Source organism: Rhodovulum strictum (assembly GCF_009649175.1).
Lineage (GTDB): Bacteria > Pseudomonadota > Alphaproteobacteria > Rhodobacterales > Rhodobacteraceae > Rhodovulum > Rhodovulum strictum.
Genome location: NZ_WJPO01000007.1, coordinates 55519 through 113189 on the forward strand (window position 1 = coordinate 55519; position 57671 = coordinate 113189).

A 57671-nucleotide genomic window follows, 5' to 3' on the forward strand; every position below is an offset into this window, starting at 1 on the left:
GCGCCAGCAGCCCCATCAGCGTCACCACCGCGCCGACGATGCCGGTTGCCGTGGCGAACAGCGCGCAGGTGATCAGCGCCGCCACCCCCATCGAGCCGGGCACGTTGCGCGCGGCGATGTTCAGCGTGCCGAACAGCCGGTCCACGATATTCGCGCGCTCGACGATATAGCCCATGAACAGGAACAGCGGGATCGCGGTCAGCACCTCGTTCGACATGACCGTATAGGTCTGGTTCACGAACAGGTCGAAGATGCGGTTGTTGAACAGCCCCTGTATCCAGGCGGTCCAGCGGTCCCACATGTCGGCATCCTCGCCGAGCCGGTTGAAGGTCCGCCACATCCGGCCCGCGTCGAAATAGGCGTAGTAGCCAAAGCCGATGCCCATGGCCATCAGCGTGAAGGCGATCGGGAAACCCAGGAAAACGAAGACGATGAACAGCCCCAGCATCATCAGGGCGATTTGCGGGTCCGTCATATGTGGTGATCCCTTTCGGCCTTGTCGACTTCGCGCATCAGCACGTCCTCGGTCTCGAACACGTCCTCGTCGGCGGCCAGCCATTCATTGGTGCGGATCGCCAGGATGCAGCGGCAGACCTGCGCGATGCCCTGCACGAACAGCAACAGCCCGGCCGCGACGATCACCGACTTGAACTGATAGATCGGGATGCCTGCGGGGCTGTTGATCGAAACCTCGGTATAGCTCCAGGATCGCGCGGCGTATTTCCAGCCCGCGAAGATCAGCGCCAGCACGCCGGGAAAGAAGAACAGGATGTAAAGCGCCAGATCGACCCTGGCCTGCGTCTTCGGTTGCCAGAGCCGGTACAGGAAATCGCCCCGCACATGCCCGCCCCGCGACAGCGTATAGGCGCCCCCCATCATGAACAGCGTGCCATACATCATGAAGGACACGTCCAGCGCCCAGGGCGTCGGCTTGTTCATGATGTAGCGCACGAAGACTTCGTAGCCGGTTCCCACGGCCATCAGGATGATCAGCCAGGCGAATGCCTTGCCGAACCAGGCCGACAGGCTGTCGGCGAAACGGATGAATCCGACCACGACCTTACCCCCTTGTCGCGCGACGAACCCCGGCGGCCGCGGCCGCCGGGGTCATTCGGCAAGTGTCGATGGGTCAGAGCTTGAGCCGGCCCGGGAAGAAATGCTCGTAGGCGAGCGCCAGGTCGGGCGAGGCCATCAGCTCGAAATAGGCGACCTTTTCGACCCATGCGCGCTGGCTGTCCATGATGCGCTTGTTCAGCTCGTCCTTTTCCAGATCGGCGATGATCTGGTCCCAGGCCGTGAGCTGGGCCGCCAGGATGTCCTTGGAGGTGCGGTGCACCGCCACGCCGAACTCGTCGCGGATACGCTCCAGGTCGTTCGAGTATTCGCGCAGCGACAGCGCGGTGTTCGAGGTCGATGCCGCCTCGACCCCGTATTTCAGGATCGCCTGAAGGTCGTCGTCCAGATCGTCGAAGAAGTCCTTGTTGAACAGGAATTCAAAGGATTCCGACGCCTGGTGATAGGAGGACAGGTAGTAGTTCTTGGCCACGTCCGGCGCACCGAAGCGCAAATCCGACGAGGGGTTGTTGAACTCGAAGGCGTCGATCACGCCGCGTTCCATCGCCGGGACGATCTCGCCGCCGGGAAGCTGCGCAACGCTCATGCCCATCGCCTGCAACAGGTCGGCGGCAAGGCCCACGGTGCGGTACTTGAAGCCCTGGACATCGGCGGCGGTGTTCACCTCGCCCTTGAACCAGCCGAAGGGCTGGGCGGGCATCGGGAAGCCCATGAAGCCGTAGACGTTCAGCCGCAGCACATCCTGCGTCAGTTCCCGGTAAAGCTCGGCGCCGCCGCCCTGGTAGAACCAGCCCAGCATGGTGTTGGCATTGCCGCCAAAGACCGGGCCGGTGCCGAAGAAGGACGCGGCCTTGTGCTTGCCGTACCAGTAGACCGGCACGGTATGGGCGGCGTCGATCACGCCGTCATGCACCGCGTCCATCACCTGGAACGCGCCGACGACCGCCCCGGCGGGCAGCAGGTCGACCCGGATGCGGCCGGCCGACATTTCCTCGACCCGGGTGACGTATTCGCGCGCGAAATCCATCCAGATGTCCGAGGCGGGCCAGGAGGTCTGCATCTTGACCACCAGCGGCGCCTGGGCCAGCACGGCGGGCGCGGCCAGCGCGGTTCCGGCGGCGGCCCCGCCCATCAGGGCCGACGTCTTCAGGAACGAGCGGCGGTCGAGTGATTTCCGGTCTGTCATGTCTTTCCTCCCATGCCCCGTTCGGGCGTTTGTTGTTCCCGCGGATGCGGAAAAATCGGCAAGTGGCCCAGATCTATAGCAGCCGAGGGGCAGAGGGCAAGCTGTCCAGGTCGACAGGGTGGCGGGCGCGGGAACGGCAGGGGGGAACGCGGCGCCCGGCGGGACGCGCGGCAGGCGGCGCCGGGGCACGGCGCCACGCAAATCCCGCAGGATCTGTCAGGGACTGATTCGTGACCGGCAGCGCGCCGGTGCCCCCGCCCGGGTCAGGCGGCGATCACGCGTTCCAGCACCGGGCGCAGGCGGGCCAGCGTCGCCTCGACATCGCGCAGCTTGTCGAGGCCGAACAGGCCCAGCCGGAAGGTGCGGAAATCGGCGCCCTCGCCCACCTGAAGCGGCACGCCCGCGGCGATCTGCATGCCCTCGGCGACGAATTTGCGGCCGTTCTGGATGTCGGGATCGTCGGTATAGGACACCACGACGCCGGGCGCGCCGAAGCCCTGCGCCGCGACCGAGGCAATGCCCATCCCGGCCAGCATCTCGCGCACGGCCTGGCCCAGCTGCCATTGCGCCGCGCAGGCGGCGGCGAAGCCGAAGGCCCGTGTCTCGGCCATCGCGTCGCGCAGGCCGACCAGCGCATCGGTCGGCATGGTGGCGTGATAGGCGTGGCCGCCATCCTCGTAGGCCTTCATGATCGCGCGCCATTTCTTGAGGTCCATCGCGAAGGAGGTCGAGGCGGTTTCGTCCAGCCGGGCGGCGGCGCGGGCCGACAGCATGACCATTCCCGCCGAGGGCGAGGCCGACCAGCCCTTTTGCGGGGCCGAGATCAGCACATCGACGCCGGATTGCGCCATGTCCACCCAGACGCAGCCCGAGGCGATGCAGTCCAGCACCATCAGCGCGCCGACCTCATGCGCGGCGGCGGCCATCTGGCGGATGTAGTCGTCGGGCAGGATGATGCCGGACGAGGTTTCGACATGCGGGGCAAAGACGATTTCGGGCCGTTTCTCGCGGATTGCGGCGGTCACCTCGTCGATCGGGGCCGGGGCAAAGGGCGCGCGCGGCGCGTTGCCCGAGGGGCGGGCCATGACGACGGTGGTTTCCGCCGCGAAGCCGCCCGCCTCGAAGATCTGGGTCCAGCGATAGGAAAACCAGCCATTGCGCAGGATCAGCGCGTGGCGTCCGGTTGCGAACTGGCGGGCCACCGCCTCCATCGCGAAGGTGCCGCCGCCGGGGACAAGCGCCACCGCCTCGGCGGCATAGACCTCGCGCAGCATCGCCGAGATGTCGCGCATCGCGTGCTGGAATTTCGCGGACATGTGGTTCAGCGACCGGTCGGTGAACACCACCGAAAACTCGCTCAGGCCATCGGGATCGACATCGGGACGCAAGCCGGGCAAGGCGCAACCTCCTGTTTGCTGTTGCCCCATGGTCTATGACCGCAAACGCCCCTGCGCCAGCGAAAAAGCCCCCTCCGGGCCGCGGCGCTATCCGTCGGCGCAATAGGCCCGCCAGCCGCCGAAGGCGGTGATCTCGGTCGCGCCGTCAAGCGCGTGGGATTCGCACAGGAAGCCGCTGGCCGCGCTGCCGTCGCACAGCGCGACCCTGCCGATGCCCAGCGGCGCGGGGATGCGGGCGACGAAGGCGCCGAAGGCGGCCAGCGGCAGCGCCCAAAGCTCGACCTCGATCCCCGGCCCGGCAAAGCCCGGCGCGCGGATCAGGCCGGGTTTGGGCGGGGCCGTGCCGGGCAGCGCGTAAAGCCGGTAGTCGGGCGCGGTGCGGGTGGCGCGCAGGCAGACCCCGCCCGCGGCGACAAGTTCATGGTTCAGGGGCATCCCGCTCAGATGCGCGCCGACCACGACAAGGCCCGCCCAGCCCTCCGGGACCGGGCCGGGGTCGGGGGGCGGGGGCAGCGGCGCGGTGCGGTCGGCGCCGATCCCCGACCCCGCGGCGGCGTGCAGCGCGGCGGCAAAGGGCACCAGCGCCTCGTCGCTGAAACCCGGGCCGATCAGGGTGACGCCCGCGGGCCGGCCCGAGGGGGCAAAGCCCGCGGGCAGCGCGATGGCGGCCAGCCCCATCAGGTTGACGAAATTGGTATAGCGCCCGAGATGGCTGTTCAGCCGCACCGGGTCGGCCAGCATCTCGGCCACGCGATAGCTGCGGGGCGCGGTGGGCAGCAGCAGCAGATCGACCGCCTCCCAGACCGGGGCGACGGCGCGGCGCAATTCCTCCAGCCGGTAAAGGCCGCGGAAGGCCTCGACCGCCGTCCGGCCGCGCGCGCCCGCGATGATCGCGCGCACGGTGGGGTCGAAGGCGTCGGGATGGGCGTCGAGAAAACCCTCGACCGCGGCCAGACGCTCGGCCACCCAGGGGCCATCGTAAAGCAGCGCCGCCGCCTCGCGGAAGGGGGCGTAGTCGAAGGGCACCAGCGTTGCGCCCAAGGCAGCGGCCCGGGCCAGGGCGGCGTCGTAGAGCGCCTCGGTGCCGGGATCGCCGAAGAACTCGCGTTCCGGCCCGTCGAGCACCCCGATCCGCGGCGCGCGGGGCAGCGGCACCGGGCGGGCCGGGCGCGAGAACGGATCGCCGGGGTCCACGCCTTCGAGGATGCGGCGGATCTCGGCGCCCTCGGCGACGGTTCCGGCAAAGACCGTGACCACATCCAGACTGCGGCAGGCGGGCACGACGCCGGTATTGGGCACCAGCCCCGGCGTGGGCTTGATGCCGACAAGGTTGTTGAACATCGCGGGCACCCGCCCCGACCCGGCGGTGTCGGTCCCCAGCGCAAAGGCGCAAAGCCCCGCCGCCACCGCCACCGCCGAGCCCGAGGACGACCCGCCCGAGATGTCGGCCGGATCGAAGACCGAGCGCGGCGCGCCATGCGGCGAGCGGGTGCCGTTCAGCCCGGTGGCGAACTGGTCGAGATTGGTCTTGCCGATCACCAGCGCGCCGGCCGCGCGCAGCCGCGCCACCACCGCCGCATCGGCGGCGGGGTGATAGGCGAAATCCGGGCAGGCGGCGGTGGTGGGCAGGCCCGCGACGTCGATATTGTCCTTGACCGCAAAGGGGATGCCGTAAAGCGGGCGGCCAAGGGGGCCCTCGTCCATCAGCTGCCGGGCGGCGTCGCGCAGGGCCGCGTCGGGGGTGGGGGTGATGAACACCGCCGGATCGGCCAGCGCGGCGCGGCGCACGATCACCTGCTCGACCACGTCAAGCGGGGTTGCGCCCGCGCCATAGGCGTCGCGCAGCGCGGCAAGGGTCAGCATTCGGGGCAGCATCAGTCGGCCTCCATCACGGCAAGGATGTCCCCGGCGCGCACGGTGCGCCCCGGTGCGGTGCGATAGCCCTGAAGCCGCCCGGCGACGGGGCTTTGCACGCCGATTTCCATCTTCATCGACTCGACGATGGCCACGGGCTGGCCCGCGGCGACCCGTGCGCCCGGCTCGACAAGGAATTTCCAGACATTTCCGGGCACCGGGCTTTCGATGCCGATGGCGCCCTCGGGCAGCGCGGCTTCGGGTTCGGCGGGGGCGTCGGCGGCGATGAAACTGTCCAGCCCCTCGGCCTTCCAGCGCTCGCGTTCCGCGTCGAAGGCGGCGCGCTGGCGGGCGCGGAAGGCGGCGATGTCATCGGCCGCGGCGGCGAGGTGCCGTTTCTCGGCGGCCCAGTCGAAGCGGCCCTCCTCGATCCGGATCGGATAGCCGCCATGGGGGAACGCCTCGCGCGCCTCGGCCAGTTCGGCGGCGCTGACGGGGAAGAACCGGATCACGTCGAAGAAATCCAGAAGCCAGGGCGTGTCGCGGAACGCGCCCGCGCGCCGCCAGGTGTTCCACATCTGGATCGTGCGCCCGAAAAGCTGGTAGCCGCCCGGCCCCTCCATGCCGTAGATGCACATGTAGGCGCCGCCGATGCCGACCGCGTTTTCCGGGGTCCATGTGCGGGCGGGGTTGTATTTCGTGGTCACCAGCCGGTGCCGCGGATCGACCGGCGTGGCGACCGGCGCGCCGAGATAGACATCGCCCAGCCCCATCACCAGATAGCGCGCGTCAAGGATCGTGCGCTGAACCGCCGCCTCGTCGTCAAGGCCGTTGATCGAGCGGATGAACTCGATATTGCAGGGGCACCAGGGCGCGTTCGGGCGGACCAGTTCCTGGTATTTGCGCATCGCGCGCGCGGCCTCGGGGTCGTTCCACGACAGCGGCAGGTAGAGCGTGCGGCTGGGCAGGCTGACCGTTTCGGCGGGGGCAAGGCGGGTCTCGATCGCGCGCAGTTCGGCCAGCAGGTCGGCGCGGCTGATCCGGGCGGGGTCGTAATGCAGTTGCAGGGACCGGATGCCGGGGGTCAGGTCGATCACCGGCAGGCCCGCCTCGGCCACGGCCTGCTGCAACAGATGCACGCGCAGCCGCGTTTCGATGTCCAGAACCATCGGGCCGTATTCCACCAGCAGGTTCTCGTCGCCCTGCCGCCGATAGGTCACGTCGGGCCCCGCGCCGCTGTCCCGGGCCAGAACCGCCGCCCCGGCGCGCAGATGGGCCGGGCCTGCCAGCGGGTCGGCGGGCCGCGGCGCGGGGGCAAAGCGCACGCGGTCGCCGGGGCGCAACTGGCCGATCTTCCACAACTCGTCCGCGGCGACCACGGCGGGGCAGACGAAGCCGCCCAGGCTGGGGCCGTCGGGGCCAAGGATGATCGGCATGTCGCCGGTGAAGTCGATCGCGCCCACCGCATAGGCGTTGTCATGCAGGTTCGAGGGGTGAAGCCCCGCCTCGCCGCCATCGGCGCGCGCCCATTTCGGCGCGGGGCCGATCAGGCGGACGCCGGTGCGGGCCGAGTTGAAATGCACCTCGTAGGGGGTTGCGAACAGCGTCTCGATATCCTCGTCCAGAAAGAAATCGGGGGCGCCATGGGGGCCGTAGACCACCGCGATGTCCCAGTCATGGGTCAGCGGTGCGGGTTCGGGCGGGGCCGGGTCGGCGGTTGCGGCGCGGGCAAGATGCAGCACGTCGCCGGTCTTCAGCACGCCGGTCGCATGGCCGCCGAACTGGCCAAGCGCAAAGGTCGCGCGCGAGCCCAGGATCACCGGCGCATCGACCCCGCCCGCGACCGCCAGATAGGCGCGCTGCCCCGGCCCCGCGATGGCGCCAAGCGCCAGAACGCCGCCCGCGGGCACGTCGATCACGGGGCCGGCCTGTGGCGCGCCGTCCAGCGTGACCGGCAGCGCCGCCCCCGCCAGCGCGACGCGCGCGGGCGCCAGAAAGCGCAGGGTCGGCCCGCTGGCGGTGATTTCCAGCGCGGCGGTATCGGGCGGGTTGCCGAGCAGGCGGTTGGCGTTGCGGTGGCTGCGCGCGTCCATCGGCCCCGAGGGCGGCACCCCCACATGCCAGAGCCCCAGCCGCCCCGGCAGTTCCTGAAGGCTGGTCTGGGCGCCGGGGCTGAGTACCTCGACCGCGTCGGGGGCATAGGGGAAATCGGCCAGCGCCGTGGTCGAGACCTGCCCCGAGGCCAGCAGATCGGACCCCGCAATGGCGCGCAGGTAGCCCAGGTTGGTTTCCACCCCGGCCACGCGCGTTTCGGCCAGCGCGGCGCGCAGCGCGGCGATGGCGGCCGGGCGGTCGGCGCCCGAGACGATGATCTTGGCCAGCATCGGGTCGTAATGGGGGGTGATCTCGGTTCCGGTGGCAACCCAGCCGTCGATGCGGGCGGTGGCGGGGAAATGCACCTGGGTCAGCCGCCCCGCAGCGGGGCGGAAATCGGCATGGGGCATCTCGGCGTAAAGCCGCGCCTCGATGGCGGCGCCCCGGGGTTCGGGCAGGGGGGCGTCGGTCGGATCCTCGCCCGCGGCCTGGCGGATCATCCATTCGACAAGGTCGATGCCCAGAACCGCCTCGGTCACCGGATGTTCGACCTGAAGCCTTGTGTTGACCTCCAGGAAATAGAAGGCGCCACGCGCGGCGTCATAGATGAACTCGACCGTACCGGCCGAGGCATAATCGACCGAGGCGCACAGATCGGCCGCGGCGCGGTGCAGCGCGGCGCGGATGTCGTCGGGCAGGCCCGGCGCCGGGGTTTCCTCGATCACCTTCTGGTTGCGCCGTTGCAGGGAACAGTCCCGCTCGCCAAGCGCCAGCACGCGGCCCTTGCCATTGCCGAAGACCTGAACCTCGACATGGCGGGCGGGCGAGACGAAGCGTTCCAGATAGACCCGCGCATCGCCGAAACTGGCCCCCGCCGTCCGCGCGACCGAGGCAAAGGCCGCGCGCAGCGCCGCCTCGTCCGGGCAAAGCCGCATGCCGATGCCGCCCCCGCCCGCGGTGCTTTTCAGCATCACCGGAAAGCCGATGCGGGCGGCCTCGGCGGCGGCGGCGTCGGCATCGGCCAGCAGCCCCGATCCGGGCAGAAGCGGCACGCCCGCCGCCTGTGCCAGCGCGCGCGCGGTGTGTTTCAGCCCGAAGGCGCGGATATGGTCGGGCCGGGGGCCGATGAAGGCGATCCCGGCCTCGGCCAGACGGTCGGCAAAGGCGATGCTTTCAGACAGGAAGCCATAGCCCGGATGCACCGCCTGGGCGCCGGTGGCGCGGCAGGCGGCGATCACCGCGTCGATGTCCAGATAGCTTTGCGCCGCGGGCGCGGGGCCCAGCCGCACCGCCTGATCGGCATCGCGCACATGCGGCGCGAAGCGGTCGGCATCGGAATGGACCGCGACCGAGGCAATGCCCATCCGGCGCAGCGTCGCGAGGATGCGAACCGCGATCTCGCCGCGGTTGGCCACGAGAACCTTGCTGAACATGCGCCCTACCCCCGGATGATGACGCGGACCGGCGACGGGTCGAAGCCGTTGCAGGGGTTGTTGATCTGCGGGCAGTTCGAGATCACGCACAGCACGTCCATCTCGGCCAGCAGATCGACGTGATCGCCGGGGCGGGAAATGCCGTCGTCGATGGTCATGGCGCCGTTCGGGCTGATCGGGACATTCATGAAGAAGTTGATGTTCGGAACGATGTCGCGCCGCGACAGGCCGTGCCGCGCCAGTTCGAGGATGAAATTCTCGCGGCAGGCATGCAGATAGCGCGTGTCATGGCCGAAGCGCACGGTGTTCGACTCGCAGGAACAGCACCCGGCCGAGGTGTCGTGCCGCCCCGCGCTGTCGGCGGTCACGCGCAGCATCACCCGCCCCTCGGACGAGATCAGCCGCGTGCCCGTGGTGATATAGGCCGCGCCCTGCGCGCGCATCGTGTCCTGCGCCGAATAGCGTTCGGAAAAGTCGTGGGCGTTGTAGAACAGCGTGTCGATGGCCTGCTGGCCATGGCTGTCGATGATGCGGATGGTCTGGCCCGCGCGGACCACGCCCGACCAGGGCTTTTCGGCGGGGATGTCGAAGATCTGTTCCATGATGTCCCCCGATCAGGCGCGGATGGTGTTCTGAAAGGCGCGGATCGCCTCGGCGCTGGCGGTGCGGCAGGGGTCGTCCGCGGCCACCGGCACGGCGGCCAGATGCAGCGCGCGGATCGCGGGCACCGGCCCCCCGGCGGGGTCGAGCGGGTGGCGGTTGTTCGACAGCGCCAGCATCAGATCCTGTTCGGCGCGCAGCTCTGCCCAGTCGTCGCCCGACAGAAGCGCGCCGTTCCAGAAGAACCGCCCGCCCTCATCGACGCGCACCGGCGCGAACAGGGTCAGAAGCGCATGCAGGTCGCGCTTGTCGAGGCCCAGCTTGGCGGCGGCCAGCACCATGTTGTCGCGCGTGTTGCGCGCGCGCGGTGTGCCGGGCTCGGTGGCGGGCGCGCCGCCGGTCAGCGCGTCATGGGCGCCGGAACTGTCCTCGGTGATCGAGAGCAGCACCCGGCCCATGTCGGACAGGATCACCCGGCCCTTGCGCAACTCGGTCGTCCACTGGACCTTGACGGTGTCGGGCAGGTTCATCCGCTCGGCCGGGTCGGCGGCGGACCAGGCGGCCAGCGAGACGCTGCCGCCAAGCCCGCCGGAGAGGATACGCAGCGTCTCGCCCGCGGCTAGGCGCGTGGTCCAGTACCAGCCGCCGGGGATCGTTTCCTCGGCCAGCAGCCGGCCGGGGTCCGGGTCGGGTGCGGGGCGCGGGCTGGGCGCGGGCAGCGCCCTGGGGGCGAAGTCCAGCCCCTTTCTCTGGTGATCCTCGTAGCGGGCGCGGTCGGCGGCGATGGCCTCAGGCGAGCGGGGAATGTGCTGCATGGTCGGCGGCTCCGGTGTGCCGGGTCGTCCCGGGGACTTGCCCGAAAGCGGTCAGGTCGTCCTGACCGGGCGGGATATCGGCATCGTAAAGCGTGGTGCGCCCGGCGATCCGGGGCGGCCACACGTCGATGTCGCGGCTGAGCGTCGCGCCGTAGCGCAGACGTTCCTCGGGGCGGTCGCGCAGGCGTTCGAAGGCCAGGATGCGGGTGGCGAGCGTGAACGCCTCGCGCAGGTCATGGGTGACCATGACCACGGTCATCGGCACCTCGTTCCAGAGCCGTTTCATCAGCTTGTGGATGTCGGCCCGGATGCCGGGGTCCAGCGCGCCAAAGGGTTCGTCGAGCAGCAGCACGCGTGGTTTCATCATCAGCGCCTGTGCCAGCGCCAGCCGCTGCTGCATGCCGCCCGAAAGCTGGGCGGGATACTTGTCCTCGGAGCCCGCAAGCCCGACCTCGGCCAGCATCGCGCGGGAGTCGTCAGCCAGCGCCCGGCGGGCGGCGCCGAAGCGGCGGCCCAGAAGCCGGGCGCCGCGCAGTTCGGTGCCGATCATCACGTTGCCCAGAACCGTCAGGTGCGGAAAGACCGAGTACCGCTGATAGACCACGCCGCGATCGGGGCCGGGTTCGGGCGGCAGGGGCGCGCCATCGAGCAGGATGCGCCCGCGGGTCGGCCGCTCCTGCCCCAGCAGCATGCGCAGGAAGGTGGTCTTGCCGCAGCCCGAGGGGCCGACCAGCGCGACGAAGGCACGGGGCGCGATGGACAGGTTCAGGTTTTCCAGAACGATCTGGTCGCCATATTCCTTCCAGACATTCTCGACGGTGATCGCGTTCATCGCCGTCCCTCCAGCCCCCACCAGGGGAACATCAGCCGCCGCAGCCCGCCAAGCCCCAGATCCATCGCCACGGCCAGCAGCGTGATCCAGGCGACATAGGGAAAGATGATGTCCATCGACAGGTAGCGGCGCACCAGGAAGATGCGGTAGCCCAGACCGGAATCGGCCGAGATCGCCTCGGCCGCGATCAGGAACAGGAAGGCCGGGCCGAGTTGCAGCCGCAGGCTGTCCAGCAGCCGGGGCATCACCTGCGGCAGCACCACCCGCAGCGCGATCAGCCAGGTCGAGGCCGAGAGCGTTTCGGCCTTGACGATCATCTCGCGCGGCAGCGCCGCGGCGGCCAGCGACAGGTCGCGGATCAGGAAGGGCGTGACGCCGATCACGATCAGCGCGATCTTGGACGTTTCACCCAGACCCAGCGCGATGAACAGGATCGGCAACAGCGCCAGCGGCGGCACCATCGAGGCAAAGGCGACGACCGGGGCCAGCAGCGCGCGCATGACCGGCAGCACCCCGATGGCCAGCCCCATAACCAGCGTGATCGCCGTCGCGATGCCCAGCCCGGCCCACAGCCGGGTCAGGCTGGCCCATGTGTCGGACCACAACAGATAGGCCCCGGTGCGCCGGTCGGGGGTCAGCGCCATCGTCTCGATCGCCTGCGCGAATGACGACAGCGCGGGCAGCAGCTTGTCGCCGGGATTGTCGGCCAGCCGCGCCGCCGAGGCGACCAGATAGGCCACCACGAGGATCAGGAACGGCAGGCTGCCCAGAAACAGCCGCGCCGCACGCCCCGGATGGCGGTTGATGAGCCGCATGCCGCCGCGCCCCTCAGAGCGCGCCGTCGGCGGCAAGCTGCATGTAGGTCGCGTCGAAGCGGAATTTCACATTCGCCGGATCGCCCATCACCGCGCCGCCGGGCAGTTCGATCCCGATCACGTCGGCCGAAGGCGCCCCCGCCCCCAGCAGGCCCTTGTCGAACAGGAAGGTGCGGATGTGGTCCATCGTGGTGCCCAGATCGGGCGAGAGGGTAAAGGCCACCGCCTCGGCCGGATCGGCAAAGAGCCGGGTCGCGGCAAGCTGCGCCTCGTATCCCGCCTGATCGGTGCCCGAGGCCGCGCCCATCGCCGCGCGCGCCGCCGCGCCCTCGGGCGTGTCGGCCACCATCAGCGCGGCGGTTTCGTACCAGATGCCCGCCAGCGCCTTGCCGAAATCGGGATTGTCGGCCAGCACCGCGGTATTGGCCACCATCAGGTCGATGATCTCGCCGGGAATGTCGCTGCTGTCGAAGACCAGGTTCGCGCCCGGCATCGCCGCGATTTCCGAGACGATGGGGTTCCATGTCACCATCGCGGTCACGTCGCGGGTCTGAAAGGCGGCGGCCATGTCGGGATCGGCGGTGTTGATCACCCTGACGTCGCGTTCGCTGAGCCCTACGCTGTCGAGCGCGCGGGCCAGCAGGTAATGCGAGACCGAGAATTCCACCAGATTGACATTGCGCCCGGCGATCTCGGCCAGGCTGGTGCTGTCCTTCAGGATCACCGCGTCGTTTCCGGCCGAGAAATCGCCGACGATGACCGCGGTGGTATCCACGCCGCCCGCCGCCGGGATCGACAGCCCGTCCATGTTGGTCAGCGTGACCGCGTCATAGGCCCCGGCGGTGTACTGGTTGATCGATTCGATATAGTCGTTGAACTGCGTCACCTCGATGGCGATGCCGTATTTCTCGGCCCATCTGTCGACGATGCCGGTATCGGCGGCATAGCCCCAGGGCATCCAGCCGACATAGATCGACCAGCCGACCTTGAACCGGCTCTTGGGTTCGGCGGCGAGCGGCGTTGCCGCCAGTGCGCCAAGTGCGACGAGAGAGACAAGAACCGACGGGATGCGCAGCGACATGGGCTTTCCTTTCCTGACGAATGGGGGAAAGACGACCATCGCGCCGCCAATCCCTTGGCTCTACGAGGTCTCCCGGGCTTTTGTCCCGCCGTGCTCCGGCGGGGATGTCTCTCCCGCCGGCGGCAGCTCTCGGACCAGTCACCCCTGGAAAGGCCGGAACCCTAGCCGCCATACTCACCCCCATTGGTCCCCAAGGGCGCGGCGGGCGGGAAGCCCTGGCGGCGGGTATTTCGGGCGGGGCTGGCGGATATGCCCGGAATTTGGGCGATCTTTTTGCCCTATGGCGCGGGTGCGGGCGGTTTATTGACCGTCCCGCCGACTCGCGGGCAGGGTTTGTCGCGTGCGGCGGGGGTCCATCGCCAGCACGCGCATGAGGATCACGGGGCAGGGCCCGCCGCCCCGGCCTGAGCGGTGGCGCGCCGTCAGGCGGCGCGCACCTTGCCGATGAAGCCCTCGACCTCGTGGCGCAGGGACTCGGCCAGACGCGACAGCCCGTCGGCGGCGCGCTGCAATTCGGTGGCCGACGAGCCGGTGCCATCGGCCGCGACCGAGACGGCCTCGATATTGGCGGTCACTTCAGAGGTGCCGCGGGCAGCCTCCTGGACGTTGCGGGCGATGTCCTGGGTGGCGGCACCCTGCTGTTCGACCGCGGCGGCGATGGATGCGGCGATCCGGTCGAGTTCGTGGATCGTGGCACCGATCTCGCCGATGGCCGTGACGGTGTCGCCGGTGACCGCCTGCATCGCGGCAACCTGCCGGCCGATGTCCTGGGTGGCCTTGGCGGTCTGGCTGGCAAGGTTCTTGACCTCGGCGGCGACGACGGCAAAGCCCTTGCCGGCCTCGCCCGCGCGGGCGGCCTCGACGCTGGCATTGATGGCCAGAAGGTTGGTCTGGCTGGCGATCTCGCTGATCAGCTCGACGACCTCGCCGATATGGTGGCTGGCCTCGGAAAGTTCGGCGACCTTCTGGCTGGTCTGGCTGGCCTTGGCGACGGCGCCCTGCGCGGTCTGTGCCGAGGTCTGGACCTGCTGCGCGATCTCGCGGATCGAGGCGGTCAGCCCCTCGGTCGCCCGGGCCACGGTCTGCACGTTGCCCGAGGCCTCGGTGGCGGCGGTGGCGACGGCGGCGGCGCGCAGCGAGGTATCGGACGCGGTCTGGTCGAGCGTGTCGGAGGAAAACTTCATCTCGGCGGCGGAACCGGCAACGGTTGTCACCACGCCCTGGACGCTGGCCTCGAACTCATCGGCAAGCCGTTGCATCGCCAGCCGTTTTTCCTGTTCGGCGCGCAGGCGTGCCTGTTCGGCCTCGCCTTCCAGGTGCTGGGCGCGCAGGGCGTTGTTCTTGAAGACCTGAACGGTCCGGGTGATGTCGCCAACCTCGTCCCTCGTGGCGTTCTCGGGCACCTCGGTCTGCAACTGCCCGTCCGCCAGCCGCAGCATGACGCCGGTCAGGGCGCGCAGGCGGCTGACCGAGGCGACGCACCACAGCGCGATGGCGATGCCGATCACGAAGGACACGGCACAGGCCGCCAGCATAAGCATCTGGAAACCGCTGGTGATGGTGGTGGCCGTTTCGGTCGCCACGCGGTTCTTGTCCTCCTGGATGTCGATGAAGCGGTTGATCGCCGCCAGCCAGTCGATGAACAGCGGCCGGGCGGTCTGCATCAGCAGGTCATGGGCGCGGTCCTCGTCGCTGCGGCGCAGGGCGATGATCTCGGCGACGACGGGCAGGGTCCGGGCCTCGATCGCGTTGATTTCGGACAGGATTTCACGCTCGCGGGGCAAGGTTTGCGCGTCCTCGCGCATCAGCGCGTCCAGCGGCCCGGCCGAATCGGCATAGTCGCGGGCCAGCCGGTCGATGGTCTCGACCGCCTGCGCCACGCGCGCGGGATCGTCGAACAGCACCACGTCGCGCAACTCGATGGCGCGGTCATGCACGCTGCCGCGGAAATTGATCGCATGGCGCTGCTTGACGCTGTTGACCTGATTGATCTCGACCAGCGCGGCATCGACCTGATTCACCTGCCGGATACCGACGGCGGTCACCACGGCGAACAACATAAGAACAAGGCCGAAGCCCCCGACAATGCGCGTCCTGAGCGACGTGTTCCGAATGGCTTTCAACATCTTTCACCCTCAAAAACCTGTCTGTGCGGTTGGGGCCGCGTATGTGACAAGTATGTAACAAGGGTGGTGATAGGATGAAAATCTTGCGACAGGATTAAGCACGGCCCCGCAGGACCGCGCAAAATCCGCGCGTTTCCGACTCAGTCGTCAGACAGGTCTTCGTGGCCCGGCGGTTTCGGGCGGCGGATCGGCGGGTCGGTCTGGGGCTTGCCGGACCACGGGACGGGGTATTCCAGCCAGCGCTGGATGAAGTTCCAGGACTGGTGATAGCCGTCATGGGGCAGCGTGCAGGCCGAGCAATCCTTGCGCGTCAGCCCGTTGCGGTCGGTATAGACCTCGTAGGGGCCGGGGCATTCATAGGCGATCAGCGGGCAGTAGCAGAACAGGCAGTTGAATTCGCGCTGCACGCCCTTGTGACAGGGCAGGAAGGGGCAACCGGCATTGGTGAAGCCCTTGTAGCCTTCGTTGGTGGTCGTGTCCTTGGGTTGCATGCGCATCCCCTCCTTGCGGGTCGGCCCTGGTCCGCCGCGCATCCCCCGCGCGTCCGGCCCCGGCATGGGCGCCCGCCGTCCCGGCCCGAGGGGCGGTCGCGGCTGGCCTGTGAGCCCGGGACGCGATGGGCGGAGGGGGTGCCGGTGCCGCTGGCCCGCACGCGCCTGCCGCCGGGCCCGCCGCCCGGGTTCGGTTCCGCTGTCCGGCAGGTCTCCTGGCTTGCGGGTCAGGGCCTTGGCGCCCGCCTTCCCGGCTGGCTGCCGGTGGCATTCGGGCGCGGGCTCGCCGCTTACAGTTGCGGGGGCAGCGCCGGGTTCGCACCGGCTTCCCTTTTCACTTCCTTGCGGAAGCACCGGACCGCCCCCGAGAGGTGCAGCCTGCCGGGCCGTCTGTCAAGCGCCCGCGCCTATTTCAGCCGCAGCGGCAGGCCCGCGACGACGAATTCGACCTCGTTGGCCATGGCGGCGACGCGCTGGTTCAGCCAGCCCTGCGCATCGCGGAACGCGCGCGCCAGCGCGTTTTCGGGCACGATCCCCATGCCGACCTCGTTCGAGACCAGCACCACGGGGCTGTTCTGGCGGGCCAGGGCGGCGATCAGCAGATCGGCCTCGGGCGACCAGTCGCGATCGGCAAACATCAGGTTCGCCAGCCACAGCGTCAGGCAATCGACCAGCCGCGGGCCGCGCCCGTCCGTGCGATCGAGCGCACCGGCCAGATCGAACGGTTCCTCCAGCGTCAGCCAGCCCGGGCCGCGGCGGGCGATGTGATGGGCGATGCGGGCGCGCATCTCGTCATCCTCGGGGCGGGCGGTGGCGATATAGACCCGTTCGCCGGGCAGCGCGGCCACGCGCGCCTCTGCATGGCTGCTCTTGCCCGAGCGGGCACCGCCGGTCACAAGGATCACATGGCCCATCGCGTTTCTCCCTGCCGGTCCCGAGGGCCGTTGCATAGCCCGGGCCGGAATGCCATTCAATGCCCCGTCCCGCCGCCCGGAGCACCGATGCCCCCCTGCCCTGCCCCCGCCCCCCAGACCCCGCAAGGCGCCTGTGTCGCGGGCCATTTCGGCGAGCTGTTGCAGGGTCGGCTGGGGCCGGGCGGGCCGCTGGCGCTGATCACCCTGCCCTGCCCGGTGCTGGGCGTGCGCGCATCATGGCGGCCGGGCGGCGGTTTCGGGCTGTGGCAGGGCGCGCGGCCGGTGCTGTCGCGCGGACAGGTGGCGCGGCTGTGGCAGGCGGTGCGCGGCGAGGCTCCGCGCGGGCGGCTGCGGCTTGTGGCGGGGATGCCGCCCGGCGGGGGCGCGGGCGCTTCGACCGCGGCGCTGCTGGCCGTGCTGCGCTGCGCGGCCGGGGGGGCGATGGCGCCGGGCGACGAGGCGGCGCTGTGCCTTGCGCTGGAGGGGGCGAGCGATCCGCTGATGGCACCCCGGCCCGAGCGGGTGCTCTGGGCGCCGCGTGCCGGGCAGGTGCTGGCCGCGCTGCCGCCCCTGCCCGCGCTGGAGGTGGTGGGCGGGTTCGCCGGGCCGGGGCGGCGCACCGATCCGGCCGATCTGGGCTTTGCCGACATTTCCGATCTGCTGGCGGACTGGGTCCGGGCGCCGGGCCGCGGCAGGCTGGCCGCGCTGGCCAGCGAAAGCGCGCGGCGCAACCACGCGCTGCGCGGCGGGCCGGATCCGGCGCCGGTGCTGGCGCTGGGGCGCGATCTGGGGGCGATGGGCGTGGTGGCGGCGCATACCGGCACGGCGCTGGGGCTGATCTTTGCGCCGGGGCAGGTGCCCGCGGGTGCGGCGGCGGCGCTGCGCGGTCTGGGACTGGCGCAGGTGGTCCGGTTCCGCGCGGGGGGCCGGGCATGAGCGGGGCGCGCGATCACGGCGGCAATCTGGCCGAGGCCATGGCCCGGTTCGGCGGCCCGCCCGAGCGCTGGATCGACCTGTCGACCGGGATCAACCGCGTGCCCTATCCCTTTGCCCCGCCCTCGGACGCGGCATGGCGCGCGCTGCCCGGCAGCGGGCCGGGGGCGCGGCTGATCGCGGCGGCGCAGGCGGGTTTCGCCACAGGCTGGCCGGTTCTGCCGCTGGCCGGGGCGCAGGCGGCGATCCAGCTTCTGCCCGCGCTGGCGCCTGCGGGGCCGGTGCGGATCGTGACGCCCACCTATAACGAATATGCCGGGGTGCTGGCCGCGGCCGGGCGCGCGGTCGAGCCGGTGGCCGAACCGGCGGCGCTGGCCGGGGCGGGGCTGGGGATCGTGGTCAACCCCAACAATCCCGACGGGCGGCGCGTGACGCCGGCGGCGCTGCGCGCGCTGGCCGGGCAGGTGGGGCTTCTGGTGGTGGACGAAAGTTTTGCCGACCCCCATGCCCACCTGTCGCTGCTGCCCGGCCCCTGCCCCGGCAACGTGATCGTGCTGCGCTCGTTCGGCAAGTTCTATGGGCTGGCCGGGCTGCGGCTGGGCTTTGCCCTGGGCGCCGAACCGCATCTGGCGCGGCTGGCGGCGCTGGCCGGGCCCTGGGCGGTGTCGGGCCCCGCGCTGGAGATCGGCGCGGCGGCGCTGGCCGATGCGGACTGGCGCGCGGCCAGCATCGCCCGGCTGGAGGCCGAGACCCGGCAGGCCGACGCGCTGGCCGCGCAGGCGGGCTGGGGCCGTGCGGGCGGCACGGCGCTGTTCAGGCTTTACGACACGCCCGATGCGGGGGCGGCGCAGGCAAGGCTGGCGCGCGCGCATATCTGGTCGCGCATCTTTCCATGGTCGGGGCGCTGGCTGCGGCTGGGCCTGCCGGGCAGCCCGGCTGAATGGGACAGGCTGGCGGCGGCGTTGCGCTGAGGGCCCCCGGGCGAGTGCCTAAAAAGCCGCAGGCTTGGCGCTTGATGCCGGGGCGCGGAATGGGATTTCCTCGGGTCAGACATGGCAGGCCCCTGCCGGAGAGAGCGATGGGCAGAACCGGCGCGATCCAGTTGCTTCGGCGCGGCCTTGCCGCTGGTCTGGTCATTGCGGGCGCCTGCGCGCTTGGGGCGGTGCCCCTGGTGCTGGCGCTGGCGGGGCTGCTGGGCGGGCTGTGCGTCTATCTGTTCTGGCCCTGGCAACCGCCGCGGGGCGATATTCACCGCATGGCACGGGGCGCGGCGGTTGCCGGTCCCGACCTGCTGGGGCTGGCGCTGGCGGCGTTCTTCGTGGCGCTGCCGGTCTGGCTGGGCCGGGCCGAGGACGGCGGGCTGCATGTCTCGGCCTGGCTGGTGTGGCCGATGGCGGCGGGGGGGGCGGCGCTGATGGCGATCGGCTGGCGCAATGGCTGTTACGGCCTGCGCATCCTGCCCGACGGGTTCGAGTTTCACGGCCCCCGCGGCATCCGCATCGTGCCGCGCGCCGCCGTGCTGGCGCAGCGGCCATGGCGGCGCGGGCTGCCGGGCTGGATGCGCGCGCTGGCCCCGATCCTGCCGCCCACCGCCGCCGGGGCGATCCTGCTGGCGCGTGACAGCACGGGCCTTACGCTGGAGCTTGACGGCGGCGCGCGGCTGAACGTGCCCGCCGAGGGGTTCGAACCGGGGCTCAGGGCGCTGCAACGGGCGCTGCGGCAGGGCGTGGTGCTGCTGGCGCTGTGCGGCGTGCTGGCGGGGCCGGGCATCGCGCAGGCCGAGGGGTGGCAGCCGCATCCGCTGGGCGAGGCGGCGCTGGCGCTGCCGGGCGGCTGGCAGGTGACGGGCGGGACGCGCGATCACGGGGTGGACCTTGCCGGGCAGGGGGGCGAGGTGCTGATGGCCTTCTGGTGGTTCCCGGACGAGCCGCTGGCGCCCGGGGATGACACGCTTCTGTTCGAGATGCGCAGCTTTCCCGCCGGGCCTGCGCTGGTGCAGATGCACCGGATCGGGCCGCTGGCCAGCGCCAGCGTCGTCTTTGAACATGCCAATGCCGAGGGCGAGCGGCTGATCCTGCTGATGGAGGGCGAGGGGCACGACCCCGCCGCGCTGCTGGCCCGCCTGACCGAGGTGGCCGAGAGGGTGCGCTTTGCCGGTCAGGTGCCCGCGGCCGGATCGGCGCCGGGGCTGGTTGCGAACCATGCCGACCCCGCCAGCGGGCTTGCGCTGCATCAGCCCGAGGGCTGGTCGCGCTATGCCGCCGATCTGCCGGGGCTGCGGCTGATCGCGCTGATGCCGCAGGGCGCGGATGCGCTGGTGCAGGTGGCGCTGGCCAGTCCGCAGGGCGGGCGCGATGCCGCGCAGGTGCTGGCCGAGTACGAGACGGTGCTGCTGCGCGAGGCGGTGATCCCCCGCCAGATCGAGGCCGAGCGCGACGAACCCCTTGCCGGGCTGCCCGGCCGCAGCACGGTGATCGCCGCGCGGCTTTACGCCATCGGCGGGCTGAGCCTGCCCTATGACCGGGGGCTGGCCACGCTGTCGCGGGCGGGCGATGCGGATCGCGCGGTGCTGGTGCTTGCGGTCCACCATCCCGAGGCCGGGGCGCATCTGCTGGCGCTGCTCGACGCGATCCGGCGCAGCGTGACGCTGGACCCGGCCGCTGCCCCGCCGCTGCCGGACCCCGCCGCCATCGCCACCGCGCCCGCCAGCCCGGCCGCGGCCCTGGACTGGGCGGCGGCGCTGGCACTGGCCGAGGGGGCGATCGGCGCGGGCGCCTGTGGCGGGGTTGCGCCGGGCGATCTGCCCGCGACGGCCGCGCTTGGCGCGCTTGGGCTGGCGGTCGCGGAGGCGGCGCGCTGCGGGCCGGTTGCGGTGCTGGGGGTCGGCCTGCCGGTCGATCCGCGCGGCGGCACCGGCGGGCTTCTGGGCCTTGCCGCGCAGCGCGCGATGGCGGCGACGGGCGGGCGGCTTGCGCTGCTCGATCCGGCGCGCCGGGCGGTGGTGATGATCGAGCCGGGCGGCGGCGCGGTGTCGGTGCGGGTGCTGGATCTGGGGGCGGCGCAACCGGCTGTGCCGCAACCCGCCCCCGAATCCGCCCCGGACCCCGCCCCCCCCGCCACGCACGATTTCAGGGGCCTGCCCTCGGAGGACTGGCTGCCCTTGCAGCAGCGCGGCGGCAGGTTCGACGACTGGGCCCGCCACGAGGGCGGCGCGCTGGTGGTGGATCTGCCCGCGGGGTCGAACCTGCGAACGACGGGCCTGCGCTCGGCCGGGCCGGTGCTGAGCCTGCCGCGCCCCGGCGACCCGGAGGCGGTGCGCATCGCGCTGGGGCTTGATCCGGCCACCAGCCATTTCGTCCTGACCCTCGTGCCCCCCGACAAGCCCGAGGGCGACACATGGTCCGATCACCTGATCTGGCTGGCCTTGCAGGAAACCGATGCCGGGGCAACGGAACTGGCGCTGGCCGTGGAAAAGAATGTGCAGGCCCGCATCCCCCGCCCCGACGACGCCGATCTTGCCGCGCTGGCGCTGCTGGTCCGGCCCGACCGTGTGGTGCAGGTCACCGGCGCGGAGGGGCGCATCCTGATGGAGGGGCGCCGCCCGGTCGAAAGCCTGCCCGGCCCCGCGCATGTGCAGATCGCCGCCCAGACCCGGCTGGGCGGTGCCGGGAACCTGACGCTGCGCCATCTGCGGCTGGAAAATGCCGCGCATGTGCCGATGGGCATGCCCTGGCTGCCGCTGGGCGATGCGCCCGACCGGGTGGTGCTGTTCGACGCCGCGCGCGGGATCGGGCCGCATCTGGAACCCTCGGACAGCGCGCGGCTGCCGCTTGCGGCCAACATGACGCGCCAGCCCGACAGCCTGGAAATCGCCGTGCCCGAGGGGCAGGGCAATTCCCTTCTGGGTCTTTTCTCGCCCGAGGTGCTGCTTTGGACCGACGGGCTGGCCAGCGGCGCCGAACTGCGGCTTGAGATCGCGCTTGACCCGGCCGCGACCGACCGGCTGCGCGTCGTGCTGTCGGGCGAACGCACGCAGGCGGGCAGCGATCCGGGCCGGCCGCGCCATGTGCTGGACTGGCGGCGCGATGGCGAGGGCACCAGCCGGGTGGGCCGGGCGCTGGACAGCGCCGATCCCGTTGCCGATGCCGTGCCCGCGCCGATCCCCGAAACGCTGGCGCTGGTGCTGCGCGAGGGCGCGATCCGGGTCGAGGCCGCGGGCGTCGATCCCGCGCCGCTGGACTGGCCGCTTCTGGCCGAGGGGCAGGGGCTGCGCCTTGCGGTGCTGACCGGCGGCCTTGCCCCGGCCGAGGCGTCGCGGATGAGCCTGCGCCGCATCACCCTGTCGCGCGATCCGGGCGATGGGCCGGTCTGGCCCGACCCCGACCCGGACACCCGCCTTGCCCCGCTTTTCCCGGCCGACGGGGCGATGGGCTGGACCCCCTTCGACCTGAATGGCGCGCCGTTCGAGGATCATGCGCAGATCGCCCCCGATGGCACGCTGCGCGTGGACAAGCCCGCCGGCCACGAATGGCCGCGCGCCGGGGTGGTGTCGCAGGCGCCGCTGGCGGTTCTGGACGACCGGCTGGAGCGCACCGCCTATCGGCTGGAACTGACGGTCGATCCCGCCATGACCGACGGGGTGGAACTGCTGCTGTCGCGCGAGCCCGATGCCAACATGGCCCGCAATGCCGAGATGCAGTTGCGCCTTGTGCGGCTGGGCGCGGGGCTGCATGCGGGCGATTGGGAAATGACGCTGTCGCGCGGGGTATGGAACACCGCGACCCGGCTGCTGCCTGCGGCGGCGCTGGCGGGCTGGGACGGCACGATCCGGATCGACCTGACCCCCGGAACGGTCAGCGCGGCGCTGCCGGGCATCGTGCGGCTGCGCGGCACCGGCTTTCCCGCCAACGCGCGCGGCGCCGCGCTTTACGGCGCGGTGCAATCGGCCGCTTTCCGGCCCCGCTTTCCGGCCCGGCTGGCCCTGACCGGGCTTTCGGCGGGCTGGGTCGTGCCGCCCGAGGCCAGCCCGATCGAGCGCGAGATGCTCAAGGACACGGACGAGTTCGACCCGATGCGCTTTCTTGGCCTTGTCGAGGACAGGGCGAGTGGAGACACCAGATGACCCCATCCCCGCCCCCCCGCCTGCGCCTTGCGCTTTGCGCCGCGCTTGTCGCCCTTGGTGCCGCCCCGGCCCTGGCCGATCGGGTGGTGGACGGCCCGTTGCGGCCCAAGGTCGAGGATCTGTCCGCCTATCGGGACCACACCCGCGCCGCGCTTGGCCGGATGAACGCGGCCCAGCCCGATCCCTGCATCGCCAACGTGGCCGGGGCGCTGTTTCTGGACGCGCATCTGGCCGATACCGGGTTGATCGAGGCATTGAGGGGGCTGGATCGCCCGGAGGTCGCCGTGGCGCGCATCGTGTGGAACTTTGCCATGCCCGACGAGCCGGGGGTGCTGGGGTCGCTTGCCACCGTGCTGGGCTATGGCAAGATCGGCAAGGCGCTTGACCTGGTCAGCAAGGGCGCGAACACGATCAAGGGGTTCGACATCCTGATGGAGCACACCATCGGCTCGGTCGAACAGCGCCAGGCGATCTGGACCAACGAGATCGTGCGCCAGAGCATCGACAACAAATGGGACGCCACGCTGATCGCCGACCGCTCGCGCCAACTGGCCGACAGCAGCCAGACCACGGTCGAGGAAATCAGAACCCTCAGCGACCGGACCGAGGCCGAGATCCTCGACCTTGAACGAAAGCACGAGGCCGAGATCGCGCGCATCGACGCCCGCCGGAGCGAGCGGATCGAGGCGTTGATCCAGAAACATTATTCCCTGACCGACACGAACCCGCAGCGCGCCATGTTGCAGGCCCGGCTCAAGGCCGAAAGCGATCCGGCGATGAGCACGATTGCCAACGAGCATACCGCCGCCACGCAGACCGCGCTGAACAACCGCTACGCCAAGCTGACCGAGATCAGCCAGGGCTATGAACGCCGCGTCGGCAAGCTGACCGAGGATCTGGCGCGCAACGCCACCCAGCACGAGGCGCTGGCGCGCTATGCCTGGCCCATCGCGCAGGGCGATTGCGCCGAAATCACCCGCGACGGCCCGGTGGCTGCGATCCCCCGGCTGCCGACCGGGCTGGAGGAGCCCTATGAACGCGACGCGGCCGATGCCGGGCGGCTGGCCGATGTGCTGAAGCTGCCGCATGACAAGCTGATGGTGACGCTGGGCGCGCTGGCGCTGGCGCCGTCCACCGATTTCCTGTCCTGCGTGTGCCGCGCCGCGGCCTATGGCCAGCCCCAGACCGCGCAATTCTATCATCCCGACACGATCGGCGAATACGACAAGCGCTATTCCTGCAATACCCCGGGCGAGCCCTGCGTGGTGTCGGGGTTCGGCTGCTGGCGCAACCCGCTGCCCGGCAATCCCGATTACTGGGAAGCCTGCGCCGACCGGATGCAGGGCGAGGCGGCGCAGCCCTTTACCGACTCGATCCTGTCGCGCATGAAAGCCCGGCGTACCCGGCTTGAGGAGGCCCCGCAATGACCCCGTTTCCCTTGCTGCGTGCGGCGCTGCTGGCGCTGGCGCTGGCCGGTCCGGCCGCCGCGCAACAGGTCATCACCGCCGCCGAGCCGCCCGCGGGCTGGCAGGCCGACATGGTGCAGGGCATCGGTTTCGCCCGGCCCGAGGGCTGGTCCGAGATGGAGCGGGATAACGACATGGTGACGCTGTTCGGCGGCGATCCGGCCACGCGCACCGGCCCGGCCTTCGGGATCACGCTGACGCCGCGGCCGATGCAGATGTTCCGCGGCAGCGACATGACCGATCTGGGCCGCGTGGTCTTTGACAGCGGGCTGGAATTCACCCGCCACAGCGCCCGCGAGACGCCCGAGGCCGGGATGGTGATCGAGGGCGAGTTCCTGATCTCGGCCGAGCCGATGCCCGATGGCAACCACATCGTCATCCTGATGAGCGGGTTCAACACCGCGCTGGCGGCGCATCGCGAGGTGTTTGACACGGCCCTTGCCGCGCTGCGCCTGCCCGGGCCGGGACAGGCGGCGCAGCGCCCGGCGCTGGGGGGGGCGTTCGGGGTGATCCTGCCGCCGGGCTGGGAGATCAGCGAACATGACGGCACCGCGCGGCTGCACCGGAAGGGGCTGATGGGCGAGGTCCGGCTGATGCGCCACCCCCCGCGCGCGCCGGGCGACCATCGCAGCGGCTGGCCGGTGATCGGCGCCGAAACGCGGGGCCAGCCGGTGCTGTTTCTGGAGCAGGACGCCATCCTTTATGAACGCGAGGCGAAATCGCGGCTTTACGATGATGGGCGCGACAGCCTTGAAAAGGCGCGGTTCTTCGTGTTCGAGACCTGCCTTGAGGGCGGCGATACCGTCTCGGTCGAGGTGGCGGGGATGCCCGATTTCCACGCCGATCCGTCGCTTGTCCGCCTGCTTGACGGCATTGCCCTGACCGCCGGTGCGGTCCCCTGCCCCGCCAGCGACATGCCCGAGGGCGCATCGCTGGGCACGCCGCGCAACCAGCGCGCGGTCGAAAGCCATTACACGATCTGGATCGAGCCCCGGGCGCCCGGCGACTTGTCGACCCCGCAAAGCTTTGGCCCGGCCGAGTTCGCCATTCCCGTCGGCTGGGAGGCGCTGCCCGACAGCGCCGAGTGGTCGCACTGGATGTCCAGCCGGGGCGAATACGAACTGGCCATGCGGCTGCATCCCGACCCGGTCGGCCCGGCGGCGCGGCGCGGCGAATTGCGGCTGGCCGATGGCACCCGGTTCTACCGCCTGCCGGTCAGCGATGGCACGCTGCTGGCCTCGGTCGCGCCGGTCGGTCCCGGCGGCTATCTGCTGATCGAGGCCAAGGGCGGCGGCATCGACGGCCCGGGCTTCGAGACCGTTCTGGGAACCATGGTGCTGCGCGCTGCCGAAGCCGTCCCCGCCCCCGATGGCCCGGCCGCGCTGCTGGACGGCATGGTGCGCGTCACCCCGCCCGAGGGTTTCACGCTGCTGACGCAGGACGATGCCGTGACGCTGATGGCCGAGGACGGGCGCGGTTTCCTGACGCTGGCACGCGGGCCCGCGGTGATGCCGCCGCACGGGATCCTGGCGCAGATGCCCGCGGGGCGGCTGGGATCCTGGGGCGGCGGGGCCCATTACAAGGAATGGACGGAATATGGCTGGCCCGGCACGCTGCCCGAATTCATGGATGGCGGCCAGATGGTCACCGGCTGGCATTTCGTGCGCATCGCCCGCGAATGCCTGCCCGGCGGCGTGCCGGTGGTCTTTGCCTGGGGCGGGGTCTCGCGCTTCACCGGCGGCGACAGCCTGGACCGGGCGCGCAATGCCTTTGACATCGTCTGGCCCGATGGCATGACCCCCTGCGCCCCCGACGATATCGTGGCCGCGGCGCTCGCCGCGAATGCCGGGGCGGGCACCGATGCGCCGCCGCAGGAGGCCCCCGCGCCTGTGCCTGCACCCGCCCCGGAACCCGTGGCAGAACCGGTGCCAGTGCCCGAACCGGAACCCGTGGCAGAACCCGAACCAGTGCCCGAACCCGAACCGGCCCCCGTCGCGGCACCTGCGCCCGTCATGGTGCCGCCGCCGCCGCCCCCGCCCGCCATCGCCGCGCCGCAGGCAGACCCGGATCTGTTTCAGGATATCGGCGGCGGCTATGCGCGCTATGTCAACAGCCGCTTCGGCACCGCGATCGCCTATCCCGCCAGCTATTTCCAGCCCGAGCCCCCGCCCGGCAATGGCGACGGGCGGCGCTTTGCCTCGGCCGATGGCAGCGCGCAGTTCCTGGTCTTTGCCCAGTTCAACGTCATGGGCCAGACGCTGGGCGGGCTGATGCAGTCGGATGAGGACGCCCTGGGCCGCGAGCGGATCAGCTACCGCGCCACGGGCGAGGGCTGGTATGTGCTGTCAGGACTGACCGGAGAGCGCATCTTCTACCGCAAGATCCTGCTGACCGCGGATGACGTGATCCATGTGTTCGAGATCGTCTATCCCGCGCAGTTGAAGGCGGAATTCGATGCGGTCGTCAGCTACATGGCCAAGGGGTTCGGCCCGGCGGGCTAGCGCGGGGGCCGGTCCCGGGGGCGGCCGCGCCGCCCCGCCGGTCAGGTGCGGGGCTCAGTCCCGGGCGCGCTCGACATAGGTGTTGTCGGCGGTGTTGATGACGATGCGCGTGCCCACGTCGATATGCGGCGGCACCATCACCCGCACGCCGATATTCGTCATCGCGGGCTTGTAGCTGGAGGATGCGGTCTGGCCCTTGACCACCGGCTCGGTCTCGGCGACCTCGACGGTCATCTTCTGCGGCAGTTCGATCGCGATCGGGTTGCCCTCGAAGGTCTGAAGGAAGACCCGCATCCCCGGCGACAGGTAGGGCGCGGCATCGCCGATCATGTCGGGATTGGCCACGACCTGATCGTAGGTTTCGGGATTCATGAAATGGAACCCCTCGCCATCGTCATACAGGAAATCGTATTCGCGTTCGTCGACATTGGCCTTTTCCACCTGTTCGGTGGTCTTCCAGCGCTCGGTCACCTTCACCCCGTCGGAAATGCGGCGCATGTCGACCGAGGTGGTCGGCGTGCCCTTGCCGGGGTGGAAGTTTTCGGCCTTGAGCACGACGTAAAGCCGGCCGTCGACTTCGACGACATTGCCCTTGCGGAGCGAGGAGGCGATGACTTTCAAGGGTGTCTTCCTTGTGAAGGGGCGCAGCGCGCGCTAAGCGCCGGATTGGACACGGCCCTAGCCGAACTTGGCGCGGATTTCCAGACGAAAGGCGCATCCGATGACCGACACCCCCTGGTGGCATCCATCCCGCCATGCCGACCGCCGCCCCGTCCTGCTGGCGCGCAACCGCATCCAGGGCGCGATCCGGGGCTGGCTGGCCGAGCAGGGATTCACCGAGGTCGATCCCGCGGCGCTGGCGATCAGCCCCGGCAACGAGGCGCATCTGCATGCCTTTGCGACCGAGGCCATCGGCAATGACGGGGTGGCGCGGCGGATGTATCTGCATACCTCGCCCGAATTCGCGATGAAGAAACTGCTGGCCGCGGGCGAGACGCGGATCGCCGCCTTTGCCCATGTCTGGCGCAACCGCGAAAGCGGCCCGCGCCACAGCCCCGAATTCACCATGCTGGAATGGTATCGCGCGAACGAGGATTACACCGTCCTGATGGACGACGTGGCCGCGATGCTGCAAATCGCCTGCCGCGCGGCGGGCAGCACGCTGCTGCGCCACGCCGGGCAGGACTGCGACCCGTTCCAGCCCTATGAGCGGCTTTCGGTGGCCGATGCCTTTGCGCGCCATGCCGGGATCGACCTGCTGGCGACGATCCGGCGCGATGGCGCGACCGACCGCGACGCCCTGGCGGCGCAGGCGATGGCGGCGGGGCTGCGGGTGGGGGCGGACGACACATGGTCCGACATCCTCAGCCGGGTGCTGGTTGCGCGCATCGAGCCGCATCTGGGGCTGGGCCGGATCACCATGCTGGACCGTTACCCGGCGGCCGAGGCCGCGCTGGCGCGCGCCTGCCCCGACGACCCGCGCGAGGCCGAGCGTTTCGAGGTCTATGCCTGCGGGGTCGAACTGGCGAACGGCTTCGGCGAATTGACCGACCCGGCCGAACAGCGCCGCCGCTTTGCCGCCGAGATGGACGAGAAACAGCGCGTCTACGGCGAACGCTATCCGCTGGACGAGGATTTCCTGGCCGCGCTGGCGCTGATGCCGCCCGCCTCGGGCATCGCGCTGGGATTCGACCGGCTGGCGATGCTGGCCACCGCCGCGCCGCGCATCGCGGATGTGCTCTGGACCCCGGCGGGCTGAGCCGCTGCGCCCGCTTCAGCCCATCAGGGCCGACAGCGGCATGACCAGCAACAGCCCCGGCAGCATGTTGGCGACGGGAAAGGGGGCGATGGCGCAGATGCGCAGCCCGGTCGCCAGCATGATGATGCCGCCCAGCGACGAGAAATCGGCCACCATCGCAGGCGTCAGCATCGGCATGATCCACATCCCCAGCAGCAGGAACCCCATCTGCGCCACCAGTTGCGGCACCGCGATCGCCGCGACCGACAGGCCCAGTTCGGCGGCAAAGATGCCCGCGGTGACCAGATCGAGCATCGCCTTGACCAGCAGGATCGAGGGATCGCCCGTGATCCCCTCGTTCATCGCGCCGAAGATGCCGGTGCCCGAGGCGACGAACAGCACCAGCACCGCCACCAGCCGGTCGGCATGGGCCGCCGCGGGCAGCCCCTGCCCGCCCATGGGGGGCACCAGCCGGTCGATCAGGCGGCGCAGCGCGCCCGCGGCGCCGGTCAGCCGGGACTCGATGCGCAGGAGTTCCCCGGCGACGGTTCCCACCAGCAGCGCCATGATGACCGGCGGCAGCGCGTGGACGCGCACGATCATCGCCACGCCCATCCCCATCGCGGCCAGCCCCAGCACCAGCACCAGCCGGGCGCGGGTGGCTTCGGACAGGCGGTGCCCGGCAAAACTGCCCAGAACGCCCCCGGTCAGGGTACAGAGGGCATTGGCAATGGGTCCGATCATGGCGCCTCCGGGCTTTGCGGGGTCAGGGTTGGCTCAGGCCGAAAGCCGCTCTGCCCGCTCAGGGGTGCGCGCCGCCGCCGCATTCAGGCCGCGTTCGGCAAGGCGGCGGATCTCGGCCGGGTCGGGGGCGTGCTCGGCCACCGCGGCCATGCGCACCCACAGCGCCGCCTCGAAAAGCCGGGCCGAGAGCATCGCGAAATCCCACGCCCCTGCCGACGGGTCGGCCGCCGACAGCAGCGCCGCACGGGCGGTTTGCCAGAGCTCTGCCAGCCGCGCAACCTCGGGCGCGCCCTGCGAAAGCTCTGTCACCAGCGCGGCAAAGCCCGCGGCCGCCGCCCCGCCCTTGTGGCGCAGCAGCCGGCCCGCCAGCGCCCCGGCATGGATGCCGTTCGCGCCTTCGTAGATCGCGGTGATGCGGGCATCGCGCCAGGTCTGGCCGATCCGGTATTCCGACAGGTAGCCGTAGCCGCCCAGAACCTGGATGCCCAGATCGGCGGCGCGGATGCCCGCCTCGGTCGCGGCGATCTTGCACAGGGGCGTCAGGAACTCGACCAGATCGGGCCGCGCGCCGCGGTCAAGTTCGACCAGCGCGACATGGCACATCGCGCGGCTGACCAGTTCCAGCGCGCGCTGGTCGTCCAGCATCCGGCGCACATCGGCATGATCGGCCAGAACCGCCGGGCTGCCATCGGCCCGCCGCCCCTGCCGCCGCTCGGCGGCATAGCTGCGCGCGATGTCGCCCGCCCGCGCGGCATGGGCCACCCCCTGCAAGGCCACGTCCAGACGCGCGTGGTTCATCAGCGTGAACATCGCGGCCAGCCCCTGCCCCTCTGCACCCACCAGTTCGGCGGGCGCATCGGCAAAGGCAAGCTGGCAGGTCGGCGAGGCATGCAGCCCGATCTTTTCCTCGATCCGCGTGACCGCGATGCCGTTTGCGCCGAACGGCCCGCCGCTGCGGCACAGGAACAGCGACAGGCCGCGGACGCCGTCCTGGGGCGGGCCGGAGCGGGCCAGCACCAGATGCAGGATGCTGTCCGACAGATCCTGCCCGCCGCCCGAGATGAAGATCTTTTCGCCGTTCAGCCGCCAGCCGTCGCCGTGGCGGGTTGCCCGGCAGCGGATCGCCCCCAGATCGGACCCCGCGCCCGGCTCGGTCAGGCACATCGTCGCCAGCGCCGCGCCCGAGACCAGATCGGGCAGGTGGCGGGCGCGCTGGTCCTCGGTGCCAAAGCGCATCAGCACCCGCGCCGCGCCGGGCACCAGCGCGGTGACCATCTGCAACGCATGGCAGGCGCCGGTAAAGATTTCCGACACCGCGCCATGGATCGGCCCCGCCAGATCCTGCCCGCCGAATTCCGCAGGCAGCGCCAGCGCGTGCCAGCCCTGCGCGACATAGGCGCGATAGGCATCGGCAAAGCCGTCGGGCAGGCGCACCCGGCCACCCTCCAGCCGACAGCCCTGGCGGTCGCCGGTCTCGTCCAGCGGCGCGATCACGCCCTCGGCGAAGGCGGCGAAATGGCCCGCGATCTCGGCCGCGAAACCGCCATCCCAGCCCGGCAGGGTATCGGCCCCCGCCACCGGCCCCATGGCGAACAGGATGTCGCCGAGCGGCGCGGCAAAGGGCTTCATGCCGCAACCCCCAAGAGCCGCATCGCGTTTTCCTTGAGGATCAGCGGGCGCACCTCGTCGCGGAACGGGGCCTTGTCGAAGGCATCCAGCCATTTCCCGGGCGAGATCATCGGCCAGTCCGAGCCGAACAGCATCTTGTCCTTCAGCAGCGTGTTGGCATAGCGGATCAGGATTTCGGGAAAGTATTTCGGCGACCAGCCCGACAGGTCGATATAGACATTGGGCTTGTGCGTCGCGACGGCCAGCGCCTCCTCCTGCCAGGGGAACGAGGGATGGGCCAGGATGATCGGCATGTCGGGGAAATCCACCGCCACATCGTCGATATACATCGGGTTCGAGTATTTCAGCCGCATCCCGTTGCCGCCCCGCATCCCCGAGCCGACCCCGGTCTGGCCGGTATGGAACAGCGCGGGCTTGCCGGTTTCGGCGATTGCCTCGTAAAGCGGCCAGGCCAGCCGGTCATTGGGAAAGAACCCCTGCATCGTGGGATGGAACTTGAAGCCCTGAACGCCGTACTCGGCCACCAGCCGCCGCGCCTCGCGCGCGCCCATCTTGCCCTTGTGCGGGTCGATCGAGGCAAAGGGGATCAGGATATCGGCATGTTCGGCGGCCAGTTCGGCCACCTCCTCGTTGCGGTAGCGCCGATAGCCGGTTTCGCGTTCGGCATCGACCGGAAAGATCACCGCGGCGATGTTCTGCTCGCGGAAATGCGCCGCGGTCTGCGGGATGGTGGGCGGATGCGACCAGGGCGCCCCGAAATATTTCGCCATGGCCGATTGCAGGTCGTCATAACCGTCATCGGCATGGCAGCCACAGGGTTCCTCGGCATGGGTATGAAAGTCGATCGCGCGGACCTTGGAAAAATCTACCATGATTGCCTCATACCCGGATCAGGCCGGGATCCTCGTTGTCGTAAAGCCGTTCCAGAAGGTCGGCGCGGCGGGTGATGATCTTGCGCACGTTGAGCGAGCCCTTGTCCGTGACCTCGCCATCCTTCAGCGAGGGTGGCTCGGCCAGGATCAGCGCGCGCGATATCCGCTTGGCCGAGCCGGTGGCATGGCGCGCCATCTCGCGCATCACCGCCTCGATCTCGAACTGAAGGATCGGGTCGATCACCGCCCCTTCGGAGGTGTTGTCGCCATGCACATGGTCGGGCCTGGGAAAGATGAACAGCCCGATCTCGCCCCGGTCATGGCCGCAGATCACCACGTCCTGAACCAGATCGCGCAGATGCTCCAGCGCCTCCATCCGCAGGCGCCCGGCCTGGACCCAGGTGCCGGTGGTCAGCTTGAAATCCTCGGACACGCGGCCGTCAAAGACCAGCCCCCGCTCGGGATGGGCCGGATCGACGAAGCGCACCGCGTCGCCGGTGATGAAAAACCCCTCGTCGTCAAAGGCGGCGGCGCTGCGGTCCGGGTCGTTGAAATAGCCCGGCATCACGTTCGGGCCGCGCACCCGGATTTCGCAGCGTAGATCCTCGTCGGGGATCAGCTTGACCTCGACGCCGGGCAGCGGCACGCCGATCACGCCCGAGCGGTTGACAGGTTCGTGCAGCATCACGCAGGCGGGCGCGGTTTCGGTCAGGCCCCAGCTCGAGATCATCAGCGGCACCCGGCCCCCGACCTCCATGGCGAACTCCTCGAGCCTGCCCCACACCTCCTGGCGCAGCGAGGCGCCCGCGTAGAAGATCAGGTCCAGATCGCGGAAGAACGCCTCGCGCAGGGCGCGGTCCTGTTCCATCTCGTGGACCAGCATCGAATAGCCCACCGGCACGTTGAACGACAGCGTCCCGGCCCGCGCGCGGATATTCTCGACCGAGGTGGGAAACCCGGCCGAAGTCGGCTTGCCATGGTCGATGCAGAGCGTGCCGCCATGGGCCAGCATCATGTTGACATTGTGCGACCCGCCGAAGACGTGGTTCCACGGCAGCCAGTCCACGATCCGCGGCGGGCGCAGCTTGAGGAACGGCAGCACCGAGGCGATCTGCGCCTGGTTCGCGCACATCATCCGCTGCGTGGTCAGCACGCCCTTGGGGTCCGAGGACGAGCCCGAGGTGAACAGGATCTTGGCCAGCGTGTCGGGGCCGACCGCGGCATGGGCGATATCGACCTCGGGGCCGGGCATGGCGGCCAGCAGATCGGCCAGCGGCGTGACGGCCCGGCCCGCCCCTTCGGGATTCGCGGCCACGATCTCGACGCCCGCCAGTTCCGGCAGGGCCAGCGCGGCGGCATAGGTGGCGGCATCCTGCGCAAAGGCCATGCCCGGGCGCACCTTGTCCAGCACATAGACCAGCCGCGGATGGGCCTCGGGGATCAGCGAATACTGCTCGGCCACGGGCACCACCGGCACGCCGACATATTGCGCCCCCAGCGCCAGAAGCGCGTGATCGACGCCATTGCCCGACAGGATGACGATGGGCGTCTGCTGGCCCATGCCGCGGTCAAGCAGGGCGGCGCCGATGGCGCGGACATGGGCCAGCACCTGCGCATAGCTCAGTTCGCGCCAGTCCGCGCCGCGGCGTTCGGCCAGGAACACCCGGTCGGGGCAGACCGCCGCCCAGCGATGCAGCCACGCGCCGGTATTCGACACCACGGGATCAAGCGGGTGATCCGAGCGGAAGATCATGCTGCCATCGGCGCGGTAGTCCAGATGCGCCTTGTGCGGCAGGTGATGGGGCTGGACGGGACATTCCTTGGCAGCGACGTTCATGGCGTCTCCTCTCCGCTGCGCCCGGACGGCGCGGCCGCCTCGACGCGGTTCAACAGATCCTTCAGCAGTGTCCGTTCCTCGGGCGACAGGCGGGCCAGCACGCGGTTGTCATGCTCCTGCACGCGCTTGCAGGCGGTGGCCCACATCCGCTGCCCGGCCAGCGTGGCGCGCAGCGCATAGGACCGCCGGTCGCCCTCGACCTTGTTGCGCGAGATCAGGTCCGCGCCTTCCAGTTCGTCCACGATCAGCACCACGCCCGAGCGTTCGATATGCAGCGCCTGGCCCAGAATGGTCTGGGTGATGTCGGGATTCTCGATGATGACCGCCAGCGCCGAGAAGGTGGCAGGCCGCAGCCCCAGCGCCTCGATGGTGGGGCGGATATCGGCGTCGATGGTCAGATAGGCGCGCTTCATGTTGTAGCCGATGAACTGGCGCAGGTTGGCATCGCTCAGCCCGGCGGGCGCGGGGGGGGCGGTTCGTCGGGGGCGTGTCATGTCGCGGCCTCCTTTTACATGATGACCTGGACAAGCCAGAAACTGAGGGCGGGGAAGGCGACCAGCAGGCCGATCCTGACGAATTCGGCCAGGATGAAGGGCAGCGTGCCGCGAAAGACCTGCGCGGTCGTGATGTCGCGCGCCATGGCCGAGATGACGAACAGGTTCATCCCCACCGGCGGCGTGATCATCCCGATCTCGACCACGACCAGCGTGATGATCCCGAACCACAGCGCCTGGTGTTCGGGCGCCAGTCCGAATTCCAGCGCCATCATGGTGGGGAAGAAGACCGGCACCGTCAGCAGGATCATCGACAGGCTGTCCATCACGCAGCCCATCAGCAGGTAGAACAGGATGATCGCCAGCAGCACCGTCATCGGCCCCAGCCCGGTCGCACCGACCCAGGCCGCCATCTCGGCCGGCAGGCGCGACAGCGCGAGCGCGACGTTGAAGATGTCGGCGCCGAAGATGATCGCAAAGATCATCGCGCTGCTCACCGCCGTATCTATCAGGCAGTCCAGCAGGATCCGCGGCGTCAGCCTGCCCGCCAGCAGCCCCGCCAGCGCGATCGCCACGACCCCGACCGAGGCGCCCTCGGCCGGGGTGAACAGCCCGCCATAGATGCCGCCCAGCACCCCGCCGAAGATCGCCACGATATGCCAGATGCCCGCCAGCGCGCGCAGCCGGGTGCGCAGCGGCGCGCGCGCGTGGCGCGGCCCTTCGGCGGGGAACAGGCGCACCCAGATCGCGATGGCCAGCATGAAGCCGATCACCGCCAAGGTGCCGGGGATGGTGGCGGCAAGGAACAGCTTGACGATGTTCTGTTCGGTCAGCAGCGCATAGATGATGAGTACCACCGAGGGCGGGATCAGGATGCCCAGCGTGCCCCCCGCCGCCAGCGTGCCCGCGGCCAGCGCGCCGGAATAGCCGTGGCGGCTCATCTCGGGCAGGGCGACGCGCGCCATGGTCGAGGCGGTGGCCAGCGACGAGCCCGAGATCGAGCCGAACATCGCGCAGCCCGCCACCGTGGCCATCGCCATGCCGCCGCGGAAATGGCCGATCCAGGCATTCGAGGCGGCGAACAGCCGGCCCGAGATGCCGGTCAGCGTGGCGATGTTGCCCATCAGGATGAACAGCGGCACGATGGCCAGTTCATAGGACAGGAACTTGTCCGGCCAGGCGGTCGAGAGATAGGCGGCCAGCGCCCCGGGACTGGCCAGCAGCATGTAGCCCACGGCCCCGATCCCGCCCATGGCCAGCGCGATGGGGGCGCGCAGGAACACCGCCGCCAGCAGGACCGCGATCATCACGAGGGCAAGTGAAATGGGGTCCATCACGGCCACTCCGCATCGGGTTCGCGGCCGCGCAGCAGGGCGGCGGCGCTGTCAAGGGCCACTAGCGCCGACAGCCCGGTGCCAAGGATCGCGGGCAGCCAGACCCACCAGACCGGCACGCCCAGCAGCATCGTCCGGTCGCCATAGGCGCGCATCTCGATCATGCCATGGCACAGCCGCCAGCACAGGAACGCCCAGGCCAGCGCGAACAGCGCGGTCCAGAGGCCATCGAGCTGCAAGCGCGAATGCCGCGGCAGCCAGGCGGTGAACAGGTCCACCAGCACATGGCCGCGGCGCAACTGGCACAGCGGCAGGAACAGGCTGGCGCAGGTCGCGCAGACGATCTCGGTCAGTTCGAAATCGCCCCGGATGCCACCAAGCCCAAGGTTGCGCATCACGACCGAGGCGGTGACCGCCAGCGACACCGCAAAGATGGCCGCCCCGCCAAGGGCGGCCGACAGGCTGCACAGAAAGGCCAGGCCCCGGCGCAGCGGCGGCTGGGCCGCATGGTAAAGCGGGTCGCGGCGGTCCATCTGCCGCCTCAGCCGTCCAGCAGCGCGTTGGCGCGGGCCATGATCGCGGCCCCGTCCAGCCCCGCGGCGTCAAGCTTGGCCTGCCATGCCGCATGCACCGGGATCGCCATCTCGCGCCAGCGCGCGATCTCGTCGGCGGCGATCTCGTGGATGGCGTTGCCCGCGTCCTCGACCACCTTGCGGCCGACCTCTTCGGACACGTCGAAATTGCGCCCCAGCCGCTGCGACAGCGCGGGCCCGGTGGCGGCGTCGATCACGCCGCGCAGGTCGTCGGGCATGCGGTCATAGGATCTCTGGTTCATCACCAGCGCGAAGGTGTTGGTATAAAGCCCCCGCGCGCCCGAGGCGGCGGCGCTGTGCTCGCGGGTCAGTTCGTGCAGCTTCAGCGCGGGCACCGCCTCGTAGGGCAGGCAGCAGCCGTCGATCACGCCGTTGGACAGGCCCACGACCATTTCCGTCACCGGGAAGAAGACCGGTTCCGCCCCCAGCGCGGCCAGCAGGTCGCCGGTGCTCTTGTTCGGGCTGCGCACGCGCTGGCCGCGCAGATCGGCGGCCCCGGTGATCGCGGTGCGGCGCATGTGGAACTTGCCGCTGGCATGGGTGTGGAAGGCCAGCGGCCGCACCCCCGCATATTCGCCCTGCCCGAACTCGTCCATCAGGGTCTGCATCGCGACCGAGGTCTGTTCGGCCGTCGTCGCCATGAAGGGCAGCGACAGCGTTTCGGCCACCAGATAGCGGTCGGGGGTATAGACGGTCAGCGTCCAGGCGATATCGACGATGCCGTTGCGCGTCTGGTCCACCAGTTGCGGCGGCTTGCCGCCCAGCTGCATCGCGGGATAGATCTGCACCGCGATCCGGCCGCCCGACGCCTCGGCCAGTTCCGCGGCCCAGGGTTCGAACACCTTGGTCTGGGTCGTCGTGGTCGCGGGCATGAAATGGTGCAGCCGCAGCGTCACCTCGGCCGCATCCGCCCGGCCGACCAGCGCGGGTGCAGCCAGCGCGGCGCCGAAAGTCGCGAGCATCCCGCGACGGGTCAGGGGTCTGGTCATCGGTCTTCCTCCCTTGCGTTGCATGTCGAAACCGGCCCTCCCAAGCCGGGGGTGCGGCCCCGGGGGCCGCTACCTGAATCTGGGCGGGCGCTTTTCCAGAAAGGCGCGCAGCCCCTCCTCGGCGTCGCGGCTGGTCTGCGAGACCGCGGCACACAGGCTTTCGGTGAACAGCCCGTCCTGGCGCGACATGTCGTCGATCCGGCTGATCGCCTGGATCATCATGAAATTGGAAAGCCCGGCATTCTCGGCGATCTGAAGGGCAAGCTGGCGGGCCCGCGCCAGCGCCTCGCCCTCGCCCACCAGGTAATGCGCAAGGCCCAGCCGGTGCCCGTCCTCGGCGCTGTAGCTGCGCCCGGTCAGCATCATCTCGCACATCCGGTCGGCGCCCAGGATGCGCCCCACGCGCACCGTCGCGCCGCCGCCGACAAAGATGCCGCGCCGCCCCTCGGGCAACTGGAACAGCGCCGAGGGTTCGGCGATGCGCACATGGGTCGAGGCGGCCAGTTCCAGCCCGCCCCCGATCACCGCCCCGAACAGCGCCGAAACCACCGGCAGCCCCGAGAACTGGATCAGGTCCATCACCCGATGCCAGTTGCGCGAATGGCGCATCGTCGATTCCGCGTCGCGCATCACATGCTCGGACAGGTCGAGCCCGGAACAGAAATGCCCCTCGCTGCCGGTCAGGATCGCCACCCGGATGCCCTCGGGCGGGCGGGCAAAGAACGCCTCGATCTCGGCCAGCAACTCGTCGCACATGGCGTTGCGCTTGCCGGGGCGGGTCATCGTCAGCGTGGCAATCGGGCCGTCAAGCGCGACATCCAGCAGCGGGCGGGGCAGAGGGCGGTTCATCGGTCGGTCTTCCTTGCAGGTCTGTGTCGATGCGCTCAGCGCGGTTGCAGCCGCACCGCCCCGTCAAGCCGGATCACCTCGCCGTTCAGGAACGGGTTGCGGACGATCTGCTCGACCAGAAGCGCGTATTCCTCGGGTGCGCCCAGCCGCGGCGGGAACGGGATGCCCGCGGCAATCGCGGCCCGCGTCTCGGGCGGCAGGCCATCGGTCATCGCGGTCTCGAACAGGCCCGGCGCGATGGCCATGACGCGGATGCCCTGCCGGGCCAGTTCGCGCGCCGCCGGCAGCGTCAGCGCGGCAACCCCCCCCTTGGAGGCGGCATAGGCGGCCTGTCCGATCTGGCCATCCTGCCAGGCGACCGAGGCGGTGTTGACGATCACGCCGCGGGTGCCGTCCTGGTCCAGCGGCGCAAGCGCGGCCATGCGCTGCGCGCCATGGCTCATCATCACATAGGTTCCCAGCAGGTTGACCCGCAGCGTCCGCTCGAACGTCGCGATGGGCAGCGTGCCGTCGCGCGGCAGGATGCGCGCCGCGGTGCCGATGCCCGCGCAGTTCACCACGATGCGCGGGGCCGCGCCGAACGCGGCAACCACCTTGTCAAAGGCCGCCTCGATGGCGGCGGGGTCGGCCACATCGGCGGCCAGCGCAAGCCCGCCGATCTCCTGCGCGACGGCCTCGGCGGCGGCGGCGGACTGGTCCAGCACGCCGACGCGGCAACCCTGCGCGGCCAAGTGCCGCGCCGTCGCCCGGCCCAGCCCGCTGCCCGCCCCCGTCACCAGTGCCGTCCCGAATCGCGCGACCATTGGATGCCTTCCCAACTGTTATTCGGTAAAACAGTATCGGTTTGGGATAACCTGTCAACGACTCGTTTACCCCCGGGCAAGGGCGCGCGCAGGCCCCGGCCTGAGGGGCGCGCAAGGCATTGTCGGAAAAGGGGAATACCGGCGTGCCGGGCGGCCCTAGGGCGCGGCGCAGGTCCGGGCCATCGCGGTGGCCAGCGGCTGCGCCGGGCCGTTCTGGCGACCCCACCGGGCCAGGCGGCGCATGTCGATCTGGCGTTTTGTCCTCAGCGGCAGGACCATGGGGCCATAAAGCGACTCGGCCGGCAGCAGGCCCAGAACGGCGTGGGCAAGCTCGGGAAAGCGGCCCAGAAATCGCTGGCGCGTGGCGCTGTCCAGCGCGGCAAAGGCCCGGGGGCCGGGCCAGAAACTTTCGACCGCCAGCCCCTCGGCCCAGATCAGCGCGTGCCGCTCCAGCATCAGGTGGTGATAGCCGATGCCGCCCTCGACCGGGCCGGACGTGACGCCCGGCACGCCCAGATCGGCCAGATGGCCCGCGCGCGCCAGCCAGCCGGGCCGCCCGGCCGGACCCAGCCGGACCGCGTGCTGGCGCGACAGACAGAGCCGCCCATGGTCGCCAAGCGCGCCCGCCGCGATCCGGATCGGGGCATGGCGCGGGGTGCGGGTCATCTCGTCGGCCTCGACCCGGCGGGCGGCGGCGAACAGGATGGGGCGGGCAACCGGGGCGCCGCGCCCGTCCCAGGACAGGACCGGATCGCCCACGCGCAGCACCTCGACCGGGCGGGGACCATCGGGCGTGGCGATCCGCGTGCCTGCGCCGATGCAGGTGATGCCCATGGCCTGAAGCGTCTCGATCGAGGCGACCTGTTGCGGCGTGATGCCCAGCAGCGTCACCCGCTCGCCATCGGGAAAGACCAGAATGGCGTTGCCCGCCCCGTCATCCTCGATCACGAGATCGCGCGCCCGGACCCGATTCCCATCCTGGTCGAGAACGGTCGAGACGTCGAACTGGTCGCGCGTGTTGCCGTCGACCATGGTCATGTCGAAATCGGTGACGGTGTCCCAGCCGCTGCCCGGCCCCAGAACGATCAGGTCGGACCCGCCCCCGGTGGTGATCCGGTCATTGCCCGCGCCGCCGATGATCGTGTCGTTGCCCGCGCCCATCGTGCCCAGAACGATCGTGTCGTTGCCGTCGCCGCCATGGACAAGGGTGTTGCCGCCGAAGTCGGTGATGTAGTCGTCGCCCGCCCCGCCATCCAGCGTATCGTTGCCCCAGCCGCCGAACAGCGAATCGTTGCCATCGCCGCCGAACAGCTGGTCATCGCCATCGCCGCCGCTGAGCACGTCATCGCCCGCCCCGCCATGGATCGTGTCGTTGCCGTCCCCGCCTTCGAGGAAGTCGTTGCCGCTGCCGCCGATGATGCTGTCATTGCCCGCCCCCGCATTGACCGTGACCCGCGCGGTATTGGCCGAGGCGTCGATGGTATCCGCCTGGTCGGTGCCGGTGATCGCCTCGATTTCCGAGAATACGCCCGTGCTGCCCCCGACAAAGGCATAGGTTCCCGCCTCGGCCCCGGTAAAGGTGACGGTGACGCCGCCCGCGGAAGGCGTCGAGGTGAACCGGATCGCGTCGTAATCGTAGCCGGTTTCGCCCCCTTCGATCAGGTCCGCGCCATCATTATGGCCGATGATGAACAGGTCCGACCCCTCGCCGCCCAGCATCGTGTCATTGCCTGCGCCGCCGATGATGGTGTCGTTGCCGTCGCGGCCATGGATGAAGTCGTCGCCCTCGTCGCCATGGACCAGGTCGTTGCCCGCCCCGGCCTCGATGACATCATTGCCCGCGCCGCCGTAAAGCGTGTCGTTGCCATCATTGCCGTCGATCGAATCGTTGCCATCGCCGCCATAGATCAGGTCGTTGCCATCGCCGCCTTCCAGCGTGTCATTGCCCGCGCCGCCATGGATTTCGTCATCGCCGCTATCGCCATAGATGCGGTCATTGCCCTCCTCGCCATAAAGCGTGTCGTTGCCCTCGTTGCCGTGGATCACGTCATCGCCGTCGCCGCCCAGCACGACATCGTCCCCGTCCCCGGCAAAGATGGTGTCGTTGCCCGCGCCGCCGGTGATGTAGTCATGGCCCGCCTGGCCCGCGATGTAATCGTCGCCCGCCCCGCCATGCAGCGTGTCGTCGCCCGCCCCGCCATCGAGAACGTCATTGCCATCGCCGCCAAAGATCAGGTCGTTGCCGTCGCCGCCCAGGATCGTATCGTTGCCCGCGCCGCCATGAACCGTGTCATCGCCGCCGCCCGCATGGATGTCGTCGGCATGGATGCCCCCGACGATGACGGCGGCCAGTTCGGGATCCTGCACCGGGGTCGAGATCGCGGAATACAAGGGCGGGTTGACCGCGGTATCGGTCCAGTTGGCGATCTGGTAGGTGACGCCGGGTTCAAGCTGGCCATCGGCGACATAACCGGCCAGCGCGCCGTTCAACAGCACCTGATAGACCGTGATGGTGCCGCCTGCCGGGCTGCTCAGCGTCGTGGAATAGCCCAGCCGGACATGGCCAGAGCCCAGCGGCGTGCCGCCGGTATCGGTGATCGTGGCGGTCTGGGTGTTGTCCTTCACGACATCGGCGGCACCGTGAAAGGTGGCGTCGTCATCCGTGACGGTGATCACCAGCCGGTCGGTCGCCCCCACGAAGGACGGATCGAGCATGAACAGCGACCCGACCGTGGGCGCCCCGCCCCCCTCGATGATGAAGGCCGGGATGGCATATCCGCCAAGGACATAGGTGGCCATGGGCGCGCGCCTTTCGCCATGTGTTGCTGACCCTGGCCAAGGTCTTCGCAGGGCGGGGCTAAGGATCGGTTACGATCCGCCGCGCAGGCCGCAGATTTCCGGGGGGGGGGGCGGGCAGGCTCAGACGTCGAACAGGTCGCCCAGTCCGAAATCGTCCAGAAAGCCGTCTTCCTCGGCCAGCGCCGCGGCATCCAGCGCGCCAAGGCCGGGGTCAAGCCCCAGATCGTCGGCCACCGCGGCAAAGGCCGCCTGCATCTCGCCCGACAAGGTCAGCCCGGCCAGCACGGTGCCAAGCCATGCCCCGCCCGCCACGGCAAGCCCGGTGCCCAGCAGCCCCGGCGCGCGCGGCGGGTGCCGGGCGGGGGCGGCGCTGGCGGCGTCCAGCAGGTGAAGGCGGTTGATAAGCTCGGGATCGCCCGAGGCGAGGATCTTCTGCCGCGCCTCCTCGGCGCGGCGGGCACGGTCGGTCATGGTATCTCTCTCCTGTCTGACGGGGGAAAGATAGGTGCCCGGCCGCGATCCGCCAGCCGCGGATCACAGCGCCGCGAGCAGCCGGGCCGCACTTTCCACCCCGTCGATCACCGGCACCGGCAGCGCCGCGCGCAGATGCCCGGTCAGCCGCGCCATGCCCGCACAGCCCAGCACCACCGCGTCGATGCCATCCTCGGCCGCCGCGCGCGCGGCCTCGTCGGCGATGCGGCGAAAGGCGGCGTCGGGGTCGTGTTCCAGGTCCAGCACCGGCACCTCGCTGGCGCGCACCCGGCCCAGATGCCCGCCAAGCCCCGAGCCGCGGATATTCGCCTCGATGATCGGGACCGAGACCGACAGCGTGGTGACGACCGAGAACCGCCAGCCGCGCAGCGCCGCGATGTGATAGGCCGCCTGCCCGATGCCGATGACCGGACAGCGCGCCAGCCGCCGCGCCTCGTTGAGGCCGGTATCGTCGAAACAGGCGATCGCCACGCCCGCCGCCCCCGCCCGATCCGCCTTTGCGACCAGGTCCAGCAGCGGCGGCACCGCGGCGGCGCCATCCTCGGGGCCCTGGATCGCGGCGGGGCCATGGGTCGAGGTCCAGCCCTCGAACAGGGCGCCGGGTTGGGCGGCGCGGGCCATGGCCAGCACCTGTTCGGTCATAGCGGCGGTGGAATTGGGGTTGATGAAGACAAAGGTCATCGGCCTAGACCATCCCCTTGCCCGCATCCGACCCGGCCCGCGCGCGGCGGCGGTTCAGCGCCCAGACGGTCGCCAGAAAGACGCCGATGACAAGGAAGGAAAACAGCGTCGTCAGCGTTCCCAGCGCAAAGATCACCGGGGTCGTGACATTGGTGGTCATGCCGTAGATCTCCAGCGGCAGGGTGTTGCGGCTGCCCGCGGTCAGCAGCGTGCGGGCAAATTCGTCATAGGACAGCGTGAAGCCGAACAGCGCCACCCCGATCAGCGAGGGCGCGATGATCGGCAGCACGACATGGGCGATGGTCTGCCACGGGCTGGCGCCCAGATCGCGGGCGGCTTCCTCATAGCTCTTGTCGAAGCGGTTGAAGACCGCGAACATGATCAGCAGGCCAAAGGGCAGCGTCCAGGTCAGTTGCGCGCCAAAACCGCTGGTCGACCAGTGCACGTCAAGGCCCGTCTGGTTGAAGATCAGCCCCACCCCCAGCGAGATCAGGATCGAGGGGATCACCAGCGCCGTGACGACAAGGTAGAACAGCACGCCCGAGCCCGCGAACCGCTTGCGAAAGGCCAGCCCGCCCATGACCGAGACGACGACGGTCGTCACCATCACCATCAGCCCCAGCGCGAATGACCGCCGGAAGCTGCCCCAGATATCGCCCACCGCCTGTTGCTGGAACAGGTCGTGGAACCAGTGCAGCGACACGCCCCGCATCGGAAAGGTCAGCCCGCCCGTGGGCCCCTGAAAGGACAGGATCGCGATGGTCAGGGTGGGGCCGTAAAGGAACAGCAGGAACAGCCCGAAAAAGGCGGCCAGCGGATAGAAGGAACGGGGGCGGCGGCGGTCCATGTCACAGCTCCTTGCGGATATCGACAAAGCGCAGCAGCGTGCCGATCACCATCAGCACCGTGACCAGCAGGATCACCGCCGTCGCCGCGGCCGAAGGGTATTGCAAAAGCGCGATGTCGTTCGAGATCAGCCGCCCGACATTGGCCGACTGGCTGCCCGACATGAAGCGCACGGTGATGAAATCGCCCATCACCAGCGTCACGACGAAGATCGAGCCGATCATGATGCCGGGCTTGCACAGCGGAATGATGACATTGGTCAGGATCTGAAAGCCGCTGGCGCCCGCGTCATTGGCGGCCTCGATCAGGCTGCGGTCGATGCGCATCATGGTGTTGAAGATCGGCACCACCATGAACAGCGTGTAAAGGTGGACAAAGGCCAGGATCACCGAGAAATCCGAGAACAGCAGCCATTCCAGCGGCTCGTCGATCACCCCCCAGGAGATCAGCGTGGAATTGGCCAGCCCGTTGCGCCCCAGGAACGGAATCCAGGAAATCATGCGGATGATGTTCGAGGTCCAGAACGGGATCGTGCATAGCAGGAACAGCGCGATCTGCCAGGTCTGGCTGCGGACATGGAAGGCCAGGAACCAGGCGACCGCAAAGCCGATGCCCAGCGTCAGCGCCCAGGTGACCAGCGCGTATTTGAACGTGTTCAGAAAGACCTGCAAGGTGACGGGCGAGGTCAGCAGGAAATGGTAATTGTCGAATTCGAAGGCCGGGTAGATCGAGAACTCGGTCGCGCCCCAGAAGCTGACCACCACGATCATCAGGATCGGCAGCACCAGAAAGAACGCCAGCACCGCCGCCAGCGGCGAGGCCAAGAGCCAGCCCGTCAGATGTCGGTTCCTGAAAAGTGCGGCCATCGGCATGTCCTGTCGCAAAGGGCAAGGACCGGCGCGCGCAAGGGTCGGGCGCGCGCCGGGAGGGTTCAGGCCGTCAGGCGGCGATGAACTCGTTCCACTTGCGGACCATGTACTGGTTTTCGTCCATCACCGCGTTCCAGCAGGCAACCGCGCCCATGCGGTCGTAGAACGATCCGCCGTCGCGCACGTCGCCCGCCTGCGCCATCGGCTGGCCCTGCGGGTTGGTGATGGTGTCGGTGGCGGGCTTGCCCTCGAACCAGTAGCCCCATTCGTTTTCGGACATGAAGTCCTTCGAGGTTTCGGGCACCGCCGAGTAATAGCCCTGCCGCATCAGGAAGCCGCCGACCCAGCCCGAGAGATACCAGTTGATGTATTCATAGGCCGCATCCAGCGCGAGCCCCGACAGGTTCGCCGACAGCCCGATGCCGCCGCCCCAGGACCGATAGCCCTCTTTCAGCGGCTGGTAGACGCAAGGAATGCCGCGCGACTTGACCGCGGTGATGGCGGGCGACCACATCGACTGGATCACCACCTCGCCCGAGGCCATCAGGTTCACGCTTTCGTCGAAGGTCTTCCAGAAGGCGCGGAACTGGCCGGCCTTCTTGGCCTCGGTAAAGATCGCCATGGTCTTGTCGATCTCTTCGCGGGTCATGTTGCCCTTGTCGCCATAGGCGATCTCGCCCATCGCCTCGCAGACCATGGCGGCGTCCATGATGCCGATCGAGCTGATGTCCAGGATCGACGCCTTGCCCCTGAATTCGGGGTTCAGCAGTTCCGTCCAGCTTTCGATGGGCCGGCCGATCAGGTCGGGGCGGATGCCCAGCGTGTCGGCGTTGTAGATCGTCGGGATCAGCGTCATCCAGCCCGACTCTTCGGCCACGAAATCCTTGCCGCCGGGACCAGAGGTAAAGCCCACGCTATGCGGCGCGGTGCCCTGCGCGATGGTGCTTTCGGGCGTCAGCTTGCCATTGCGGAAGATGCCCACGATCTTGTCGTAATTCGCGATCTTCGAGGTATCCATCGCCTGAAGGTTGCCGGTCGGCCAGACCTTCTTGCAGATCCAGTATTCGATATCGGCGATGTCGAAGGATTTCGGCTGGGTCGCGGCACGCTGGGTCACGGCATCGCTGTCAAGCGCGGTCATTTCCAGCGTGAAGCCCAGGTCTTCCTTGACCTTCTGCGCCACCTCGTTGAGGTTCGAAACCCCCGTTCCGAACTGGCGCAGCGTGATGTCCTTGATGTTCTGCGCCCAGATCATCGGCGCCGGAAAGGCACTGGCGGCCACGCCCGCGGCGGCGCCCGTCAGCAGGGTCCGGCGGCTCAGGCCGGTCTTGGGTGCTTGGGTCATCTGTCTCTCCATGATGGACGTCTGGTGTCACGCATTCAGGGCGTGCAGGTTGGCGTCGTCCCAGCTCAGCCCGACACCGTCGCCGGGCTGGATGGGTTGGACGAAATACTGCTCCTCGGGCAGAAGCGCGGTGATCTCCTGATCGCCCGCGGTCATCAGGGTCAGCGCGACGCTGGCGCCCTGATATTCGATGCCGGTCACGCGCCCCTCCATCCTGCCCTTGTCGGGGCCGGTGACGGCGATCCGGTCGGCACGGATGGCGAAATGGCCCTGCGGCAGCGCGATCACGTTATGACCGCCCATGAAACGCGCGACGAATTCGGTCCGCGGCGCGTTGAACACCTCGCGCGCGGGGCCGGCCTGTTCGATCCGGGCGTTGTTCATCACCACGATCTCGTCGGCCAGCGCCAGCGCCTCGTCCTGGCCATGGGTGACATGGATGAAGGTGATCCCCAGTTCGCGCTGGAGCTTCTTCAGCTCGGCCCGCATGCGGATGCGCAGGAACGGGTCCAGCGCGGACAGCGGCTCGTCCAGCAACAGCACCTGCGGCCGGGTGATCAGCGCCCGCGCCAGCGCGACGCGCTGCTGCTGGCCGCCCGAAAGCTGCGCGGGCAGCCGGTCGGCCAGATGCTGCATATGCACCAGTTCCAGCATCTCGCCCGCCTGCCTGCGCCGGGTGTCGCGGTCGATGCCCTTCATCTTCAGGCTGAAGGCCACGTTGTCGGCCACGCTCAGATGGGGAAACAGCGCGTAGTTCTGGAACATCATCGCGGTGCCGCGACGGGCGGGCGGCAGATGCGCGATGTCCTGCCCGCCCAGCACGATGGCCCCGTCCGAAACATCCTCGTGGCCCGCGATCATCCTGAGCGTCGAGGATTTGCCGCAGCCCGACGGTCCCAGCAGGCAGGCATAGCTGCCCGCGTGAAACAGGTGGTGAATGCCGTCCACCGCAAGGCTCTGTCCGTAGCGCTTGGTCAGGGCGACAAGTTCAAGATCCAGGTCCGATCGCATGGGCATGTCCATCGCTGCTGACCCACCCTGTCGCGGGGGCGGGGCCGGGGAAACAGTGGCGCGGGCCGGGACGGGGCAGATTCGTCAACTGCCCGCGGAATGGGCGATTGTCGGCAGGAATGTCCGCAAGTGGTGCGCAGATTGTATACGATCCTGTGTCCGAAGCTGCCCCGCCCTCGCGAATCTTGAGCCATGGCCGGGATTTCGCCAAACAGGGGCAGACGGGCGCCCCGCCCTGCCGCAGGAAAGCGATCCATTGAACCAGCCAGGCCTACCCACCGCGCATGTGGCCGGTCGCGACAGCGGCCGCGCCTCGCGCGCGCGCGAGGTGGCCGACAGCCTGACGCGGGCGATCCACGAACACCGGCTGGGGCCGGGGATGAAGCTGTCCGAGGACGAGGTGGGCGAGATTTTCGGCGTCAGCCGGACCATCGTGCGCGCCGCGCTGCAACAGCTTGCCCATGACCAGCTTGTGACGATCGAACCCCATCGCGGCGCCTTTGTCGCCCAGCCCTCGGTGCGCGAGGCGCGCGAGGTGTTCGAGGCGCGCGCGCTGCTGGAACCGCGCACCGCAAGGTCCGCCGCGTTGCGCGCCACGCCCGAGGATATCGCGATCCTGCGCCGCCACATCGCGCAGGAACATGCCGCGCTGCATGCCGGTCAGGACGGCGCGGCACTGCGGCTGTCGGGGCTTTTTCATATCGAGATCGCGCGCATCGCCGACCAGGCCACCATCGCCGAATTCATCGGCCAGCTTGTGTCGCGCTCGTCGCTGGTGATTGCGCTGTACTGGCGGCGGCGCAACGCGCTATGCGAAAGCCACGCCCATGACGCGCTGCTCAAGGCGCTGGCCGACCGCGACGGCGCACTGGCCGAGGAATTGATGAAGGGGCATCTGCTGGACCTGTTGTCCTCGCTCGACCTGCGCGAGGCGCCGGGACAGCGGCGCTCGCTGAAAGAGGCATTGGGGGGACCATGACATACAGGGCGATGCGCCGCGCGGAACTGGACCGCGTGCTGGGCTGGGCGGCCGAGGAAGGCTGGAACCCCGGCCTCGAGGATGCCGAGCCCTTCCACGCCACCGACCCCGAGGGGTTCTTCGTGGCCGAGGCCGGGGGCCGCCCGGTGGCCGCGATCTCGGTGGTCAACCATTCCGACAGCATGGCCTTTCTGGGGCTTTACATCTGCCATCCCGACCATCGCGGGCAGGGGATCGGGTTCGGGCTGTGGCGCCATGCGCTCGACCATGCCGGGGCGCGCAGCGTCGGGCTTGACGGGGTGGCCGCGCAACAGGCAAATTACGAGAAATCGGGCTTCGTGCGCGCAGGGCGCACGGTGCGTTATTGCGGGGTGCTGCCGGGCAGGCCCCATCGGGGGATCGGCCCGTCCGGGGCGCGCGACCTTCCCGCCCTGATCGCGCTGGAGGCCCGCGCGACCGGCTATGAAAAGCCGCGCTTCCTGGCGGCCTGGCTGTCCGACACCGCCACCCGCAAGACGCTGGTGGCCCGCACCGAGGGCGAACCGACGGGACTGGTCACGATCCGCCAATGCCGCGACGGCTTCAAGATCGGCCCGCTTGCCGCGCGCAGCGAAACGGTGGCGGCGGCGCTGATCGAGGCGGCCGGCGTCGTGACCGGCGAGGCGCGGACGATGATCGACCTGCCCGAGGGGCAGGACTGGCTTGCCGCACATTGCCGGTCGCTGGGATTTGCGCCGGTCTTCGAGACGGCACGCATGTACAAGGGTCCGGCGCCCCGGGGCGGCGGGCTGATCGCGGCGGCGGCAACCCTGGAACTGGGCTGACACGCCGCGCTCACGGTCGGGAATAACGCTTCGAACCGGATTGAAGCGCGGGTCTTAAGGCTTTTCTCACAAGTTTCGGCGATGGGTTCAGACCATTGTTCGAACTGGAGAGCGAAATGCTCCTGGACGGTGACATCCCCGATTTCGGCGCGTTGATCGACGCGATGGGCGGCCCGGCCTGGATCATGTCCGGCGAGGGCGTCGTCGCCGCCGCGAACGCCGCCTTCGTCACGGGGCTTGCCGGACAGGGGCCGGACCGGATCGCCGGTCAGCCCTGTGCGCAGCTTGTCGCCCCCGGGGATGCCGCGGCGCTGTCCGATGCCTGCCGCGCGCTGCGCGAGGGCACCCTGCCCGCAATCCGGCTGAACCTTGCGCTGCGCACCGCCAAGGGGCCGCCGCGGCGGCTGGACTGCCTGCTGACGGCGCTCCGCCAGGATGGCCGCCTTGCCGCGATACTGGCCCAGGGCCAGACGCTGCCCGACAGCGCGCCCGGGGACAGCCCCCCCTGCCAGATGGCCCAGTGCCCGCAGCGCGACGAGGCCCTTGAACGGGCCGAGATCCTGCGCATCGCCACCACCAAGGGCAATGTCGTCCCGTGGTACCGCATCCCCGATACCGGCGCCTCGTGGTTCGGCGCGAATATCAACGCGCTGCTGGACCTGCCCGACGAGGTGGTGCTGACCTCGCCGGAATTCCGCAGGCTGATCCATCCCGACGATCTGCCCACCGTGGTCGAGGCCCATTCCGCCATCGAGCGGGGCGAGACCGAGACCTACGATATCGACTTCCGGGTGCGGCGGGCCGATGGCTCCTGGCTGCTTGTCACGTCGCGGGGCCGCAAGATCGACCGCTCGGCGCAGGGCCTGCCCTACATGATCTGCGGCAGCTTCGTCGACATCACCGGGCGCAAGACCACCGAAGACCGGCTTGCCGCCGCCCTGGTCGAGGCCGAGGCCGCGCATGAGGCGGCGCTTATGCGCGAACAGATGCTCAAGCTCAGTTCCCTGCGCGGCGGCATCGGCCATTTCACCGTCGTCCCCGGGCAGGCGGGCGGCCGGGCAACGAATGCGACCTATCGGCTGCTGGGCTATGAACCGGGGGCCTTCCCCTCGACCGATGTTGGCTGGCGCAGCCTGATCCATCCCGACGACCTGCCCGGCGCTGCCGCCGCGATGGATGCGCTGCAACAGCGCCGCACGACGATCTACGAACACGATCACCGCCTGCGCCATGGCGATGGCAGCTATCACTGGTACCGCGCCGTGGCCAGCTGGGTCGAACGCCCCGGCGCCGCGCCGCCGCGCCTGCTGGCCGGGGCGATCATCAACATCGACCATATCAAGGAGAACGAGGCCAAACTGGCCGAGGCCGCCGAGGCCGCCCGCCGGGCAAGCCAACGGCTGAACACCCTTGCCGACAACGCGCCCGCCGCCCTGTTCGAACATCGCGAGGATGCCGGCGGCGCCGTCGACCTGCCCTATTTCAGCGCCCGCCTGCCCGAGCTTCTGGGCGTTCCGCGCGAGGATCTGCTGGCCGATGGCGCGGCCGGCGTCCGGTATATCGACCCCGAGGATCTGGCCGATCTGGCCGAACGTATCCGCCATTCGCGCGATACGCTGACGCCGCTCGATACCCGCTATCGCCTGCACCACCCCGAAAAGGGGCTGCGCTGGATGATGCTGTCCTCGATCCCCTTTGCCCAGCCCGATGGCGCGGTGATCTGGTACGGCAATGTCTTCGACGCGACCGAACAGACCGAGGCCGAACGCCGCGCCGCCGAGGCCGCCGAGGCGCTGCACATCGCCCATGAACGGCTGAACACCATGGCCGAAAGCGCGCCCGGCGCGCTGTTCGAAGACCGGTTCGAGCCCGATGGCACAAGCTGGTTTCCCTATTTCAACGCCAAGATGCCCGAGCTTTTCGGCGTCACGGCCGAAGCGCTGCGGCGCGACGGCAAGTCGATCTATCGCCACATCCCGGACGAGGACAGGGCGCGGATCGACGCCGATTTCGCCATTCGCCGTCAGGACATGTCGCAGATCGAGTTCCGCCACCGCATCGACCATCCGCAGCGCGGCCTGCGCTGGGTGCTGGTCTCGGCGATCCCGGTTGCGCATCCGGATGGGGCGGTCAGCTGGTACGGCAACGTGATCGACATCACCGAGCAGCTCGAGGTCGAGAACCGCGCCGCAATTGCCGCCGCCGCCCTGCAACGCGCGCACGAACAACTGTCCTCGGTCGCCGAGGTCGCGCCGGTGGGCCTTTACGAATTCCGCTGGCTGGGACCCGAGAGGATCCGCTTCACCTATACCAGCGCGCATTTCGAAAAGCTGGTGGGCTATTCGCGGGCCGAAATCCGGCGGCTTCAGGGCGGCATCCTGCGGCGGCTGCATCCCGACGATCTGGCGACCTATACGCTGGGCATCGAGGAAAGCTCGCGCACGATGACGCCGCGCCACAACCGCCTGCGAATCCTGCATCCCGAACGCGGCACCGTCTGGCTGAGCGCGGTCGCCGCGCCGCGGCTCGATCCCGACGGGGTGGTGGTCTGGACCGGCGCGCTGCTCGATGTCACCGCCGATGTCGAGCGCGAGGCCGCGCTCAAGCGCGCGCACCGGCTGGCCGAACAGGTCCGCGCCGAGAACGAGCGTCAGGCCCTGCATGACGGCCTGACCGGGCTGCCCAACCGGCGCTATTACGACCAGCGCCTTGCCCGGCGGCTGGAGGGGGCGCGCAATGGCGGGCCGGCCGATTGCACGCTGATCCGCATCGACCTTGACCGGTTCAAGTATGTCAACGACACGCTGGGCCACGAGGCGGGCGACCGCGTGCTGATCCGCGTGGGCGAGATTCTGCGCGACTGCCTGCGCGCGGGCGATTTCGCGGCCCGCATCGGCGGCGACGAATTCTCGGTGCTGCTGGCCCCGCTCACCTCGCGCGCGGGCGCGACCGAACTGGTCGAGCGGATCCGCGCCGGCCTGGCCCAGCCGGTGCTGTATGACGGGCGGCTCTGCCGCTTCGGCGCCAGCTTCGGCATCGCCGAGACGCGCGACATCCTGGGCATCGCGGGAGAGTTGCAGATCTTTGCCGATGCCGCGCTCTACCGGGCCAAGGCGGGCGGGCGCAACCGGATCGAGTTCTTCACCCCCGAACTGCATCGCGGCATCCTGAACGACCGCCGCGTGGCCTCGGAACTGCACGAGGCGCTGGAGCACGACCAGTTCCTGCCCTTCTTCCAGCCCCAGATCTCCAGCCGCGACAACAGCCTTGTCGGCGTCGAGGCGCTGTTGCGCTGGCGCCATCCCACGCGCGGGCTGGTCGCGCCGGATGCCTTCATGAACGTGGCCGAACAGCTTCGGATCGTGCCCGATATCGACCGGCTGATGATGGAGAAATCGCGCGCCACGCTGGCCCGCTGGCGGGCGCGCGGGCTTTTCGTGCCCAAGATCAGCTTCAACGTGTCCTCGGGGCGGATGCACGATCCCGACGTGGTGTCGCTGGCCCGCGAGATGGTGGCCGAGGATACCCGCGTGACCTATGAACTGCTGGAATCCATCCTCGTCGAGGAGGAGAGCGAGGATTTCCGCAGCCATCTGGAGATGGTCCGCCAGGCCGGGATCGAGATCGAGATCGACGATTTCGGCTCGGGCCATGCCTCGATCATCGGCCTGATGGAAATCGCGCCCACCGCGCTCAAGATCGACCGCCGGATCGTCGCGCCCGTGGCGCATGACGACCGGTCCTGCCACCTTGTCCGCGCCATTGTCGAGATAGCCGAAACCCTGGGCATCGCCACCATCGCCGAGGGCGTCGAGACCGAGGATCAGGCCGCGCTTATCCGGCAGCTCGGCTGCGACATCATGCAGGGCTACCTGTTCGCCCGCCCGCTGAACGAGGAGGATCTGTTCGACTACGCCACGACCGCGTTTCGCCGCAGCGCCTGATCGCCGGACCGGGGCGGCGGATATCGTCCGACAGTTTCACTAAGGTATTGCGCAGGCCGGGCGGATGTGGTCATCTGTCCGCGTTCGATCCAGCCACACGGCGCCCGCACGCGCGCCCCGCCAGGCGAACCCAAGCCATGGCCATGGGGGTGCGAACGTGAACCGGATAGCCCAGACCCTGTTTCAAGCCGCGCTGGTTGCGGCGCTGCCCGTGACGGCCCCTGCCGAACCTGCGCAGGCCGGGCGGCTGTCGCTGGAACTGAACGCCATCGCCCCGGCCGAGGGCGGCTGCCTGCTGAGCTTTGTCGCGGGCAATGGCCATGCGGGCGACATCGCCGCGGCAGTGTTCGAGACGGTGCTGATGGATGGCGCGGGCCGCGTGGCGCGGCTGACGCTGTTCGATTTCGGCGCGCTGCCCGCCGGCCGTCCGCGGGTGCGCCAGTTCCTGGTGCCCGATCTGGCCTGCGGCGATCTGGGCGCGGTGCTGATCAACGGCGCGCAATCCTGCGAGGCGGGCGCGCTGGGGCCATCCGCCTGCGCCGAGGGGTTGCAACTGACCACCCGCACCGAAGTCGAGGTGATCGGATGATCGCCGCGGCACTGGAAACGCTGCGGCGCGGGGCCGATCTGGGCGGGCCGGTGGTGGTGGTGCTGGCGGCGCTGTCGGTCGCGGCGCTGGCGGTGATGGTCTACAAGCTGTGGCAATTCGCGGTCGCGGGCGTCGGGCGGCACGGCGCGCTGCTGGCGGCGGTGGCGGCCTGGGATGCGGGCGACCGGGCCGGGGCGCGGCTGGCGCTGGACGCGGCGCGCAGCTATCTGGCGCCGGTGATCGGCATGGCGATGGCGGGCGCGGCCGATCGGGCGCGGCTGATCGCCGAGGCCGAGACGCGGCTTGCCCGGCTGGAACGCGGCTTTCGCTTTCTCGACATCGTGGCGCAGGTTTCGCCGCTGCTGGGGCTGTTCGGCACGGTTCTGGGCATGATCGCGGCGTTCCAGGCGCTGCAAGAGGCGGGCGCGCAGGTCGATCCCTCGATCCTGGCGGGGGGCATCTGGGTGGCGCTGCTGACGACGGCGGCGGGGCTGGCGGTGGCGATGCCGACCGCCCTGGTGCTGAGCTGGTTCGAGGCCCGGATCGACGCCGAACGTGTGCTGGCCGGTCAGGCGATCCATGCGGTGCTGTCCCCGGCCGGGCGGCAGGCCGCGACGGGCGCCGTGATCGGCGTTCCGGCCCATGCGTAGCGCGGTGCGGCGGCGGCTGTCGCTGACGCCGCTGATCGACGTGATATTTCTGCTGCTGCTGTTCTTCATGCTCAGTTCGACCTTCACCCGCTTTGCCGAGATCGACCTTGTCGCCTCCGGCTCCGGCCAGCAGCAGGCCGAGGCGCGGCCGGTCTTCGTGCAACTGGCGCCCGAAACGCTGCGCCTGAACGGCCGCGCGCTGGAGCCTGGCGACCTGGCGGGCGCGCTGGAGCCAGAGGCCGGGCAGGTGCTGGTCGCCATGCAGGGCGCGGTGACGGCGCAACGGCTGGCCGATCTGCTGGCGGCGCTGCGCGGTCATCCGGTGACCGTTCTGGGGGCGCCATGAAACGGCTGCCGAAACGGGCCGGGCGCGAACCGGCCATCGCGCTGATCAACGTGGTCTTCCTGTTGCTGGTGTTCTTCCTGGTGGCGGGCAGCCTGGCCCGGCCGCTGGATGCCGATCTGCGGCTGGTGCGCGTGGCCGATCTGGACGGCACGCCCCCGCCCGATGCGCTGGTGCTGCATCCCGATGGCCGCGTGACCCGCGACGGCGCCGACACCGATCCCGCCGCCCATGTCGCCACGCTGGACGAGGGCGCGCGCGCGGTGCTGCGCGTGCTGCCCGACCGCGCGGCGGCGGCGGCCGATCTGGTGGCGCTTGGCCGGGCGCTGCGGGCGGCGGGGGCGGAACGGGTTGTGATCGTGACCGAAAGGGGGCTGCCATGATCCCGACATCATCCATGGGCAAGGCACTGGCGCTGGCATTTGCGCTTGCGGCACATGGCGCGCTGGCGCTGGCGCTGATGCCGCCCGGCCAGATCGAGATCGCCGGCAGCGCCGGGGCGGCCGAGGCGCAATTGGGCGCCAGTTTCGCCGACATGGCGGCGGGCACGCTGTCGGCGCTTGCCCCGCAAGAGGTGATCCGCACCGCCCCCCCGACCGAACCGACAGCCACCCTGCCCCCGCCCGATCCGGTGGCGGCGCTGCCCGCCCCGCCCCTGGCAACCCCCCGGCCGGAACCGGAACGGATCGCCAGCACACCGCCCCAGGCCCGGCCCACGCCCCGGCCGCAGGACCAGCCAAGGGCCCAGGCCCAGCCCCCCGGCAATGCCGACCGCGATGCCCGGGCCGGGCAGGAAACCGGCCGCGTCCAGGCCCGGGCGGCGACCAGCGGCCGCGCCGGACAGGCCGCCGAGGTCGGCAATGCCGCAATCAGCACCTATCCGGGGCTTGTGATGCGCAAGCTTGCCCGCGTGCCCCGGCCCCGGGTCGACAGCCATGGCGCGGCGGTCGTGGCCTTTCGCATCGCCGACAATGGCGGGCTGGCCGGGGCGGCGCTGGCGCAAAGCTCGGGCTCGGCCCGGCTGGATCAGGCCGCGCTGCATCTTGTCCAGCGCGCGGCCCCCTTCCCCGCCCCGCCAAGCGGCGCGCAACGCAGCTTTTCGATCCGCATCGAGGGGCGCTGAGCCCGGCCGCGGCTTCCGGGTCACAATGCGGGCCGGGGCGGCAGCGGCGGCTTGTGAACCGGCGGCCCCGGTGCATATCTCGCCCGATCGGGAATCGGGGCGACAGGATCAATGGCCGAAACACGCGAACAGGATGCAGGGCGCCGGGCGGCAGCGGCGGCACGCTTCAGCGCGACCTGGCGCATCGCCGCCGCCGACCTGCGCGAGGCCGAGTCCGTCGCCCGCGACATCGCGCTGGAACAGACCGTCGAGATTCCGGCCGATTGCGTGCCCGAGGCGGTCGCCGCCGCCCGCGTGGTGGCCGAGATCGAGGCGCTGGTTGCGGTGCCCGGCGGGTTCGATGCGACGCTCAGCTTTCGCGAGGACATGGTGTCCGACGGCGCCGCGGGGCTTCTGAACGTGCTGCATGGCAATGTCTCGCTCAAGCGCGGGGCGCGGCTGGTGGGCTTTGCGCCCTCGCCCGGCCTGCTGGCGGGCTTTGCCGGGCCGCGCTTCGGCATCGACGGGCTGCGCCGGATGATGGCCGCGCCCCGCCGCCCGCTGAGCGCGACCGCGATCAAGCCGCTGGGGCTGGACGCGCGGGCACTGGCGCGGCTGGCGGGCGGCTATGCCCGCGGCGGCGTCGATATCGTCAAGGACGATCACGGCGTGATCGACCAGCGCGCCGCCCCGTTCGAGGAACGCATCGCCCGCTGCCAGGAGGCGGTCGCCGCCGCCAATGCCGCGACCGGGGGGCACACGCTGTACGTTCCGATGATCGCCGGGCGGTTCGACCGGCTGGAATCGCAATTCTCGGTGGCCCGCGCCGAAGGCGTGCGCGCGGTCATGGTCGCGCCGATGCTCAGCGGTCCCGATGTCGTCGACACGCTGGCCGCGCGCTACGACCTTGCCCTGATCGCCCATCCCAGCTTTGCCGGGGCCGCGCTTGGCGATGCGGCGCAGGGCATGACGCCCGCGCTGCTGCTGGGCACGCTGTTCCGCCTGATCGGCGCCGATGTGTCGATCTTTCCCAATGCGGGCGGGCGCTTTACCTTTTCCCGCGCCGATTGTCAGGACATCGCCCGGGCGCTGCGCGACCCGATGGGCGGGATCGCCCCGGCGCTGCCCTCGCCCGCGGGCGGGATGGGGCTGCACCAGGTCGGCGAGATGATCGACAGTTTCGGCCGTGATACGCTGCTGCTGATCGGCGGCGCGCTGATGCGCCATTCGCCCGACCCCGAACGCGGCGCCGCCGCCTTCCGCGAGGCCATCGAGGCGGCGGATGCCACAACCCCCTGAGGATCCCCCGATGACCGACAGCCCCCGCCCCGCAACCGCCCCGCATCGCGCCTTTGACCCCCAGCGCTTCGGCTGGGACGGCGTCGAGACCCGCGTCTACAAGGCGGGCGAAGGCCCGTGGCGCGATGTCACCCGGCAGGTCCTGTTCCCGCCCGAGGGCGATCTGCCGGTCGAATGGCGCTATTTCGAGGTCGCGCCGGGCGGCTGGTCGACGCTGGAACGCCATGACCACCAGCATGCCGTGGTAATCGTGCGGGGCCATGGCCATGCCCTGATCGAAGGCGCGGTGCGCGCGGTCGCGATGTTCGACCTGATCCGCATCCCCGCGCAGGGCTGGCACCAGTTCCGCGCCGATGCGGGCGAGGCGCTCGGCTTCTTCTGCCTTGTCGCGGCCGAGCGCGACCGCCCGCAACTGCCCACCGCGGACGATATCGCGGCACTGTCGGCCGACCCGGCCATCGCCGCCTTCATCCGCCCCTGACAGGGGCGCACGGGCCGTCCGAAAATCGGACACCCGATCCCCCCGAACTCCGGTATCATGCCGCTCTGCGACAGGTGCGGCACCCTGGGGAGGGGTCTGTCCGCATCGGGGGGAACGGATCGCGGCAAGGGAAAGGGGCCATTCGTTCAGGGAGGAGCAGATGGCACACAGGCTCAAGAAAAGCGACTGGGAGGATTTCCTGGCCGTTGGCCGGGTGCCGCCGAACATCCGCCATGAGGTGCTGCAAAGCTGGCGGCGGTCGACCGGGCGGCGGCTGGAGACGCTGAAACACGCGCCGCTATTGTCAGAGGACGACCTGCTGACCCGGCGTGCCCTTGCACGGCGCTTGCGCAACGGGGCGCGCACCGCGCTGATGCAGGCGGGCCGGCTGCTCAGCGAGACCGAGAACATCCTGCTGTTATGCGACCGCAACGGCGTGGTTCTGGACGCGGCGGGCGACGCCGCGACGCTGGCCCGCGGGCGCGAGAACCACCTGCATCTGGGCGGCAACTGGACCGAGGAAGCGATCGGCACCAACGCCATCGGCACCGCCATCGCGCTTGGCCGCCCGGTCGAACTGCGCGGGGCCGAACATTTCTGCGAGGAGATCCACCGCTGGAGCTGCGCCGCCACCCCGATCACCGATCCGGGGACCGGGGCCTTGCTGGGGGTGATGGACATTTCCTGGCCCAGCGGGCTGGCGCAATCCAGCACGATGGCGCTATCGGCGGCGCTGGCCGCGCAGGCGGAATCGGAACTGACCCGGCTTCTGGCGCGCGAACGCGAGATGCTGATGGAACA

49 protein-coding genes and 2 riboswitches (2 of these 51 only partly in view) are annotated in these 57671 nt (G+C 69.9%); of the genes, 17 read left to right on the forward strand and 32 right to left on the reverse strand.

The window, feature by feature from the left end:
• The 14 genes from GH815_RS06590 to cobU form a co-directional block, all read right to left on the reverse strand.
• A protein-coding gene (locus GH815_RS06590) for a TRAP transporter large permease (protein WP_153747967.1) crosses the window boundary here: on the reverse strand, positions 1-475 show its beginning. 941 nt of this gene lie to the left of the window's left edge; the window shows 475 of its 1416 coding nt (coding positions 1-475); its start codon is at positions 473-475; its stop codon lies beyond the left edge, outside the window.
• Positions 472-1056, reverse strand: coding sequence for a TRAP transporter small permease subunit (locus tag GH815_RS06595; protein ID WP_343030695.1), 585 nt, complete (start codon positions 1054-1056; stop codon positions 472-474). Before GH815_RS06595 ends, GH815_RS06590 begins: the two co-directional genes overlap by 4 nt.
• A 73-nt stretch (positions 1057-1129) precedes the next feature.
• Entirely contained in the window at positions 1130-2260 is a 1131-nt protein-coding gene (locus GH815_RS06600) for a TRAP transporter substrate-binding protein (RefSeq protein ID WP_153747968.1), read from the reverse strand.
• 263 nt (positions 2261-2523) lie between these two features.
• Positions 2524-3657 (reverse strand): aminotransferase class V-fold PLP-dependent enzyme, encoded by a 1134-nt coding sequence (locus GH815_RS06605; protein WP_153747969.1) that lies wholly within the window; start codon positions 3655-3657, stop codon positions 2524-2526.
• An 87-nt stretch (positions 3658-3744) separates the two neighbouring features.
• Positions 3745-5532 (reverse strand): allophanate hydrolase, encoded by a 1788-nt coding sequence (gene atzF, locus GH815_RS06610; RefSeq protein ID WP_153747970.1) that lies wholly within the window; start codon positions 5530-5532, stop codon positions 3745-3747.
• Positions 5532-9038, reverse strand: coding sequence for an urea carboxylase (gene uca / locus GH815_RS06615; protein WP_153747971.1), 3507 nt, complete (start codon positions 9036-9038; stop codon positions 5532-5534). The genes atzF and uca overlap by 1 nt, the downstream gene beginning before the upstream one ends.
• 5 nt (positions 9039-9043) lie before the next feature.
• Positions 9044-9640, reverse strand: a complete 597-nt coding sequence (locus GH815_RS06620) for an urea amidolyase associated protein UAAP2 (protein WP_153747972.1) — start codon at positions 9638-9640, stop codon at positions 9044-9046.
• Positions 9641-9652: 12 nt separating this feature from the next.
• A complete protein-coding gene (locus tag GH815_RS06625; protein ID WP_153747973.1) occupies positions 9653-10453 on the reverse strand; it encodes an urea amidolyase associated protein UAAP1 in 801 nt (266 codons plus the stop codon).
• Positions 10428-11285, reverse strand: a complete 858-nt coding sequence (locus tag GH815_RS06630) for an ABC transporter ATP-binding protein (RefSeq protein WP_153747974.1) — start codon at positions 11283-11285, stop codon at positions 10428-10430. Before GH815_RS06630 ends, GH815_RS06625 begins: the two co-directional genes overlap by 26 nt.
• Positions 11282-12100, reverse strand: coding sequence for an ABC transporter permease (locus GH815_RS06635; protein WP_153747975.1), 819 nt, complete (start codon positions 12098-12100; stop codon positions 11282-11284). Before GH815_RS06635 ends, GH815_RS06630 begins: the two co-directional genes overlap by 4 nt.
• 13 nt (positions 12101-12113) lie before the next feature.
• Entirely contained in the window at positions 12114-13181 is a 1068-nt protein-coding gene (locus GH815_RS06640) for a putative urea ABC transporter substrate-binding protein (protein WP_211365049.1), read from the reverse strand.
• 67 nt (positions 13182-13248) lie between these two features.
• A riboswitch (guanidine-I (ykkC/yxkD leader) is annotated at positions 13249-13357 on the reverse strand.
• A gap of 246 nt (positions 13358-13603) precedes the next feature.
• Positions 13604-15307, reverse strand: coding sequence for a methyl-accepting chemotaxis protein (locus tag GH815_RS06645; protein ID WP_211365050.1), 1704 nt, complete (start codon positions 15305-15307; stop codon positions 13604-13606).
• Between the two features lie 140 nt (positions 15308-15447).
• Entirely contained in the window at positions 15448-15798 is a 351-nt protein-coding gene (locus GH815_RS06650; RefSeq protein ID WP_153747976.1) for a cysteine-rich small domain-containing protein, read from the reverse strand.
• 188 nt (positions 15799-15986) lie between these two features.
• Positions 15987-16171, reverse strand: a riboswitch (cobalamin riboswitch).
• A gap of 34 nt (positions 16172-16205) precedes the next feature.
• Positions 16206-16712, reverse strand: coding sequence for a bifunctional adenosylcobinamide kinase/adenosylcobinamide-phosphate guanylyltransferase (gene cobU / locus GH815_RS06655; RefSeq protein ID WP_153747977.1), 507 nt, complete (start codon positions 16710-16712; stop codon positions 16206-16208).
• Between the two features lie 87 nt (positions 16713-16799).
• Here cobU and GH815_RS06660 point away from each other — a divergent pair, with 87 nt between their 5' ends.
• The 5 genes from GH815_RS06660 to GH815_RS18995 all read left to right on the forward strand — a co-directional run bounded on the left by GH815_RS06660 (position 16800) and on the right by GH815_RS18995 (position 26734).
• Positions 16800-17648, forward strand: a complete 849-nt coding sequence (locus GH815_RS06660; protein WP_170290308.1) for a propanediol utilization protein — start codon at positions 16800-16802, stop codon at positions 17646-17648.
• Positions 17645-18616, forward strand: a complete 972-nt coding sequence (gene cobD / locus GH815_RS06665; protein WP_153747978.1) for a threonine-phosphate decarboxylase CobD — start codon at positions 17645-17647, stop codon at positions 18614-18616. The genes GH815_RS06660 and cobD overlap by 4 nt, the downstream gene beginning before the upstream one ends.
• A gap of 107 nt (positions 18617-18723) precedes the next feature.
• A complete protein-coding gene (locus GH815_RS06670) occupies positions 18724-22767 on the forward strand; it encodes a hypothetical protein (protein WP_153747979.1) in 4044 nt (1347 codons plus the stop codon).
• Positions 22764-24194 (forward strand): hypothetical protein, encoded by a 1431-nt coding sequence (locus GH815_RS06675; RefSeq protein ID WP_153747980.1) that lies wholly within the window; start codon positions 22764-22766, stop codon positions 24192-24194. Before GH815_RS06670 ends, GH815_RS06675 begins: the two co-directional genes overlap by 4 nt.
• On the forward strand, positions 24191-26734 hold the full coding sequence (locus GH815_RS18995) for a hypothetical protein (RefSeq protein WP_211365051.1): 2544 nt from the start codon (positions 24191-24193) through the stop codon (positions 26732-26734). The genes GH815_RS06675 and GH815_RS18995 overlap by 4 nt, the downstream gene beginning before the upstream one ends.
• 54 nt (positions 26735-26788) lie before the next feature.
• Here GH815_RS18995 and efp read toward each other — a convergent pair whose 3' ends face one another.
• Positions 26789-27355 (reverse strand): elongation factor P, encoded by a 567-nt coding sequence (gene efp / locus GH815_RS06685; RefSeq protein WP_153747981.1) that lies wholly within the window; start codon positions 27353-27355, stop codon positions 26789-26791.
• Between the two features lie 100 nt (positions 27356-27455).
• Between efp and epmA the strand changes: the two genes are divergently transcribed.
• Positions 27456-28493, forward strand: coding sequence for an EF-P lysine aminoacylase EpmA (gene epmA / locus GH815_RS06690; protein ID WP_153747982.1), 1038 nt, complete (start codon positions 27456-27458; stop codon positions 28491-28493).
• 15 nt (positions 28494-28508) lie between these two features.
• Here epmA and GH815_RS06695 read toward each other — a convergent pair whose 3' ends face one another.
• From GH815_RS06695 to GH815_RS06775, 17 genes are all read right to left on the reverse strand, one after another.
• A complete protein-coding gene (locus GH815_RS06695) occupies positions 28509-29216 on the reverse strand; it encodes a DUF554 domain-containing protein (protein ID WP_153747983.1) in 708 nt (235 codons plus the stop codon).
• 33 nt (positions 29217-29249) lie between these two features.
• Complete coding sequence (locus GH815_RS06700; protein WP_153747984.1) at positions 29250-30845, reverse strand: acyl-CoA dehydrogenase family protein; 1596 nt, start codon at positions 30843-30845, stop codon at positions 29250-29252.
• Positions 30842-31717: an amidohydrolase family protein gene (locus GH815_RS06705; protein ID WP_153747985.1), complete on the reverse strand. Its 876-nt coding sequence runs from the start codon at positions 31715-31717 to the stop codon at positions 30842-30844. The genes GH815_RS06700 and GH815_RS06705 overlap by 4 nt, the downstream gene beginning before the upstream one ends.
• Before the next feature lie 7 nt (positions 31718-31724).
• Entirely contained in the window at positions 31725-33554 is a 1830-nt protein-coding gene (locus GH815_RS06710) for a feruloyl-CoA synthase (protein ID WP_153747986.1), read from the reverse strand.
• Complete coding sequence (locus GH815_RS06715) at positions 33551-34048, reverse strand: MarR family winged helix-turn-helix transcriptional regulator (RefSeq protein ID WP_153747987.1); 498 nt, start codon at positions 34046-34048, stop codon at positions 33551-33553. The genes GH815_RS06710 and GH815_RS06715 overlap by 4 nt, the downstream gene beginning before the upstream one ends.
• A 14-nt stretch (positions 34049-34062) precedes the next feature.
• Complete coding sequence (locus GH815_RS06720; RefSeq protein ID WP_153747988.1) at positions 34063-35382, reverse strand: TRAP transporter large permease; 1320 nt, start codon at positions 35380-35382, stop codon at positions 34063-34065.
• Entirely contained in the window at positions 35382-35915 is a 534-nt protein-coding gene (locus GH815_RS06725) for a TRAP transporter small permease (protein ID WP_153747989.1), read from the reverse strand. Before GH815_RS06725 ends, GH815_RS06720 begins: the two co-directional genes overlap by 1 nt.
• A gap of 8 nt (positions 35916-35923) precedes the next feature.
• Positions 35924-36964 (reverse strand): TRAP transporter substrate-binding protein, encoded by a 1041-nt coding sequence (locus GH815_RS06730; RefSeq protein WP_153747990.1) that lies wholly within the window; start codon positions 36962-36964, stop codon positions 35924-35926.
• A gap of 69 nt (positions 36965-37033) precedes the next feature.
• Positions 37034-37813 carry a crotonase/enoyl-CoA hydratase family protein gene (locus GH815_RS06735; RefSeq protein ID WP_153747991.1) on the reverse strand — a complete coding sequence of 260 codons (780 nt, stop codon included), beginning with the start codon at positions 37811-37813 and terminating at the stop codon, positions 37034-37036.
• Between the two features lie 35 nt (positions 37814-37848).
• Positions 37849-38616: an SDR family NAD(P)-dependent oxidoreductase gene (locus GH815_RS06740; RefSeq protein ID WP_153747992.1), complete on the reverse strand. Its 768-nt coding sequence runs from the start codon at positions 38614-38616 to the stop codon at positions 37849-37851.
• 156 nt (positions 38617-38772) lie between these two features.
• Positions 38773-41415, reverse strand: a complete 2643-nt coding sequence (locus GH815_RS06745; RefSeq protein ID WP_153747993.1) for a Hint domain-containing protein — start codon at positions 41413-41415, stop codon at positions 38773-38775.
• Positions 41416-41535: 120 nt separating this feature from the next.
• A complete protein-coding gene (locus GH815_RS06750) occupies positions 41536-41886 on the reverse strand; it encodes a hypothetical protein (RefSeq protein ID WP_153747994.1) in 351 nt (116 codons plus the stop codon).
• 63 nt (positions 41887-41949) lie between these two features.
• A complete protein-coding gene (locus GH815_RS06755; protein ID WP_153747995.1) occupies positions 41950-42588 on the reverse strand; it encodes an aspartate/glutamate racemase family protein in 639 nt (212 codons plus the stop codon).
• Positions 42589-42592: 4 nt separating this feature from the next.
• A complete protein-coding gene (locus GH815_RS06760) occupies positions 42593-43435 on the reverse strand; it encodes an ABC transporter permease (protein WP_153747996.1) in 843 nt (280 codons plus the stop codon).
• 1 nt (position 43436) lies between these two features.
• Entirely contained in the window at positions 43437-44300 is an 864-nt protein-coding gene (locus GH815_RS06765) for an ABC transporter permease (protein WP_153747997.1), read from the reverse strand.
• A 73-nt stretch (positions 44301-44373) separates the two neighbouring features.
• Positions 44374-45648 (reverse strand): ABC transporter substrate-binding protein, encoded by a 1275-nt coding sequence (locus GH815_RS06770; protein WP_153747998.1) that lies wholly within the window; start codon positions 45646-45648, stop codon positions 44374-44376.
• A 27-nt stretch (positions 45649-45675) separates the two neighbouring features.
• Entirely contained in the window at positions 45676-46659 is a 984-nt protein-coding gene (locus GH815_RS06775; RefSeq protein ID WP_153747999.1) for an ABC transporter ATP-binding protein, read from the reverse strand.
• Positions 46660-46945: 286 nt separating this feature from the next.
• Between GH815_RS06775 and GH815_RS06780 the strand changes: the two genes are divergently transcribed.
• The 11 genes from GH815_RS06780 to GH815_RS06830 form a co-directional block, all read left to right on the forward strand.
• Complete coding sequence (locus GH815_RS06780; RefSeq protein ID WP_407072167.1) at positions 46946-47638, forward strand: GntR family transcriptional regulator; 693 nt, start codon at positions 46946-46948, stop codon at positions 47636-47638.
• The gene (locus GH815_RS06785) at positions 47635-48462 is read left to right on the forward strand and encodes a GNAT family N-acetyltransferase (protein WP_153748001.1); all 828 of its coding nucleotides are present in this window, start codon (positions 47635-47637) and stop codon (positions 48460-48462) included. The genes GH815_RS06780 and GH815_RS06785 overlap by 4 nt, the downstream gene beginning before the upstream one ends.
• Positions 48463-48578: 116 nt before the next feature.
• A complete protein-coding gene (locus GH815_RS06790; RefSeq protein WP_153748002.1) occupies positions 48579-52406 on the forward strand; it encodes an EAL domain-containing protein in 3828 nt (1275 codons plus the stop codon).
• A gap of 157 nt (positions 52407-52563) precedes the next feature.
• Positions 52564-52995: a hypothetical protein gene (locus GH815_RS06795; protein WP_343030697.1), complete on the forward strand. Its 432-nt coding sequence runs from the start codon at positions 52564-52566 to the stop codon at positions 52993-52995.
• Positions 52992-53645, forward strand: coding sequence for a MotA/TolQ/ExbB proton channel family protein (locus tag GH815_RS06800; RefSeq protein WP_153748003.1), 654 nt, complete (start codon positions 52992-52994; stop codon positions 53643-53645). The genes GH815_RS06795 and GH815_RS06800 overlap by 4 nt, the downstream gene beginning before the upstream one ends.
• A complete protein-coding gene (locus tag GH815_RS06805) occupies positions 53638-53991 on the forward strand; it encodes an ExbD/TolR family protein (protein WP_211365052.1) in 354 nt (117 codons plus the stop codon). The genes GH815_RS06800 and GH815_RS06805 overlap by 8 nt, the downstream gene beginning before the upstream one ends.
• Positions 53988-54371 carry a biopolymer transporter ExbD gene (locus GH815_RS06810; RefSeq protein ID WP_153748004.1) on the forward strand — a complete coding sequence of 128 codons (384 nt, stop codon included), beginning with the start codon at positions 53988-53990 and terminating at the stop codon, positions 54369-54371. The genes GH815_RS06805 and GH815_RS06810 overlap by 4 nt, the downstream gene beginning before the upstream one ends.
• On the forward strand, positions 54368-55111 hold the full coding sequence (locus GH815_RS06815) for an energy transducer TonB family protein (RefSeq protein WP_153748005.1): 744 nt from the start codon (positions 54368-54370) through the stop codon (positions 55109-55111). Before GH815_RS06810 ends, GH815_RS06815 begins: the two co-directional genes overlap by 4 nt.
• A gap of 111 nt (positions 55112-55222) precedes the next feature.
• A complete protein-coding gene (locus GH815_RS06820; RefSeq protein WP_153748006.1) occupies positions 55223-56389 on the forward strand; it encodes a RuBisCO large subunit C-terminal-like domain-containing protein in 1167 nt (388 codons plus the stop codon).
• Between the two features lie 10 nt (positions 56390-56399).
• The gene (locus GH815_RS06825; protein WP_153748007.1) at positions 56400-56870 is read left to right on the forward strand and encodes a cupin domain-containing protein; all 471 of its coding nucleotides are present in this window, start codon (positions 56400-56402) and stop codon (positions 56868-56870) included.
• Positions 56871-57030: 160 nt separating this feature from the next.
• Positions 57031-57671, forward strand: partial view of a sigma-54-dependent Fis family transcriptional regulator gene (locus GH815_RS06830; protein ID WP_153748008.1) — the 5' end (the start) only. 1153 nt of this gene lie beyond the right edge of the window; the window shows 641 of its 1794 coding nt (coding positions 1-641); it begins with the start codon at positions 57031-57033; its stop codon lies beyond the right edge, outside the window.

Coding starts and splice junctions, on each gene's coding strand:
- GH815_RS06805 (WP_211365052.1), top strand. CDS start 53,638: ATGCGTAGCGCGGTGCGGCGGCGGCTGTCGCTGACGCCGCTGATCGAC.
- GH815_RS06725 (WP_153747989.1), bottom strand. CDS start 35,915: ATGGACCGCCGCGACCCGCTTTACCATGCGGCCCAGCCGCCGCTGCGC.
- GH815_RS06810 (WP_153748004.1), top strand. CDS start 53,988: ATGAAACGGCTGCCGAAACGGGCCGGGCGCGAACCGGCCATCGCGCTG.
- GH815_RS06755 (WP_153747995.1), bottom strand. CDS start 42,588: ATGACCTTTGTCTTCATCAACCCCAATTCCACCGCCGCTATGACCGAA.
- GH815_RS06785 (WP_153748001.1), top strand. CDS start 47,635: ATGACATACAGGGCGATGCGCCGCGCGGAACTGGACCGCGTGCTGGGC.
- GH815_RS06790 (WP_153748002.1), top strand. CDS start 48,579: ATGCTCCTGGACGGTGACATCCCCGATTTCGGCGCGTTGATCGACGCG.
- GH815_RS18995 (WP_211365051.1), top strand. CDS start 24,191: ATGACCCCGTTTCCCTTGCTGCGTGCGGCGCTGCTGGCGCTGGCGCTG.
- atzF (WP_153747970.1), bottom strand. CDS start 5,532: ATGCTGCCCCGAATGCTGACCCTTGCCGCGCTGCGCGACGCCTATGGC.
- GH815_RS06695 (WP_153747983.1), bottom strand. CDS start 29,216: ATGATCGGACCCATTGCCAATGCCCTCTGTACCCTGACCGGGGGCGTT.
- GH815_RS06620 (WP_153747972.1), bottom strand. CDS start 9,640: ATGGAACAGATCTTCGACATCCCCGCCGAAAAGCCCTGGTCGGGCGTG.
- GH815_RS06630 (WP_153747974.1), bottom strand. CDS start 11,285: ATGAACGCGATCACCGTCGAGAATGTCTGGAAGGAATATGGCGACCAG.
- GH815_RS06720 (WP_153747988.1), bottom strand. CDS start 35,382: ATGGACCCCATTTCACTTGCCCTCGTGATGATCGCGGTCCTGCTGGCG.
- GH815_RS06710 (WP_153747986.1), bottom strand. CDS start 33,554: ATGAACGTCGCTGCCAAGGAATGTCCCGTCCAGCCCCATCACCTGCCG.
- GH815_RS06750 (WP_153747994.1), bottom strand. CDS start 41,886: ATGACCGACCGTGCCCGCCGCGCCGAGGAGGCGCGGCAGAAGATCCTC.
- GH815_RS06600 (WP_153747968.1), bottom strand. CDS start 2,260: ATGACAGACCGGAAATCACTCGACCGCCGCTCGTTCCTGAAGACGTCG.
- GH815_RS06640 (WP_211365049.1), bottom strand. CDS start 13,181: ATGTCGCTGCGCATCCCGTCGGTTCTTGTCTCTCTCGTCGCACTTGGC.
- GH815_RS06770 (WP_153747998.1), bottom strand. CDS start 45,648: ATGACCCAAGCACCCAAGACCGGCCTGAGCCGCCGGACCCTGCTGACG.
- GH815_RS06625 (WP_153747973.1), bottom strand. CDS start 10,453: ATGCAGCACATTCCCCGCTCGCCTGAGGCCATCGCCGCCGACCGCGCC.
- GH815_RS06675 (WP_153747980.1), top strand. CDS start 22,764: ATGACCCCATCCCCGCCCCCCCGCCTGCGCCTTGCGCTTTGCGCCGCG.
- GH815_RS06645 (WP_211365050.1), bottom strand. CDS start 15,307: ATGTTGAAAGCCATTCGGAACACGTCGCTCAGGACGCGCATTGTCGGG.
- GH815_RS06745 (WP_153747993.1), bottom strand. CDS start 41,415: ATGGCCACCTATGTCCTTGGCGGATATGCCATCCCGGCCTTCATCATC.
- GH815_RS06660 (WP_170290308.1), top strand. CDS start 16,800: ATGCCCCCCTGCCCTGCCCCCGCCCCCCAGACCCCGCAAGGCGCCTGT.
- uca (WP_153747971.1), bottom strand. CDS start 9,038: ATGTTCAGCAAGGTTCTCGTGGCCAACCGCGGCGAGATCGCGGTTCGC.
- GH815_RS06815 (WP_153748005.1), top strand. CDS start 54,368: ATGATCCCGACATCATCCATGGGCAAGGCACTGGCGCTGGCATTTGCG.
- GH815_RS06705 (WP_153747985.1), bottom strand. CDS start 31,717: ATGGTAGATTTTTCCAAGGTCCGCGCGATCGACTTTCATACCCATGCC.
- GH815_RS06775 (WP_153747999.1), bottom strand. CDS start 46,659: ATGCGATCGGACCTGGATCTTGAACTTGTCGCCCTGACCAAGCGCTAC.
- GH815_RS06800 (WP_153748003.1), top strand. CDS start 52,992: ATGATCGCCGCGGCACTGGAAACGCTGCGGCGCGGGGCCGATCTGGGC.
- GH815_RS06735 (WP_153747991.1), bottom strand. CDS start 37,813: ATGAACCGCCCTCTGCCCCGCCCGCTGCTGGATGTCGCGCTTGACGGC.
- GH815_RS06765 (WP_153747997.1), bottom strand. CDS start 44,300: ATGGCCGCACTTTTCAGGAACCGACATCTGACGGGCTGGCTCTTGGCC.
- cobD (WP_153747978.1), top strand. CDS start 17,645: ATGAGCGGGGCGCGCGATCACGGCGGCAATCTGGCCGAGGCCATGGCC.
- GH815_RS06670 (WP_153747979.1), top strand. CDS start 18,724: ATGGGCAGAACCGGCGCGATCCAGTTGCTTCGGCGCGGCCTTGCCGCT.
- GH815_RS06740 (WP_153747992.1), bottom strand. CDS start 38,616: ATGGTCGCGCGATTCGGGACGGCACTGGTGACGGGGGCGGGCAGCGGG.
- GH815_RS06730 (WP_153747990.1), bottom strand. CDS start 36,964: ATGACCAGACCCCTGACCCGTCGCGGGATGCTCGCGACTTTCGGCGCC.
- epmA (WP_153747982.1), top strand. CDS start 27,456: ATGACCGACACCCCCTGGTGGCATCCATCCCGCCATGCCGACCGCCGC.
- cobU (WP_153747977.1), bottom strand. CDS start 16,712: ATGGGCCATGTGATCCTTGTGACCGGCGGTGCCCGCTCGGGCAAGAGC.
- GH815_RS06825 (WP_153748007.1), top strand. CDS start 56,400: ATGACCGACAGCCCCCGCCCCGCAACCGCCCCGCATCGCGCCTTTGAC.
- GH815_RS06635 (WP_153747975.1), bottom strand. CDS start 12,100: ATGCGGCTCATCAACCGCCATCCGGGGCGTGCGGCGCGGCTGTTTCTG.
- GH815_RS06650 (WP_153747976.1), bottom strand. CDS start 15,798: ATGCAACCCAAGGACACGACCACCAACGAAGGCTACAAGGGCTTCACC.
- GH815_RS06760 (WP_153747996.1), bottom strand. CDS start 43,435: ATGGACCGCCGCCGCCCCCGTTCCTTCTATCCGCTGGCCGCCTTTTTC.
- GH815_RS06700 (WP_153747984.1), bottom strand. CDS start 30,845: ATGAAGCCCTTTGCCGCGCCGCTCGGCGACATCCTGTTCGCCATGGGG.
- GH815_RS06820 (WP_153748006.1), top strand. CDS start 55,223: ATGGCCGAAACACGCGAACAGGATGCAGGGCGCCGGGCGGCAGCGGCG.
- GH815_RS06715 (WP_153747987.1), bottom strand. CDS start 34,048: ATGACACGCCCCCGACGAACCGCCCCCCCCGCGCCCGCCGGGCTGAGC.